51 protein-coding genes and 1 tRNA gene (1 of these 52 running past the window's edge) are annotated in these 57,338 nt (G+C 59.8%); 21 read left to right on the forward strand and 31 right to left on the reverse strand.

The window, feature by feature from the left end:
* Positions 1-516: 516 nt before the first annotated feature.
* Both TL5118_RS03755 and TL5118_RS03760 read left to right on the forward strand, forming a co-directional pair.
* Positions 517-7,644 carry a CLIPPER-2 domain-containing protein gene (locus TL5118_RS03755; RefSeq protein WP_058260747.1) on the forward strand — a complete coding sequence of 2,376 codons (7,128 nt, stop codon included), beginning with the start codon at positions 517-519 and terminating at the stop codon, positions 7,642-7,644.
* A gap of 19 nt (positions 7,645-7,663) precedes the next feature.
* Positions 7,664-11,254, forward strand: coding sequence for a TonB-dependent receptor (locus TL5118_RS03760; RefSeq protein ID WP_058245589.1), 3,591 nt, complete (start codon positions 7,664-7,666; stop codon positions 11,252-11,254).
* Here TL5118_RS03760 and TL5118_RS03765 read toward each other — a convergent pair.
* Complete coding sequence (locus TL5118_RS03765; protein WP_058245588.1) at positions 11,251-11,721, reverse strand: Lrp/AsnC family transcriptional regulator; 471 nt, start codon at positions 11,719-11,721, stop codon at positions 11,251-11,253. The genes TL5118_RS03760 and TL5118_RS03765 overlap by 4 nt on opposite strands.
* A gap of 165 nt (positions 11,722-11,886) precedes the next feature.
* Between TL5118_RS03765 and TL5118_RS03770 the strand changes: the two genes are divergently transcribed.
* Genes TL5118_RS03770 through TL5118_RS03780 form a run of 3 tightly spaced genes read left to right on the forward strand, consistent with a single transcriptional unit; the run spans position 11,887 to position 14,844 of the window.
* Positions 11,887-12,951: a pyridoxal-phosphate dependent enzyme gene (locus TL5118_RS03770; RefSeq protein ID WP_058245587.1), complete on the forward strand. Its 1,065-nt coding sequence runs from the start codon at positions 11,887-11,889 to the stop codon at positions 12,949-12,951.
* The gene (locus TL5118_RS03775; RefSeq protein WP_058245586.1) at positions 12,944-14,110 is read left to right on the forward strand and encodes a M24 family metallopeptidase; all 1,167 of its coding nucleotides are present in this window, start codon (positions 12,944-12,946) and stop codon (positions 14,108-14,110) included. Before TL5118_RS03770 ends, TL5118_RS03775 begins: the two co-directional genes overlap by 8 nt.
* Positions 14,107-14,844 (forward strand): maleate cis-trans isomerase family protein, encoded by a 738-nt coding sequence (locus TL5118_RS03780; protein ID WP_058245585.1) that lies wholly within the window; start codon positions 14,107-14,109, stop codon positions 14,842-14,844. Before TL5118_RS03775 ends, TL5118_RS03780 begins: the two co-directional genes overlap by 4 nt.
* On the opposite strand, the gene TL5118_RS03785 is transcribed toward TL5118_RS03780, so the two are convergent.
* The 4 genes from TL5118_RS03785 to TL5118_RS03800 form a co-directional block, all read right to left on the reverse strand.
* The gene (locus TL5118_RS03785) at positions 14,841-17,222 is read right to left on the reverse strand and encodes an ATP-binding protein (RefSeq protein WP_165590202.1); all 2,382 of its coding nucleotides are present in this window, start codon (positions 17,220-17,222) and stop codon (positions 14,841-14,843) included. The genes TL5118_RS03780 and TL5118_RS03785 overlap by 4 nt on opposite strands.
* Before the next feature lie 284 nt (positions 17,223-17,506).
* Positions 17,507-18,067, reverse strand: coding sequence for a DUF4202 domain-containing protein (locus TL5118_RS03790; RefSeq protein WP_082626452.1), 561 nt, complete (start codon positions 18,065-18,067; stop codon positions 17,507-17,509).
* A gap of 98 nt (positions 18,068-18,165) precedes the next feature.
* On the reverse strand, positions 18,166-20,247 hold the full coding sequence (locus tag TL5118_RS03795; protein WP_058245582.1) for a sensor histidine kinase: 2,082 nt from the start codon (positions 20,245-20,247) through the stop codon (positions 18,166-18,168).
* Positions 20,247-21,257, reverse strand: a complete 1,011-nt coding sequence (locus tag TL5118_RS03800; protein ID WP_058245581.1) for a response regulator — start codon at positions 21,255-21,257, stop codon at positions 20,247-20,249. The genes TL5118_RS03795 and TL5118_RS03800 overlap by 1 nt, the downstream gene beginning before the upstream one ends.
* A gap of 254 nt (positions 21,258-21,511) precedes the next feature.
* Between TL5118_RS03800 and TL5118_RS03805 the strand changes: the two genes are divergently transcribed.
* Positions 21,512-23,221 (forward strand): Na/Pi cotransporter family protein, encoded by a 1,710-nt coding sequence (locus TL5118_RS03805; protein ID WP_058245580.1) that lies wholly within the window; start codon positions 21,512-21,514, stop codon positions 23,219-23,221.
* A gap of 6 nt (positions 23,222-23,227) precedes the next feature.
* On the opposite strand, the gene TL5118_RS03810 is transcribed toward TL5118_RS03805, so the two are convergent.
* The 3 genes from TL5118_RS03810 to TL5118_RS03820 all read right to left on the reverse strand — a co-directional run bounded on the left by TL5118_RS03810 (position 23,228) and on the right by TL5118_RS03820 (position 26,787).
* Positions 23,228-25,642 carry an ATP-binding protein gene (locus TL5118_RS03810; protein ID WP_058245579.1) on the reverse strand — a complete coding sequence of 805 codons (2,415 nt, stop codon included), beginning with the start codon at positions 25,640-25,642 and terminating at the stop codon, positions 23,228-23,230.
* A gap of 637 nt (positions 25,643-26,279) precedes the next feature.
* Positions 26,280-26,355, reverse strand: a tRNA-Ala gene (locus TL5118_RS03815).
* A 111-nt stretch (positions 26,356-26,466) separates the two neighbouring features.
* The gene (locus tag TL5118_RS03820) at positions 26,467-26,787 is read right to left on the reverse strand and encodes a TIGR02300 family protein (RefSeq protein ID WP_058245578.1); all 321 of its coding nucleotides are present in this window, start codon (positions 26,785-26,787) and stop codon (positions 26,467-26,469) included.
* Between the two features lie 96 nt (positions 26,788-26,883).
* On the opposite strand from TL5118_RS03820, the gene TL5118_RS03825 reads away from it, so the two are divergent.
* The 12 genes from TL5118_RS03825 (at position 26,884) to TL5118_RS03880 (ending at position 37,670) form a co-directional block, all read left to right on the forward strand.
* Positions 26,884-27,597 (forward strand): M48 family metallopeptidase, encoded by a 714-nt coding sequence (locus TL5118_RS03825; RefSeq protein ID WP_058245577.1) that lies wholly within the window; start codon positions 26,884-26,886, stop codon positions 27,595-27,597.
* A 48-nt stretch (positions 27,598-27,645) separates the two neighbouring features.
* Positions 27,646-28,296 (forward strand): GntR family transcriptional regulator, encoded by a 651-nt coding sequence (locus tag TL5118_RS03830; protein ID WP_058245576.1) that lies wholly within the window; start codon positions 27,646-27,648, stop codon positions 28,294-28,296.
* A 149-nt stretch (positions 28,297-28,445) separates the two neighbouring features.
* The gene (locus TL5118_RS03835) at positions 28,446-29,243 is read left to right on the forward strand and encodes a S49 family peptidase (RefSeq protein WP_058245596.1); all 798 of its coding nucleotides are present in this window, start codon (positions 28,446-28,448) and stop codon (positions 29,241-29,243) included.
* Position 29,244: 1 nt separating this feature from the next.
* Complete coding sequence (locus TL5118_RS21305; protein WP_165590013.1) at positions 29,245-29,412, forward strand: hypothetical protein; 168 nt, start codon at positions 29,245-29,247, stop codon at positions 29,410-29,412.
* A gap of 3 nt (positions 29,413-29,415) precedes the next feature.
* On the forward strand, positions 29,416-30,363 hold the full coding sequence (locus tag TL5118_RS03845) for a calcium/sodium antiporter (protein ID WP_058245574.1): 948 nt from the start codon (positions 29,416-29,418) through the stop codon (positions 30,361-30,363).
* Between the two features lie 19 nt (positions 30,364-30,382).
* The gene (locus tag TL5118_RS03850; protein WP_058245573.1) at positions 30,383-31,165 is read left to right on the forward strand and encodes an SDR family oxidoreductase; all 783 of its coding nucleotides are present in this window, start codon (positions 30,383-30,385) and stop codon (positions 31,163-31,165) included.
* 294 nt (positions 31,166-31,459) lie between these two features.
* Entirely contained in the window at positions 31,460-33,325 is a 1,866-nt protein-coding gene (uvrC, locus tag TL5118_RS03855; RefSeq protein WP_058245572.1) for an excinuclease ABC subunit UvrC, read from the forward strand.
* A gap of 148 nt (positions 33,326-33,473) precedes the next feature.
* Positions 33,474-33,968, forward strand: a complete 495-nt coding sequence (locus TL5118_RS03860; protein WP_058245571.1) for a molybdopterin-dependent oxidoreductase — start codon at positions 33,474-33,476, stop codon at positions 33,966-33,968.
* 50 nt (positions 33,969-34,018) lie between these two features.
* Positions 34,019-36,220 (forward strand): ATP-binding protein, encoded by a 2,202-nt coding sequence (locus tag TL5118_RS03865; RefSeq protein WP_058245570.1) that lies wholly within the window; start codon positions 34,019-34,021, stop codon positions 36,218-36,220.
* A gap of 85 nt (positions 36,221-36,305) precedes the next feature.
* On the forward strand, positions 36,306-36,968 hold the full coding sequence (gene pgsA / locus TL5118_RS03870; RefSeq protein ID WP_058245569.1) for a CDP-diacylglycerol--glycerol-3-phosphate 3-phosphatidyltransferase: 663 nt from the start codon (positions 36,306-36,308) through the stop codon (positions 36,966-36,968).
* A 1-nt stretch (position 36,969) separates the two neighbouring features.
* Positions 36,970-37,215: a molybdopterin converting factor subunit 1 gene (moaD, locus tag TL5118_RS03875; protein ID WP_058245568.1), complete on the forward strand. Its 246-nt coding sequence runs from the start codon at positions 36,970-36,972 to the stop codon at positions 37,213-37,215.
* Positions 37,216-37,226: 11 nt separating this feature from the next.
* Positions 37,227-37,670, forward strand: a complete 444-nt coding sequence (locus tag TL5118_RS03880) for a molybdenum cofactor biosynthesis protein MoaE (protein ID WP_058245567.1) — start codon at positions 37,227-37,229, stop codon at positions 37,668-37,670.
* 112 nt (positions 37,671-37,782) lie between these two features.
* On the opposite strand, the gene TL5118_RS03885 is transcribed toward TL5118_RS03880, so the two are convergent.
* From TL5118_RS03885 to hmgA, 7 genes are all read right to left on the reverse strand, one after another.
* Complete coding sequence (locus TL5118_RS03885) at positions 37,783-38,556, reverse strand: HpcH/HpaI aldolase family protein (protein WP_058245566.1); 774 nt, start codon at positions 38,554-38,556, stop codon at positions 37,783-37,785.
* A gap of 107 nt (positions 38,557-38,663) precedes the next feature.
* Complete coding sequence (locus tag TL5118_RS03890; RefSeq protein WP_058245565.1) at positions 38,664-38,870, reverse strand: DUF2783 domain-containing protein; 207 nt, start codon at positions 38,868-38,870, stop codon at positions 38,664-38,666.
* Position 38,871: 1 nt separating this feature from the next.
* Positions 38,872-40,485 (reverse strand): FAD-dependent oxidoreductase, encoded by a 1,614-nt coding sequence (locus TL5118_RS03895; RefSeq protein WP_058245564.1) that lies wholly within the window; start codon positions 40,483-40,485, stop codon positions 38,872-38,874.
* A 142-nt stretch (positions 40,486-40,627) separates the two neighbouring features.
* On the reverse strand, positions 40,628-41,578 hold the full coding sequence (locus TL5118_RS03900; protein WP_058245563.1) for an MBL fold metallo-hydrolase: 951 nt from the start codon (positions 41,576-41,578) through the stop codon (positions 40,628-40,630).
* Positions 41,579-41,732: 154 nt separating this feature from the next.
* On the reverse strand, positions 41,733-42,989 hold the full coding sequence (gene fahA / locus TL5118_RS03905) for a fumarylacetoacetase (RefSeq protein WP_058245562.1): 1,257 nt from the start codon (positions 42,987-42,989) through the stop codon (positions 41,733-41,735).
* A 9-nt stretch (positions 42,990-42,998) separates the two neighbouring features.
* Complete coding sequence (locus tag TL5118_RS03910) at positions 42,999-43,859, reverse strand: MBL fold metallo-hydrolase (protein WP_058245561.1); 861 nt, start codon at positions 43,857-43,859, stop codon at positions 42,999-43,001.
* Between the two features lie 129 nt (positions 43,860-43,988).
* Positions 43,989-45,350 carry a homogentisate 1,2-dioxygenase gene (hmgA, locus tag TL5118_RS03915; protein ID WP_058245560.1) on the reverse strand — a complete coding sequence of 454 codons (1,362 nt, stop codon included), beginning with the start codon at positions 45,348-45,350 and terminating at the stop codon, positions 43,989-43,991.
* 69 nt (positions 45,351-45,419) lie between these two features.
* Here hmgA and TL5118_RS03920 point away from each other — a divergent pair, with 69 nt between their 5' ends.
* Positions 45,420-45,857: a MarR family winged helix-turn-helix transcriptional regulator gene (locus TL5118_RS03920; protein ID WP_058245559.1), complete on the forward strand. Its 438-nt coding sequence runs from the start codon at positions 45,420-45,422 to the stop codon at positions 45,855-45,857.
* 19 nt (positions 45,858-45,876) lie between these two features.
* On the opposite strand, the gene TL5118_RS03925 is transcribed toward TL5118_RS03920, so the two are convergent.
* The 4 genes from TL5118_RS03925 to TL5118_RS03940 form a co-directional block, all read right to left on the reverse strand.
* Positions 45,877-46,686 carry a division plane positioning ATPase MipZ gene (locus tag TL5118_RS03925; RefSeq protein WP_058245558.1) on the reverse strand — a complete coding sequence of 270 codons (810 nt, stop codon included), beginning with the start codon at positions 46,684-46,686 and terminating at the stop codon, positions 45,877-45,879.
* Positions 46,687-46,974: 288 nt separating this feature from the next.
* Positions 46,975-47,196, reverse strand: coding sequence for a 50S ribosomal protein L31 (rpmE, locus tag TL5118_RS03930; RefSeq protein ID WP_058245557.1), 222 nt, complete (start codon positions 47,194-47,196; stop codon positions 46,975-46,977).
* Between the two features lie 11 nt (positions 47,197-47,207).
* On the reverse strand, positions 47,208-47,588 hold the full coding sequence (rplS, locus tag TL5118_RS03935; RefSeq protein ID WP_058245556.1) for a 50S ribosomal protein L19: 381 nt from the start codon (positions 47,586-47,588) through the stop codon (positions 47,208-47,210).
* Between the two features lie 276 nt (positions 47,589-47,864).
* Positions 47,865-48,200 carry a YegP family protein gene (locus TL5118_RS03940; RefSeq protein ID WP_058245555.1) on the reverse strand — a complete coding sequence of 112 codons (336 nt, stop codon included), beginning with the start codon at positions 48,198-48,200 and terminating at the stop codon, positions 47,865-47,867.
* A 180-nt stretch (positions 48,201-48,380) separates the two neighbouring features.
* Between TL5118_RS03940 and TL5118_RS03945 the strand changes: the two genes are divergently transcribed.
* Positions 48,381-49,346, forward strand: coding sequence for an alpha/beta fold hydrolase (locus tag TL5118_RS03945; RefSeq protein WP_058245554.1), 966 nt, complete (start codon positions 48,381-48,383; stop codon positions 49,344-49,346).
* Positions 49,347-49,352: 6 nt separating this feature from the next.
* Here TL5118_RS03945 and trmD read toward each other — a convergent pair whose 3' ends face one another.
* Both trmD and TL5118_RS03955 read right to left on the reverse strand, forming a co-directional pair.
* The gene (trmD, locus tag TL5118_RS03950) at positions 49,353-50,162 is read right to left on the reverse strand and encodes a tRNA (guanosine(37)-N1)-methyltransferase TrmD (RefSeq protein ID WP_058245553.1); all 810 of its coding nucleotides are present in this window, start codon (positions 50,160-50,162) and stop codon (positions 49,353-49,355) included.
* A 90-nt stretch (positions 50,163-50,252) separates the two neighbouring features.
* On the reverse strand, positions 50,253-50,855 hold the full coding sequence (locus tag TL5118_RS03955; protein WP_058245552.1) for an NAD(P)H-dependent oxidoreductase: 603 nt from the start codon (positions 50,853-50,855) through the stop codon (positions 50,253-50,255).
* 107 nt (positions 50,856-50,962) lie between these two features.
* Here TL5118_RS03955 and TL5118_RS03960 point away from each other — a divergent pair, with 107 nt between their 5' ends.
* Positions 50,963-51,610: a TetR family transcriptional regulator gene (locus TL5118_RS03960; RefSeq protein ID WP_058245551.1), complete on the forward strand. Its 648-nt coding sequence runs from the start codon at positions 50,963-50,965 to the stop codon at positions 51,608-51,610.
* Here TL5118_RS03960 and TL5118_RS03965 read toward each other — a convergent pair.
* From TL5118_RS03965 to ffh, 10 genes are all read right to left on the reverse strand, one after another.
* Positions 51,607-52,419, reverse strand: a complete 813-nt coding sequence (locus TL5118_RS03965; protein ID WP_058245550.1) for a sulfotransferase family protein — start codon at positions 52,417-52,419, stop codon at positions 51,607-51,609. The two genes, TL5118_RS03960 and TL5118_RS03965, sit on opposite strands and share 4 nt — an antisense overlap.
* 9 nt (positions 52,420-52,428) lie before the next feature.
* Positions 52,429-52,947, reverse strand: a complete 519-nt coding sequence (gene rimM, locus TL5118_RS03970; protein ID WP_058245549.1) for a ribosome maturation factor RimM — start codon at positions 52,945-52,947, stop codon at positions 52,429-52,431.
* 84 nt (positions 52,948-53,031) lie between these two features.
* Complete coding sequence (gene bluB / locus TL5118_RS03975; RefSeq protein ID WP_058245548.1) at positions 53,032-53,661, reverse strand: 5,6-dimethylbenzimidazole synthase; 630 nt, start codon at positions 53,659-53,661, stop codon at positions 53,032-53,034.
* 22 nt (positions 53,662-53,683) lie between these two features.
* Positions 53,684-54,049: a 30S ribosomal protein S16 gene (gene rpsP, locus TL5118_RS03980; protein ID WP_058245547.1), complete on the reverse strand. Its 366-nt coding sequence runs from the start codon at positions 54,047-54,049 to the stop codon at positions 53,684-53,686.
* 82 nt (positions 54,050-54,131) lie between these two features.
* A complete protein-coding gene (locus TL5118_RS03985) occupies positions 54,132-54,428 on the reverse strand; it encodes a chorismate mutase (protein ID WP_058245546.1) in 297 nt (98 codons plus the stop codon).
* A complete protein-coding gene (locus TL5118_RS03990; RefSeq protein ID WP_058245545.1) occupies positions 54,421-55,023 on the reverse strand; it encodes a GNAT family N-acetyltransferase in 603 nt (200 codons plus the stop codon). Before TL5118_RS03990 ends, TL5118_RS03985 begins: the two co-directional genes overlap by 8 nt.
* Positions 55,023-55,544 (reverse strand): GNAT family N-acetyltransferase, encoded by a 522-nt coding sequence (locus TL5118_RS03995; RefSeq protein WP_058245544.1) that lies wholly within the window; start codon positions 55,542-55,544, stop codon positions 55,023-55,025. Before TL5118_RS03995 ends, TL5118_RS03990 begins: the two co-directional genes overlap by 1 nt.
* Positions 55,541-56,086 carry a GNAT family N-acetyltransferase gene (locus TL5118_RS04000; RefSeq protein ID WP_058245543.1) on the reverse strand — a complete coding sequence of 182 codons (546 nt, stop codon included), beginning with the start codon at positions 56,084-56,086 and terminating at the stop codon, positions 55,541-55,543. Before TL5118_RS04000 ends, TL5118_RS03995 begins: the two co-directional genes overlap by 4 nt.
* Entirely contained in the window at positions 56,083-56,673 is a 591-nt protein-coding gene (locus TL5118_RS04005) for a GNAT family N-acetyltransferase (RefSeq protein ID WP_058245542.1), read from the reverse strand. The genes TL5118_RS04000 and TL5118_RS04005 overlap by 4 nt, the downstream gene beginning before the upstream one ends.
* Positions 56,674-57,338, reverse strand: the final stretch of a protein-coding gene (ffh, locus tag TL5118_RS04010) for a signal recognition particle protein (protein ID WP_058245541.1). 868 nt of this gene lie beyond the right edge of the window; the window shows 665 of its 1,533 coding nt (coding positions 869-1,533); its start codon lies beyond the right edge, outside the window; the stop codon is at positions 56,674-56,676.

Raw genomic sequence — 57,338 nt, forward strand, 5'->3', positions numbered from 1 at the left:
GAGATCGCAGACCGACCGGTACGGCGCAGATCACTGAAATAACCTATAGCTGTGATGCCTAGATGGCTGTATTTGGATCAACCCTGCGTATGAACTGGCGGTCAGTCCGTTGTCACCGCTGCGACAATCGCTGAGCAAACTCACTGTATTTCACCGAATCGCTGTGAAGCAAATGGGTAGCAACCAGTTTGAGGCGACCACTGCGCGTCTTTGTGTACTTCGACTTAAGGTATTGTAATGCAGTAGTTTTACGGGTTAGCGAGCCGCATCTTCCTAAATCCGTGTCAATTCTGCACCGATTTTCCCCCCTCACAAACAAGACACCTTTCCCTTCACGTAAAGAAACACCGAAAACGGACGTAGTTAACAATGTCGATCAATCTGCCGAGAAGAGTGGATGGTCTATTTGTTGCAGGATGGAGTGTGAGTGGGGTGGCCTCTGGGGTCAGAGGTTTCGCGTATAGGTGAGAATTGGGGACGATCCACGTGAGAGCGTGGAGTGATAAACGGGCAAATATGAAGACTTTGGGTAAGGCCCTGCGCAAGCTCTGCGCAGGTGGGGCTGATCTGCGGATCGGTGCGATTGTTATGGTATTGGGGGTTGGCTTTGGGGCTTTGGTTCCCAATCAAGCGAAGGCACAAGACGTCGACTGGGTTTTGAACCTGGAAGACACGGGCTATGACCCGACGCCGGCAGGTGGTCTGATTTCCTACAGCTTGTCGATCTCCAACAGCGGTCTGGATTCCATAACAGCGACCTCAGTGGATCTGACAATCCCTGCCAACAGCCAGTTTGCCGGGATGACCGGCGATATGGGGCCCTGTCTGCCAGCGACAGCGACGGGCCCAGCCGTGGTGCGCTGCGATGTGCCGGCATTGGCCGGAGAGGGCAGCGTGGCAGCGCAGGTTAACATCCTGTCTGAGGTGATGGGCAACCTGTCCCTGTCCGCTGCAATCACAGATTCCACCGACGCACCGCAGACCGGCAACAACCAGGATACAGAAACAACCACGGTCAGCGCAGGTTCGGATCTGGGTGTCACACTCAGCGGCCCAACAACCGCGGCTTCTGGCAGCGTGGTGACTTACAGTTTTGTGGTCACAAACAATGGCCCCAATACGCTTAGCACAGCGGCGTTGCAGTTCCCGACCACCAGCGGCTTGGTGGATGTGACCCCGCCGGCAGGCTGTTCTGCCGGGGCGGGTGGCTTTGACTGTACAATTACGGGGCCTCTGTCCCTTGGCGCGAGCCGCAGTTTTGACTTTACCGGCCAGATTTCAGCCGCCTCAGGCTCGACGATTTCACCGCTTGGCAGTGTCCATACTGCGGATCCGCTGGATCCGATTGATGGCAATGATACTGATACGATCGACACCTCCGTGACCTCTGGAAGCGACATCCGGATCAGCAAGTCCCGTTCGCCAAATGGCAACCTGCTGGTTGGGGACACGGTCAGTTTTACCCTGTCTTCCAGCTACACAGGTGACAGCCCGACGGGATTGCAGATCCTCGACACATTGCCGGTGAACTACCAAATTGACAGCGTTGTGCCTGATGGGGGCAGCGACTGGGTTTGCGGTTTTATGGGCCAAGTTGTGACCTGTGACATGACTGATGGAACGGTCGCTGGGTCAAATGTGGACCTTGGTGATGTGACGGTGAATGTGACCGTTGTGTCCGAAGGCACTGCGCAGAACACCGCAAGGATTTCATCTGCCTCCCCCCTGGATCCGGACCTGAGCAACAACAGCGACAGTGACAGCGAAGCGACGATTGTTGAGCCGTTCATCGATCTGGATGCCAATAAAACGGGTCCGTTCCCGGCCCTTGGTGTTGTTGGCAACACCTATGAGTTTACGCTGAACGCGCGCAACCGGGGCAACACTGATTTCTGGGGCACCGTGATTTTAACAGACAGTCTGCCGGCTGGGCTGCGCTACTCTGGCTATCGCGGTAACGGTTGGTCCTGTAGCCCTGCAGCGCCTGTGGACGGTCCCAACGATGTGACCTGTAGCCGAACCTACACCGAGGCGAGCCCGCTGCCTGAAAACAGCACGACGCCCGATCTGATCCTGGAAACCGAAACACTGGCGGAAGGCGATGCCACCAACGTGGTTACTGTCTCTTCACCCGACGCCAACCTTGTCGATCAGATTGCCAGCAACGATACCGCGTCGGTCACGCTAAGCGTCTATCAGACAGCAGTTTCGGCGGATATTACTGTGCAGAAGTCGGCTACTTTGGCATCCCTGCAAGCTGGCGAGGTGCAGACCTTCACTATCGAAGTGATCAACCCAGATGCCTTTACCGCGACGGATGTTGAGGTCACGGATGACCTGACCGGCCTAATCAACAATGCGGTTGGTGCCACCGGCGCGGGAGTTGTGGGCTTCAGCATCACAGCCAACGCAGCCTCTGGCGTGACCTGTGACACGGATACAGTTTTGGGCGGAACTTCGCGCCAGCTCTCCTGTGACATCGTCAGCTTGCCCCAATGTACGCCCGGCGCAGGCGGGGATTGTCCGATCATCGAGGTGCAGGTGCGCCCGGGCGGCAATGGCGGCAGCCGGACCAATACGGTTGACGTGATTTCGATGGGTGTGGCGGACGGTGACCTGACCAACAACACGGACAGCGCCAGCTTTACCCTGACACCGCGCGCGGATGTCACCGTCAGCAAAGTTGGCTCGCCCGGATCAGTGCCGGCAGGTCAGAACCTGACTTATGTGATTTCCGCGATCGTGACCGATGACGGGTTGAGCGCCGCAGATGATGTGACGATCACCGATACGTTGCCGCATGGGGTGACCTTTGTTTCAGCTTCGCCCTCGGCGGGCAGCTGTACCACGGTGCCAACCGCGGGCGATGCCATCACCGCGCTGAACGATCAGTTGGTCTGTGATCTGGGTCGGATCAACAATGGGGCGCAGCACACGGTGACGGTTGTTGTGCGACCAAACCACAGCGCGGGCGCATATCCCCGTACCATCACCAATGCGGTGTCGGTGGCCACCAGCACGGTGCAGACCGATACCAGCAATGACAGCACCACCGAAACAACCACGGTGACGATCCCGGCGATGGATCTGATCGTGAACAAGACCGAGGATATTGATCCGGTCGCAGTCGGTCAGGAAACGACCTACACCATCACCGTTGAAAACGGCGGCCCCAGCCATGCCGAAGATGTGGTTGTGACTGATACAATGCCGGGGGCGGGCCTGAACTATCAGTCCTATACCGCACCCGGTGGCGTTTGTACGGCCCCGGCGGTGAATGCGGTTGGCGGCACGTTGACCTGTTCCTATGACCTGATCCCGGCTGGTGAAGTGCGCACCATCACCCTGACGGCGATGGGGGTGACCAAAGGGATCTACGACAACTCGGTCTCGGTCAGCTCTTTCGGGGCGGCGTCGCTTTATGACACCAACAGCACCAATGACAGCACCACCGAAGGCACCACCGTGCGCACCCGCGCCGATATGGAGGTGGTCAGCAAGACCCCCAGCGCGGCTTCGGTCAACCTGCGTGATGACTTCACCTTTGTGATCCGGGTCCGCAACAACGTCGGCCCTCACGTGCCCACCGGCGCCATTCTGGCTGAGGCGGATGAGGTTGAGGTGGCAGATACCCTGCCCAGCGGGATGGAACTGACTGGCACGCAAAGTGTTGCTGTGGTCAGCGGCTCCATCACGGCCAGCACCTGTACCGGTGCGGCTGGCGGGACCTCTTTCACCTGTGATCTGGGCACTGTCAGCTCTGGCGGTGAGGTGGACATCACCGTTCCGGTTCAGCTGGTTTCGGTCAGCAGCCTGCCGCATGTCTTCACCAATACCGCGACGGTCGACAGCTTCTCGCTGGATATGGAGCCGGGTAACAACAGCAATTCAGGCTCGGTCAGCGTAAACTCCTCGGTTTTGACCGGTCGTTTGTTCCGTGATTTCAATGACGATGGGGGGGTTGACGCGGGCGATACCGGCATCGCAGGCATCACCATGACCCTCACCGGCACCTCGTTTGACGGCCAGTCGGTCACGAGGACGGTCACCACAGATGCCAACGGCGATTATCAATTCGACTACGTTCCGCAGGGCACCTATCAGGTGAGCCGTGGCAGCGTTTCTGAGGCCTACCTCAACGACGGAACAGACACGCCCGGCACGCTGGGCGGCACCGCACAGAACACCACCGACATTGCAGCGATCAGCCTGCCTGCAAACACCAGCACCACCGGGTATCTGTTTGCCATGGTGCCACAGGCACGTATCGGCATCGCCAAAGAGGTCACCAATCAGGTGATGCGCGCTGATGGGTCCTTTGATGTGACTTTTGGTCTGACGGTTGAGAACTTCAGCCTGGAAGATCTGGAAAACGTCACCGTGACCGACCCGCTGAGCGGCGCGGCGCCTAATTTTGGCTCCTTGGCGACCTTGGCGGATCCGGCAAACGATCCGATGATTCCGGGCACCTATGTGGTGACCACGGTGCCCAGCAGTGTTTGCGGTGGGGCACATCCCGGATTTAATGGCAGTGGGGACCCAATCGTCGCCACCGGTATCACCCTGTCTGCAGATACGCAGTGCGTTATAGATTTCACCATCCGGGTGCAGCCAACCGTGCCGCTACCTGCGGCGCAGCCTGGTGGCCATCTTTTTGAAAATCAGGCCGAGGTTCAGGGCGATGGCGTTCTTTCGGGCCAGATCTTCCCGACAAACCCATTGCTGCGCGATCTGTCCGACAATGGCGGCAACCCCGACCGGAATAGCAACGGTCGCGGCAATGACGCGAATGAGGATGATCCGACCCCGGTAACCCCGGGCGTGGCCCCAGCGATCGATCTGGTGAAAACCGTTTCGGGTATTCCAACCACACCCCAGGCGGGCGATACGCTGACCTACAGCTTTACCGTGACCAACACCGGCAACGTGGATCTGAGCGATGTTCAGGTTGTAGATCCGCTGCTGGGTGGCGCGCTTTTGTCGCCGACCATCTCCCTGGCGATGGGGGCTAATCACAGTTTCACTGAAACCTACGTGCTGACGCAGGTTGATATTGATGCGGGGCAGGTGGTCAACAACGCCGATACCTCAGGCCGTGATCCCTATAACACATTGGTTGAGGATGATTCCGGCACCACCACCGGCACGGACGGTCCAACAACAGCGGTGCTGCCGCAGCGGCCCAGCATTGCCTTGGTGAAAACGGCAGATGTGTCGGGGGTGCAGACCCCGGCGGTCGTGGGCGATCCGATTGTCTATTCCTTCTCGGTTGAAAACACCGGCAACGTGACGCTGAGCGATGTGCAGATCAATGACCCCATGTTGGGCGGTGATTTGCTGGTCACACCGCTGAGTCCGCTGACGCTGGCACCGGGGCAGACGGTCAGCACCGCAGTCAGTGTGACCTATACCCTGACGCAGGCGGATCTGGACGAAGGACAGGTGGTCAATCAGGCCCGTGTCACCGGGACACCGCCCAGCGGGCCGGATGTCTCGGATGATTCCGGCACCGCAACCGGCACCGATGATCCAACCGCGTCGCCGGTGACGCAGAATGCTGCGATCACCCTTGAGAAAGAGGCGCAGGATGAAATCTACCGCACCACGCAGGCTGTCGCTGGTGATCCGCTGACCTATGAGTTCACGGTGACCAACACCGGCAACGTGACCCTGACCAATGTCACGGTCACCGATCCGATGCCGGGTCTGGTGATCACCAATCCGGTGATCCCGTCGCTGGCACCGGGGGCTGCCAATGCGGTGGTTCTGACAGGCAGCTACCCGTTGCTGCAGGCCGACATCGATGCAGGTGAAGTGCCAAACACTGCAACCGTGACCGGTGACTATCTTGATGTCACCGACACGCCGCAGCAGGTCAGCGACACCGACTCGGACCTGGCGATTGTTGCCGCGATTGAGGCCCTGGCGGAGTTGTTCCCGGCCTTCAGCACAGACGGTGGCACAACCACCTCAATGCTGGCCTCGGACACGGTGCTGGGGGATCCGGCCACGCTGGCAACTGTGACGATTTCCGTGCTTTCCGAAGATCCGGGCGTGACGCTGGATCCGGCAACTGGGTTGATCACCCTGGCCCCGGGCCAACCGGCAGGCGCCTATGAGGTGCATTATGAAATCTGCAGCGTCGCCTATCCGGCGATCTGTGACGATGCGGTCGAAACCGTGGTGCAGAACCCGATTGAATCGATTGAAGCGGTGAAATCGCAGCTGCTGGTTGACAATGGCGATGTTGTGGATGGCGTTGGGGATCGGGTGGATTACACGATCACCTTGACCAACACCGGCAACGTGCCACTGACCTCTGTCTCGCTGGTGGACACGCTGACCAGCCGCACCGGAACGCCCCTGTCACTGGATGCCTTGCCAGTTTTTGTCTCTGCCGACCTCGGCTCTGCCGAAGGGCGTTTGGAAATTGGCGAAACGGCCACGTATACCGCCAGCTACACCCTGACGATTCAGTCGGTCACCGAAGGTGGGCTGATGAACTCGGTCACCGGGCGCGGCACCTCGGAGTATCCGCCGATGTTCACATCCGCACCACGGGTGGTGACCGATGTCTCAGACGATGACATCGATACCGACGGCAACATGGTCGATGACCCGACTGAGCTGATCCTGTCAGCCGTCATTACGGATCAGGGCATGACGATCACCAAAACTACGCCGCGTGGTGTGGTAGAGCGCGGATCGGTGGTGCCCTACACGATCACCGTTGAGAATGAGAACGTCTTTGTCTCAGGCACGGTCGATATTGTGGATGTGCTGCCGGATGGGCTGTTCTACGTCGAAGGCTCCGCCACGCTTGAAGGCGCACCGCATCCTGTTGTCGTGGCCGGTCGGGTGATCACCTGGGATGATGTGCCCCTGCCACCGCTCACCACCTACACGCTGACCTTGTCAGCGCGGGTCAGCAGCGGTGCAGATGTCGGCGATCACATCAACCGGGCAACGGTCCGCCATCCGGATAACGGTACGCTTCTGGCCGAAGAAGCCACCGCAACGGTGCGGATCCTGCCCGAACCGGTGTTTGATTGCGGCGACGTGATCGGCAAGGTGTTTGAGGATGAAAACCGGGATGGCTACCAGAACGAAGGGGAGACTGGCCTGCCAGCGGCCCGTGTGGTGGGCGTTGACGGCACCATCATCACCACGGATGAGCACGGTCGCTTCCATGTGCCCTGCGCCATGCTGCCGGCGGATCGTGGATCAAACTTCATCCTGAAACTCGATACCCGGTCCCTGCCTGCGGGCTACCGCGTGACCACGGAGAACCCGCGCGTCATTCGCCTGACCCCCGGCAAGATGAGTGAGCTGAACTTTGGCGCTGCGATCACCCGTGTGGTGCGGGTGGACCTGAGCGATGTGGCCTTTGTGAGCGACGCTGAGGGGCGCAAACGCCTGAGCGAGCCACTGGTCTCTGGGTTGGCGCAGCTGTTGCCACAGATCAAGGCAGAGGCGGTGCATCTGCGGCTGGCTTATCATCTGGGGGACACACCAAGCGGTGCCGACAAACGGCGCGCCCGGCAACACATGCAACTGGTGGCACGCCATCTCAGACGGGAATGGCCCAAGATCAGTCAGGTCAAACTGACGATCGAGCGGACCTTCGTTGAGACCCGGAAATAAGGACAGACTGACGCCTATTATGACTGTTGCCCGTCCGGGCCGCACAACCGCTTTGCGTTCTTCACTGATGATCGGCACCGCTTTGGTCAGCCTCTGGGGCGCGCCTGTTTGGGCTGAGGACCGTTGTGATGAGGCCTTGGTACCCCAGCCCGAAGGCTGCGCACGGTCCAACGCCGACATCGTGGTGGATATGCCCGTTGGGGAAAACGCTGAGTTGATCACTACTCGTCCTGAAGGCCGGTTCGAAGAGGTGGGTTTCTCGATCTCAATCGATGACACCCATGTGGCCGGCAGCGCGCCGCCGCGTGATCCCCGCCGTCCTAACGATATGGTGGCCGAGAAAGCATCGGTTGATATCCGGTTTGACGGACTTAATCCGGTGGCGCGCTTGAATGTGTCAACTGCGGATTTGCGCGCGGGCTACCGCGCTGGTGAGGTGGTGACCTTCCGCAGCAGCGCGAACTACGCCTATTTCATCGACCGGGCTGAGGTGCGCATTCTGGACCGCGCCAACCGGCGTAAGCCTGTGGCGGTGCTGCCGATTTCTTCAAACGGTCAGGCGGGCTGGTCCATGCCTGAAGGGGGATCGGGCGATTATGCCTATGTGCTGCGGGTCTATGATGCGGCGGGGCGGTTTGATGAAACCCAACCTTTGCGGCTGACCCGGCTTTCTGGTGATCACGACAGACATGACACCACCGGGCCGGAGCTGGTCGCGGCAGGGGAGGGCGAAGATCGCACCGCCATCCGCAACATTCGCATTTCAGGCGGCGAAGTGACAGCACATGGCACATCCCTGCCAGCTGGCGCAGTGGTGGAGGTCATGGGCGCGCAGGTGCCGGTGGATGCCACTGGCCGGTTTGTCACCAGTCAGATCCTGCCAGAGGGCGAACATCGCATTGATGTGCGCCTAGTGACCGATGGACAGGCTGAGGCCATTCGCCGTGACATTCGGATCCCTAAATCAGAACAGTTCTATGTGGTGCTGGCTGACCTGACCATCGGGCGGCGGTTGCGCGATGATCTGGGCGAAGCGGACCCGGATTTCGAACGTAACTATGCTGAAGGTCGGCTGGCCTACTACGTCAGTGCCAAACTGGCCTCGGGTTATAAGATCACCTCCTCTGCCGACACGGGCGAAGGGGATTTGGACGGCATCTTCCAGCGGTTGAACGAAAAGGATCCGCGCAACGTGCTGCTGCGCCTGGATCCGGAGGATATGTATCCCAGCTATGGCGATGATAGCAGCGCCTATGACGATACGCCGTCGCAGGGCCGTGTGTATGTCCGGGTGGAAAAGGGCGGCAGTCGCTTCACCTGGGGTGATTTCGACGCTGAACTGACCGGCAGCCATTTCCTCAATCAATCCCGCGCTCTCTATGGGGCTGAGGTGCGTTATGCCTCTCCTTTGGTGAACAGCGAAGGGGCACCGAAACTGGCAGCCACCCTTTTTGCCGCCCAGCCTGATAGCCTGCCACAGCGCGACATCCTGCGTGGCACTGGCGGGTCGGTCTATTTCCTGACCCGTCAGGATATCCTTGGTGGTTCACTGCGGCTGAGCGTTGAGACGGTTGATCCAGACACCGGCCGGGTGGTGCGCAGCGCCCCCATGCAGGAAGGGCAGGACTACGAAGTGGATCACATGCAGGGTGTCTTGATCCTGACCGATCCGCTGCCCAGCTCCACAACGGATGGCGGCCTGATCGGTGGCAGCAATGAGTATGACGTCAATCTTGTGGCCCAGTATGAGTACACCCCGCTGGCGGGTGATCTTGATGGGGCGTCGATTGGTGCACGTGTTGAGGCGCAGCTGACAGACCGCTTGCGCTTGGGCCTGTCGGGCATGTCCGAACAGACCGGAGATGCGGATCAACAGGCCGCCGGGGTAGATCTGACCTATCGACTGGGTGAGAACAGCCAGATCCGTGCCGAAGTGGTGGAAAGCCGCGGCGCGGGCTTTGGCCGGTCGACCTCAGCCACCGGCGGGCTGAGCATCGATACCAGCGGTACACCAAGCAGCGTGAAGGCCCGTGCCTATCGCTTTGAGGCGGACCTGGATCTGACCGATCTGGGGGCCAAGCGGGAAGGTCAGCTTTACCTATATGCCGAGGGCAAGGAAGCCGGGTTCGCCACCCTCAGCGAAGAGGTGAGTGAGGATCAGCAGGTCATCGGCCTGCAGCTTTCGACTGAGCTGAGTGATCGGTTGAGCTTTGGTCTGGATCTGGAGCGGTTTGAGAAAGAAGGCGGCGACGGCCACCGTGAAGGGGAGCTGCGCCTGTCCTATCAGCTGAGCGATACCCTGGCGCTGGATCTGGCGCTGGGCCATGAGGATCGCACCGTTGCAGCGGATGCCAGCAAAACCGGTACTCGCACGGCAGCTGCGGTTAAACTGACGTTCCAGCCTGAGGAGGATCACAGCCTCTATGTCTTCGCTCAGGGCGACCTGGAACGCTCCGGCGGTCTGGCGCCGGACAATCGCGCCGGCATCGGGTTTTCCAGCCAGCTGACCGAATATCTCAACGCGGATGGCGAAATCTCGGATGGGGACAAGGGCCGGGGCGCCAAGCTGAACCTGCGCTACGCCGCGACGGCAGATAACGAGGTTTACCTTGGCTACACCTTGGATCCCACGCGGTCCGGCCCCGGCAGCAGCCTGAGCGGGCGGGACGGCGGCACCTTTACGCTGGGCGGCAGCCACAAAAAGACAGACACGCTGACGGTGACAGCTGAAAACAGTTGGGATCTGTTTGGTGATCGCCGATCACTGACCCGTGGCTATGGCGTCACTTATACGCCAAATGCCAAATGGACCTTCTCCGGCGCAGTGGAGAGCGGTGAGGTACGGGATGCGGTGAACGGCGATTTCAATCGGGATGCCTATTCGCTGGGCCTCGCCTATCAGGATGGCGAAGACCAAAGCGCCCGACTGCGATTGGAGCACCGCGTGGAAGATGGCGACGACGCAACGCAGGATGCAGAGACCTGGGCGCTGAGCGGCGGCTATGAGTATAAGGTCAATGATGACTGGCGTTTCCTGGCCAATCTGGATGCCCTTGTGTCCCGCAATGAAGGCGATAATTTCCGTGACGGCGAATATTTTGAGGCCGCTTTGGGCTATGCCTATCGTCCAGTTATGCATCAGCGGCTGAACATGTTGCTGCGCTACAGCTACCTGCATGACCTGCCCGGTGTTGATCAGGTCACCGTCACAGGCGACACCGAAGGGCCGCAACAGAAAAGCCATATCTTCTCGGTTGATGTGGATTACGACCTCAGCCCGAAACTGACGCTTGGGGCCAAATATGGCTATCGTAAGTCGCAACTGCGCGATCGCACCAGCGGGGATGAGAGCACCAGCACAGCGAATTTGGGCATCCTGCGCCTGGACTGGCATGTGGTGCACAAATGGGATGCGCTGCTGGAGGGCAGGGTGATGCACACCGAGGAAAGCGACCTGACCGAAACCGGTGCGGTGGCGGGCCTCTACCGTCATCTTGGCAATAATGCGAAGCTGGGTTTTGGCTATGAATGGGGTGAGGTTTCGGATGATATGGCCGATATCACCTATGAAGGTCGCGGGGCTTTCGTGAACCTGATTGCCAAGTTCTAAGGCGTCTCCGGGCTGGCGAGCGGTATCGTCAGCCCGGATTTCACCCGCTTCATCACCACATTGGTGCGGAATTTGGCGATATTGGCTTCGTCAAAGAAATGCCGCCGGGTGAACCCCTCATAATCCGCCATGTCCTTGGCTGTCAGGGTCAGAACAAAGTCTGCCTCCCCGGTGACATAGAAACATTGCATGACCTCAGGCGCCTGCAGCATCCGGGTTTGAAACGCGTCAATCTCACTAGGGCTTTCTGAACGCAGCGTGACCTCCACCACCAGGGTCAGGCCGCGGCCCAGCTTTTCGGGGTTCAGCACGGCCACCTCAGCCTCAATCACCCCGGACTGACGCAGCTTGGACAGCCGTTTGCGACAGGCATCCGGTGACAGGCCAACCTGCGCCGACAGCTGTTCTGCGGTTTGGCGGTTGTTTGTTTGCAGGGCGTCCAGCAAAGCGCGGTCAAACGGGTCCATGATCCGATCCTGTGGTCACTAGCGGGTGATTTCTTCTACCACGTCCGATTTTCGGATCAAATAGACCCTGATCGTCGGAAAACACGCCCGCATGCGGCGTAGAAATCCGGGAATGCTCCGCCGCTTTTCGCTACGCTGTTTGGGCAATCACAGGAAGGAAACCCGATGCCCCACCACGTGACCAATCCCTATCGTGGCCAAGACAGTGCCGACCGGTTTGGACCGCTGCGTCCCTCGGCTGAGGTGGAGGCGGTAGAACAGCTTTTGGCATTGTGCCCGAAACACCGCGAAACCCCGCTGCGGGCGGTTCCGGTGCTGGCGCAGGCTGCGGGTGTTGGTGAGGTTTGGATCAAGGACGAGCGCCAGCGTATGGGGCTGGGCAGTTTCAAGGCGCTGGGCGCGGCCTACTGTATTGCCCGTGACGCCGCCGCCGCACGTGAAGCCACGCCAGACCTGGCTTGGGAAGAGACCCTGAAAGGGCGGGCCTATGCCACGGCAAGCGCTGGGAACCACGGGCTGTCACTGGCGGCCGGTGCACGTTTGTTTGGCGCCCGCGCGGTGATCTACCTGGCCGAAACCGTGCCGGAAGCCTTTGCCGAACGTCTGCGCGGAATAGGGGCTGAGGTCGTTCGGGCCGGCGCGGACTATGAGGCCAGCATGGAGGCCGCCGCCAAAGGAGCTGAGGCTGACGGGCTGAACCTGTTGTCCGACGGATCCTGGCCCGGCTACACCGAGCGCCCCTACCGGGTGATGGAGGGATATACCCAAATGGCGGCCGAAGCTGTGGCGCAGATGCCGGAACCCCCGACCGACATTCTGTTGCAAGCCGGTGTTGGCGGGCTGGCGGCTGCAGTTGCCGCCTATGCCCGGCGCGCTTGGGGGGATGTGCCGCGGATCACGGTGGTGGAACCCGCTTTTGCCCCGGCACTGATCGCGTCGATCGAGGCCGGTAAGCTGGTTGAAACCACCGGCCCCGTGTCCGAGATGGGGCGCCTGGATTGCAAAACACCCTCGATGGTGGCGCTGGCCGGTCTGGCCCATGATGCAGATGCCTTCTTGACCATCACCGAAGAACAGGCCGCCGCAGGTGTTGCGACACTGGCTAGCCATGATCTGGCGACCACACCCTCTGGCGGCGCGGGGCTGGCGGCCCTGCTGGCGGGGGTGCCGGGGCTTGGTAAGGACGCCCGGGTGTTGACCATCCTCAGTGAGGGTCCAGAAGATGGCTGAGCGGTCACTGATTTTTCCACGCGCTGAATATGAACGCCGCATCGCCGCCCTACAGTCCCGCATGGCGGCTGCCGGTCAGGACGCCTTGTTGCTGACCACGGCGGCGGATGTGTTTTACGTCACCGGGTTTCTGACCCGGTTCTGGGAAAGCCCGGCGCGGCCCTGGTACATGGTGATCCCTGCCACAGGCGCACCTGTTGCGGTTATTCCCGCTATCGGTGCGGATCTGATGGGGCGCTGTTGGATTGAGGATATCCGCGTCTGGCCCGCCCCCGATCCCCGCGATGATGGCGTGAGCCTTTTGGCGCAAACCCTCAGCGATCTGGTGCCAGAGGGCGGGGCGATTGCGGTGCCAATGGGGCTGGAAACCCAGCTGCGGGCACCGTTGGCGGATTTCGCCTGTGTGCAGCGCAGGATCGGTGATCGCAAGATCGTGGATGGAACGGACACGCTGCAGCGGGTGCGCGAAGTGAAATCAGATCTTGAGGTCGCCGCAATCCGGGAAAGCTGCGCCATTGCGGGCCGGGTTTTTGACCGGGTGCCGGAATTTGCCCGCGCTGGCGTGCCCTTGTCGCAGGTGTTTCGCGATTTTCAGATCGCCCTGCTGCAAGAGGGTGCTGATTGGGTCAGCTATGTCGCGGGCGGCGCTGGGCCGGGGGGATATGGCGATGTGATCTCCCCCGCGGATGATCGTCCCCTGCAGGCAGGCGACGTGCTGATGTTGGACACGGGCGCGGTGCGAAACGGCTATTTCTGCGACTTTGACCGGAACTATTCGGTTGGCCCCCCCGATGCCGAAACCGCCAAGGCGCAGGAGGCGCTGTGGCAGGCCACTGAGGTTGCCATCAAGGAGCTGCGCCCAGGTAGGCGCGCCTGTGACGTGCACACGGTTCTGGCCGATGCGCTGACCGATCACGGCACGCAGCCCTTAGGCGGGCGGTTGGGGCATGGTCTGGGGGTGACATTGACGGAATGGCCCAGTTTTACCCAGCTTGATGAAACCGAATTGGTGGCAGGTATGGTGTTAACGCTGGAGCCAGGGATTGAGATCGCGCCGGGGCGTTGCCTTGTGCACGAAGAAAACATCCTGTTGACTGACCACGGCGCCGAGCTGTTGTCACCGCGGGCGCCACGTCTTTTGCCGGAGCTGTCGACATGAGCCATTTCCCCTATGAACTGGGCCCTGCCATTGGGCATCGGGCCACCCTCGGGCTGGTGGTGTTGCAAAGCGATGAAACCATCGAACAAGAGGCCGCGCTGTTCAATCAACCGGGGCTGGCGCGCTATGTCAGTCGGGTGCCCAGCGGGGCGGAGGTGACGACCGAGACCCTAAAAGCGATGGAGGCCGAACTGCCGCAGGCTGCCGCCCTGTTGCCGCCTTCGGTGTCTTTTGACGTGGTTGGTTACGGCTGTACCTCGGGCAGTATGGCCATTGGGCCAGAACGTGTGGCCACCCTGATCCAAGGGGCAACAGATGTGGCCTATGTCACCAACCCGTTGACCGCCGGGATCGCGGGTTGTGACGCCTTGGGGGTGAAACGGCTGGCGGTTCTGACACCCTATATCGACAGCGTCTCACAACCGCTCTGCGGCGCGTTTGAGGCTGCAGGAATTACTGTCAGCGGCCATCTGTCCTTTGGTGAGGAGAGTGAGGCCAAGGTGGCGCGGATCGCACCCGCCTCCATCGCCGAAGGGGCATTGGCCGTGGGGGCAGGGGATCACGATGCTGTCTTCCTCAGCTGCACTAACCTGCAGTGTTTCAGCGTGATCGACAGGCTGGAACAGCAGCTGGGCAAGCCTGTGCTCAGTTCAAACCAAGTGCTGTTCTGGCATATGGCACGTCTGGCAGGCATCACAGACCTACCCGGTCCAGGGCAACTGTTTCAGCACTAAAGCCGCGCCATGGTCTCGTGAATGGCACGTTCCAATTCGGCACGCGCTACCGGCTTGCTAAGCCGGATGTCATCGGGATGCAGCACCGATCCTTCGTGCAGCGGAACATCGGTGTAGCCGGTCATTACGATGGCCGGAAACCCCGGACGGCGTTGGCGCAGCGCCTCAACCAGCGCGGTGCCCTGCAGGGAACCGGGCATTACGATATCGGTCAGCAACAGATCAAACACCCGCCCCCCGTCAAACAGGGCAAGGGCTGCGTCGCCATCCTCAGCCGTGGTCACTGCGTGGCCCATCCGGGTCAAGCTACGTTCCAACATGTTCCGCACATCGGGGTCATCCTCGGCCACCAGAATGCTCAGCGCGGCGTCTGCGGAGGTGCCCTTTGGGACCATGTCATTGTCTTCTTTGGCGGGCTGAGCGTTCAGTGCCCGAAATATTAACTCGATCTTGGTGCCTTGACCAAGTTCCGAGGTGACGCGAATGGCGCCGCCGGATTGTGCGATGAAACCATGCACCATCGATAGGCCCAGACCGGATCCCGCGCCGGGGCCTTTGGTGGTGTAGAAAGGTTCGAAAATCGTTTCCAGCTTGTCTTTGGCAATGCCTTCCCCGGTGTCCTCGAGAGACACAACCACATAGTCACCTGGCGCAATATCCTGCGGCATGGTCGCCACGTCCTGTGCATCAAGGGTCGCCGCTTTGGTCGCGATTGTCAGCACTCCGCCTTCGGGCATTGCATCACGGGCGTTCACCATCAAGTTCAGCAAAGCGCTGGCGGTTGAACTGCGGTCCAGCCTCACCAGAGGCAGATCTGGGGTCAGTTCTTTGCGCAGGGTGATTGTGGCCGGCAAGGTGCGGCCACTCCACCCCTCCAGCTCACGAACGATGTCATTGAGGTTCAACCCTTCCGGATCCAACCGGGCGCGGCGGGCAAAGCTGAGCATCTTTTTGGTCAGATCATTGCCGCGCTCCGCCGCCAGAATGGCCCCGCGCACAAACTCCAGCCTTTCGTCATCTTCGCGGCCTTCGTCGGTCAGGTCCTCTTCCAGCATTTCCATATTGCCACGGATCACTGCCAGCATGTTGTTGAAGTCATGAGCCATACCGCCTGTGAGCTGGCCAATGCTTTCCTGTTTTTGGGCCTGACGCATGATCTCTGCCTGCTGCTCAAAAGCTTCTTCACGGGCCTGCTGGGCGGTGATGTCGACGACAAAACAGTCCCAGCGTGTCCCTCCCGCTTCTTGGTGGTAGGGATGGCCCCAACCTTCCAGCCAACGCGCTGTGCCGTCGCGGGTTGTGGACCGCCAGATGAAATTCCATGTTGATCCCTCCCGACGGGAGCGTTCAACCTCTTGCTGGAATTCAGGCAGTTTTTCAGAATCAAAGGCGTTCCACAGGATGCCCGGATGATCACAGATCGCCTCGGGGGAGGCATTCCAGATATCGCGGCAGGCTTCGGTGATGAAATCGATCTTGTCGCGCTGCCCACTTTCCTGGACATAGGTGAAGAACGCCCCGGGGAAGTTGGTGATGAAACTGCTGAGGCGATCATCGGCCAGTTCCATATCGCGGATGATTTTTTGCCGCGACAGGGCCATGCGGTTTACCAGAAAAAGAGGGACGAGGATGAAAGCCGACAGTAGCAACAGCAGCAAGCGTTGATAGATCAGGCGATCAGTTGCGGCTGCCCAACCGCCGACAGGCCGGGCGTAAAGCCGCCAAGTGCCTTCGGCGAAATGCACCTCAGCGCTAATCGGATCATCGCTGGTCAGCTCTGGCGCGCCGTAAAACAGATCCTGATCCAGCCCGTGATCGTCCAACCGCGCCAGGGCCACCTCAATTTTCTGTTCTGAACTGCCCAGTCCAACACGCTCAAGGAAAAGGCCCAGCTCAAAGACTGTGGAGAGGATCCCCTCAAACTCAAAGTCACGCTCATCCACCGCGTAGACGGGGACGCGCATAATGAAACCCTTGCCTCCTTGAACCAGATCAACCGGACCAACAAAGGCGATCTGCCCGGTGTCTCGGGCGCGCAGGACGGCGTCCAGTTGGGCCGGGATCTGTCGGTAATCCACGCCCAAAGCCGCACGATTGGGCTCAACCGGGTGAACCCGCGTGATTACCAGATCCGGGGCCCAGGCGACATTGATCACATCCGCACGCCCTTCGGTTACACCGCGCACCAAGCGCGAAAATTCGTCCTGATCCAGGTCTTCCTCACGGCTGAGCAAGGAGGCCACACCGCGTGTAATCAAGATGCCACCTTCGATCTGGCTTTCCAGGCGAGCACGCAGGATCTCAGCCTCGGCCTGAACTTCGGACCGTAGATCCGAGCGGTTCACCGAACGGGTCTGATAATCCAAGCCAAATGCCAAAATGACGACCGCAATGACCGCCAGGGAAAATGGAAGGTAGCTTGTGAAAGGTGATTTTCTCATGATCCTCGGCTCAAACACGCATGTGCAGAACGGGTCTAAGCGCAATCAGGGTCATGGCGCTTGTCGCCGTCTCGGAAAGTACTTGGAATCACCTTAGCCGCAAATCCCCCATGAGTTTAGTCTTTTTGGGCAATCTCTTGTTTTTTGAATATTTCTGTAGCACGTGGGGGCCTTAGGCCGTTGCCTAAAGGTTGAGCGCCCAAACGGAAGTATGCGCTGAATTAGCCCTCGAAACTCACAGCCAGTGCATCTGGCATAGGGAATTCCTGTAGCGCCCGCGCCCGCGCCTCGACCGACATTTTGCGGGCTGTTTTGGCAACGATCTTTGCCAGATCGTCGCTGCTGCGGGTGGCTGCGAAATCCTGCAGATACCAGCGGATGAAGGTGAAGCAGATGACATCCTCCAGCGCCTGCACTTCGGCGTCTTTCTTGATGCCCTCTTTGCGCAGCAAGACGCCAACACGGGCCTGCGCCTCAGCGTCATATCCGGCATCCGCCATGATCGCCGCCACGCGTTCACCGTGGCGCCGACCCTGCTCCTTGCGCCAGGCGTAATAGCCAGCTTTGCCTTCGGGGTAGTCCTTGCGGGGCAGAAGCCAGCGCTCAATATGTTGACCGCGTGATGCGATCTGCAACACCTCAGAGGCGTCCGGGTAAAGTGCGGTCAGCTCCGCCGTCATGCGTTCCCCATAGAGCAGCGCGGCCGGCTTGCCGTCTTCCAGCGTTGGATCGGCTGCGTTGGCGGCATCAATCGCGGCAAGTGCGGTGCTGAGGTCGGCCATGAGGTAGCTCCCGTCTTTGGTTGGTGGCGTTCCCACCATTGAGCGGGATCGCCCCCGATTTGACAAGGGGCATTTGCGGCTACTTTCAGACCAGCGGATCAGGCCAGCGGAATGGTGAAGCTAAAGCAGCTGCCGTGGCCTTCGCGGCTTTGCAGGGCCATGGTGCCACCGTGCAGTTTCACCAAATTGCGGCTGATCGCCAGCCCAAGACCTGTGCCGCCCTGACGGCGCAGGTTGGACCCTTCGACCTGGTGGAAGCTGTTGAACACATTGTCTTGTTCATGCAGCGGAATACCGCGGCCTGTATCGATGACAGAAAATCGCAACGCCTCCCCGACCACCTCGGTTCGGATGGCAATCTCACCGTGATCGGTAAACTTCAGCGCGTTGCCCACCAGATTGAACAGGATCTGTTTCAGGCGGGTTTCGTCGGCCATCACGGCCACTTCGTCAGCTTCAACCCACAGGTCCAGCCCTTTGGCATCGGCCTGTTGCTGGAACTGATCGACCACATCTTCGATCACCCCGCGCACCGGCAGCGTGCTGGGGGAAACCTGCATTTTACCCTCTTCGATCTTGGCGTAGTCGAGGGTTTCTTGAATGAGGTTCAGCAGATGCTGGCCCGAGGCGTCCATTTTTGCAGCATAACGGGCCACCACATCCAGCAGCGCCTGTTGCCGGGCCTGCAGATCACCCTCAGATGCCTGTGGATCGGCCAAGGTTTCCGTCAGCGCCAAGTTGGCGGGCAGGGCTGCGGGATCTTTGAGAAAAGCGTTGTAGCCCAGGATCACCGTCAGCGGCGTGCGCAGCTCATGGGTCATCACGTTCAGGAACTCGGTCTTGGCGTGATTGGCAGCTTCTGCCGCCAGTTGCGCCTCTTTCAACGCGGTGATGTCGAGACGGAAGGCAACGGTCCAACCGTCTGCGGTGCGCCGTTCCGAGGCGCGCAACCAGGTGCCATCGGCCAACAGCTCATCCTGTTCAAAGTCCGCCGCCTGATGCGCCTGCATCCGGTCCGCGATCCAGGCTTCCTCACGCCCTTCGGCTTGCGGGTAAAGGCCGCTTTTGACGCCGTTGCGCAGCATATCTTCAAACCGCAAGCCGGGGCGCAGCCGGTCACCGGTGCTGCCAAGGCTGCGGCGGAATTGATCGTTGCTCATGACCAGACGGTCATTTGCATCAAACAGCGCGAAACCATCGGAAATTGCGTTGATCGCCTTGACCAGATTGGTCTCGGCCGAGGTTTTACGGCGGCTGATTTCAATGAAATACCCGGCAATCAGCAGCGCCAGAACTGTGCACAGAAGCATCCAGAACCGCAGTTGGCGACGTTCCTCAACATGGCGCGGCCAGCCGCCGGCGGGGCGCACGGCAAGGTCCCATTTGCCCTGCGGCAAGGCCACGTCCAGGCGCACGGCGGCCTGTCCAAACAAGGCGGCATCGCCATGGATCATCCGGGCAGGGCCCATGTCGCCGGCGGGACGGCGCAGCGCGATATCCAGGTGTTTGCCAGCTTGGGGCACACCCGCAGCGCGCAGCATCAGGTTCAGGTCCAGCGTGACAGACATGAGCCCCCAGAACCGGCGCATCTCTGCCCCGTTCATGCCGACAAAAATCGGGGTGCGCAGCACCAGGCCTTGCATGCCATCGCTGAGGGTAACCGGACCATCCAGCACCGTCTGGCCCGAGTGCCGAGCCCGTTCGATGGCCATCATGACGGAGGCATAGTCGCGGTAGTTCAGGCCAATCAGCGCCTCATTCCCTTGGGCGGGATGGATCTGACCGATCACCAGATCAGGCGCTGCCGCGATCATCTGGATCATCGGATCATCGCCGGTAACCTGGGTGGCAATCTCATCAAATTGGGTGGCGCTGAGGTCAGGCATGGAGGTGATGGCAGCGGCCATGCCGCGCATCTGCAGATCGCGCGCCATGACTTCCCCCTGCAGCTTGGCCCGCAGCGTGTTTGCCTGTTCGCCGATCTCTTCGGTCAGCGCTGCCTGAGCGCGGCCGATTGTGTAGCGTTCCAGCACCAGTTCCATCACCGCCATTGAGGCGATCAGGTAGATGTAAATCAGCACATGGGCATTTTCGCCGATCTTGCGCAGCATCCGGCGGGCAGTCGGAAAACTGGGTAGGCGCAGGCTTGGACGGCGGTGAAACAGCCCCAGATCCGCCATCAGTTCAGCCCCCCAAGGGCGCGGCGGAACAGGCGTTTCCACAGCGATCCAAGTGCAGGGCGGGGCCGGATCTGTACGGGCGCAGGATCGCTTGGCTCGGCCGCGGCCAAGGCGCGGTCCAACTGGTCCAACGCAGCCGGACCTGACCGCAGGCCCAGACGCATCTGTGGCGACCCGTTGAGGGCAAGCGGCATAGGCCGCCCGTCATCATATTGCAGCTCCATCGCCTCCAGTCGGTCGCGTATAGGCAGCAGCAGCTCCTCAGCCTCGGGCAGGCTGTGACCATGTGAGACACAGACAAATCCACCGCGACCGGCATGGGCCACGAAGGTTTCGTAATAGGCAAGGCTTTCGGCGATCGCCTCAGCCACATCGGCCATGGTGTAATAGTATTCTTCGCTGGAACAACTGTCATACAACCGCTCCACACTCTGGATCCGATAGGCAAAACAGGCCGAGGCAATCATGCCGCCACGGCCAAGCTGTAGTAGGTAGTTTTCCAGAGCCAGCAGATCTACAACACCTGAGACTTCGGCGATATTGAATGGTGTAGTGAGCGAAAAGGCGGGCATTTGCACACCGTGCGCCTCAGCCGTGGTGACGTCCTGCGGCATGGTCACCGGGGTGCGACGTTCCTGGTGCAGTTTTTGTGCGTGATGCAGGCGGGCGCTTAGTTCTTGCGGGTTAAACGGCTTGGTCACATAGTCCGTGGCCCCGGCTGCAAAGCTTTGATCGATGAAGCCACGGTCCGACATGGCGGTGATCATCAAAACAGGCGACTGACCATGGCCCGGCTGATCCCTGAGCCAGCGACACAGGTCGATGCCGGTCATGCCAGGCATCTGAATATCAAGGAGAAATCCGTCAAAACCTTGCGGTGCCTCGGCGATGAGTTTCATCGCTTCTGCCGCAGATCCTGCCCCGGTCACATCGGGGTATCCAAGCCCCGGAAGCGTCTCAAGCAACAGCTCCAGGATCATCGGGTCATCATCGACCGCCAGTAGTTTCATGTCCCCGTTTCCTTATCCTTCAGTCCCATCCCCACGGGTCTGCCCAGGGTGAAATTGGTTAACGAATGTGGCGAGATTTCGTCGGCAATTGCGGAAAATTCACGGCAGAGTGAGCGCCAAACCCTTGCCGTATAGGGGAATTTTTGTGCTATGCATGGGGAATTGCCAAAAAACACTCGGCTCCGGCGCTGGTTTTGAGACATCCCTGACGGGCAGCTTCTGGGCAAACGAGCAGAAAAAACAGGAGGCAGACCATGTTGATCCTTTCCTTTGTCGTCCAGCTGATGGGCGCCACGATGCTGCTGCTTTACGCGGTGCGGATGGTGCGGACAGGGATCGAACGTGCCTTTGGCCCCTCTTTCCGTCGCGTGGTGACGGCCAACACCAACCCGCTGCGCGCGGCCTCAACCGGGCTTGTGATGGCGATCATCCTGCAAAGTTCGGCCGCGGTGGCACTGCTGGTCGCAGGGTTTGCCGGCACGGGGGCCTTGGGGTTTGCTGCGGGTCTGTCGGTTGTGCTGGGCGCAGATCTAGGATCGGCGCTGCTGATCCAGGTGCTGTCCTTTGAATTGGAATGGCTGGTGCCGGTGCTGCTGGCGCTGGGTGGTGGTTTCTTCATCAAATCAGACCAGCGCCGTTTGAAACAGGCAGGGCGGATCATTCTGGGCATCGCCTTCATCCTGATTTCGCTGCGCTTCCTGCGCGAAACCATGGACCCGATCCGGGACAGTGCCTTCCTGCCATCGATTGCCAGCTTTCTGGCCAATGATTTTGTCACGGCCTTTGTGATAGGCGCATTGCTTGCGTGGTTTATGCATTCGTCGGTCGCGGTGATCCTGATGTGCGTGACCCTTGTTGATATCGGCGCCATCCCGGTGATTGCCGGTGTATCGCTGGTGCTTGGCGCCAACCTTGGTTCGGCGCTGATCCCGATCTGGTTGACCCGCAGCCTGTCGCCCACCGCGCGCCGGGTGCCCTTTGCCAACTTCCTGTTGCGCGGCACCGGTGCGATTTTGATGCTGGTTCTGGTCAATCGCCTGCCAGCGCTGTCCTTCCTGGGCACCGCACAGGCGGCACAGACGCTGATCAACATGCATGTCGCTTTCAACTGTCTGCTGTTGCTGGCCTTGCCCTTCACCCGTTTTCTTGAGCCGCCCTTGCTGCGGTTCCTGCCGGATGTGCCGGATGAAGACGCTGATCGCCCGCCGGAATTTGTCAGCGTATTGGACGACGCGGCGCTCAGCACACCGGCGCTGGCGCTTGCCAACCTGAAACGCGAAGTGCTGCGGATGGAACAGGTGCTGGCCAGCATGGCGGCACCGGTGATGGATCTGATGCTGCGGTATGACAAACAGCGGGCGGGCACGCTGATCGCGCGGGATCGGTTTGTGAATGAGGCGCTGGACGAAATTCGCCGCTACGTCGCTGCCATGCCGCAGGATGAGATGAGCAAGGCCGACCAGAAAGCCGCGCGTGAACTCACGGAATATGCTATCGCGCTGGAAACCGGTGGGGATCTGGTGGCCAAGGTGCTGCTGCCGCTTGCCAAACGTCGCGACGCCGAAGGGATCGTGTTCTCGAAGTCTGGCAAAGAGGAACTGACGCAACTGCATGAACGGCTGATGTCCAACATCGGGCTGGCCTCCAACGTGTTGATCTCAGACGATATTGAGACAGCCCGCCTGCTGCTGGAAGAAAAAAACGAAATGACGCGCGCCGAGCGGTCGAGCCGGAAGAAACATTTGAAACGGCTGGCCTCGGGCAGTCAGAAAAGCTTTGAATCCAGTGATATTCATCTAGAGGTGCTGCGCGCCATTCGGGAGGTGAACAGCCACGTGGCATCGGTCTGCTATCCTATCCTTTACCGTGGCGGTCAGCTGCTGGACACGCGCCTGATCGAGGCGCTGGATGTGGATATGACGGATGAGGACGCGCCTGAAAAACGGGTTAAGGCGGGGGGCTGATCCCCGTTAGACCTGCAGCGCGTTGCGCAGGGTGGCGATGGTCACTGGCTTGGCCAGGAAGGCGTCCATCCCGGCGGCAAGGCATTTGGCCTCTTCGCTTTTCAGGGCATTGGCGGTGATCGCAATGATGTGGCAGCGGTCGCGGTCGCTCTCGGCCTCCAGCTTGCGGATGCTGCGGGCCAGATCGTAACCGTCCATTTCGGGCATATGGCAATCCGTCAGCACCATATCAAACTCACCGCTCTGCCACAGTGCCAGGCCTTTCAGCCCGTCATTGGCAAGGGTTGCGGCGTAGCCCAGCGTCTCCAACTGTTTGGAGATCACCATGGCGTTGATGTCATTGTCTTCGACCACAAGGATGCGTTTTGGGGCGGTTTCTGCGACCTCTGCCAGTTCCATCGGGGGCAATGGCATTTCATGCGGTTGCATCGGCGCCGCAGGCGAAGGCTGCTGATCCAACAGTGGCTCATAGGGCAGGGTCACACGGAACTGGCTGCCGCTATCGCGTTGCATCAGGGTCAGATCCCCGCCCATCAACTGGGCAAGGTTCCGGCTGATTGACAGGCCCAGACCGGTGCCGCCAAACCGGCGGGTGGTACTGTTTTCTGCCTGCGAAAACGGATCAAAGATGCGCGCCGCGGCCTCTTGCGAAATGCCAATGCCGTTGTCGATCACATCGATGGACAATTGTCCTTCGTCGTTCTGATAGGCAAGAACCTCCACCAATCCGGCATGACCTTCGGCGCGGCCTGGGGTGAATTTCACCGCGTTGCTCAGCAGGTTAGACAGGATCTGTCGCAGGCGCCCCTCATCCAGCGACAGCACTGGCGCCAAATCGGCGGTGATGTCCAGGGTGATGGCCAGGCCCTTATCCTCGGCCAGCGGTTGGTAGATTTCTACTAGCTGTTGCAGCGGCGTGGTCAGATTACAGGGGTGCGCTTCAACCTGCAGCATTCGTGCTTCGATTTTGGAGAAATCGAGGATGTCATCGATGATCCGCAGCAATGCATTGGCGGACTGGCTGATGGTTTCTGCCTTGTGAACCAGTTCCGGATCCGCAAGCCGCTGCCGCAGCAACTCCGTCAGACCAATGATGCCATTCATCGGGGTGCGGATTTCGTGGCTCATATTGGCCAGGAATTCGGACTTGGCGATGTTTGCTGCATCCGCCGCCTCACGGGCCGAAATCAGCTTTTGCTCCACCCCTTTCAGACGGTTGATGTTGGTCAGCAACAGCACCTGGTAGCCGTTTTGCAGCTTGCGTTCACTGCCCTGGAACCAGCCGGAGCCGTCGCGATGGAATTCGAACGTACCTTGAGGGTTCTGGTGGCGGTCCACTGTCTGCTCCACCCAAAGCTTCATGTCGCCTTCGACGTCAGTGATCTGTCCAGCGTCGGCCAGAATTTCCAGATGTTTGCGGAAGCTGACGCCCTGGCGGATAGCACGGGGCACCCGGGCGTGCATTTCCTTGAAGGCCGCATTGGTGAAGGAGATGCAATCGTCGGGATCAAACACCGCGATCGGTTCCGCCATCGCGTCAATCACCCGGTAGAGTGTCGTCAGGCGTTCGTGGGTCAATTCTTGCTCGGTGACATCGACACCGGTGCCGCGATAGCCTTGGAAATTGCCTGAAGCATCGAACAAGGGTTTGCCGCTGATCCTCATGATCCGCCGGCGGCCATCCGGAGTCTTGGTGGTGAAGCGGAGCTGTTTGAACACCTGCTGGCTTTGCAGCTGGTGCAAAAGGTCGGCCTGCCGGTCGCGGTGCATCCGTTTGGCGCCAAGAACCCGGCAGTTTTCACCCAGCAGATCCGTGGCGCTGAGGCCAGTGTCCTGGTCCAATGCCAAGCTGCCAGAGACGAAACGGAACACATGGGTACGATCCGTTTCCCAGACCCAATCGGCAGCGGTTTCGGTGAAATCACGAAAGCGCGCTTCGCTATGGCGCAGCTGAGCGGCCAGTTCGCGGCTTTTGTCCTGCTCCAGCAGGTTGATCCGCGCAGCCATCATCGCTGCGATGGTTTCCAGCTGTTCCTGATGCCAAGGGGTATAGTGGTTTGGGCGCGCGTCCTCGGAATCGATCACACCGACCACCCGGTCTCCGATTTTGATCGGAACGCAAATCTCAGACCGGGCCGGTATCACGTCGGGGATATAGCGCTTATCCTCCAAGAGGTCATTGACCACCTGCGCGTCACCGGTCTGGGCTACCGTACCAGTAATGCCACGGCCGAAGGGGATGATCAGCGGGTTAATGATTTCACAGAGTTGCGGGTTTTTGACGTCCCCCAGCGCCGCCATTTGGCGTAGCGTTTTGCCATCCGCTTGAGTGTAATAGACCACGCAATCCGCAAACCCCAACTGGGCGACCACTTCGCGCGCCACATACCAGGCCAATTCTGCCTTGGAGGGGATTTTCATCAGATCGATCGCAAAGGCGTTGAGGACTCTTAACGCCTGATGATCGCTGTCATGAGAGGAACGGCGTGCACCAGCAGAGCGGGGTGGCGATTGCCATCCCGTCTTTACCGTCCCCTCCCGCAGCTTTGCGGCCTGAGCGTCATCTCTGGCAAACGGCTTTGACAGCGCGAACCTCTTGATCTTCTCGTTAAACTCTGACGCGATGTGCGCAGATTTCAATCTGCTCTGAGGATAAGGGATTTGTCCGCGTTGTTAAGGGCGTACCGCGTCAATTACACGTCGTAATGGCAAGTTTTGGGTTAAAGTTTCGGCAGTTTCCACTCTCCTTTGGATAGTTTTGGAAAGCTTCGGCCATGTGGGGCAATTCACGACAGATTTCGCGCAAAACTGATTCGCGTCCATCGCTTTGGTGAGATGCGGAAACTACGGTAGGAAAAGTGGGGCTTTCCTGACCTTTGATCCGGTTGGGTCCGGCAGGGCGTGGCCAGGGGGGCTGCCTCCTAAACCGCCACGCTGTGGGGGACCGTCGGGCAGCTCGCGGGGCGCATGGCAGGCGGTCGCTTTGCCGGGACATGCAAAACGAAAACCACGCGATATGCGTGGCGACTAGCGAAAACATATTTTTCGAGAGGGAATTTGGTGGAGCCTAGCGGGATCGAACCGCTGACCTCCTGCATGCCATGCAGGCGCTCTCCCAGCTGAGCTAAGGCCCCAATTTCCCAAGCCTTAGAGGCTTGTGTGGCAGGCTGTGTTAGCCTGTGCGCCGCTATCTAGAGGCTCCTGCGGGTGGGCGCAAGCGGAAAATTCCACCCGCAGGATATTTTTTATTCGTCGTCTTCTGCGGGAACGTCAGCCAGTTCATCCAGCGAAACGTTATCATCATCGTCGTCGTCCAGCAGGTCATCATCCAGCTCAACGTCAACGTTGTCATCTTCCAGCAGATCGCCATCCGAATCCGAATCGGACGCGGTTGCTTTCTTCGCCGAAGCATCCTCTGCGTCGGCAGAGATCATGCGGCTCTTGGTGGCTTCGGTCTCAACGATGTCGCCAGTGTAGGGGCTGACGATCGGGTCTTTGTTCAGGTCGTAGAAGCGCTTGCCGGTGGTGGGGCAAACGCGCTTTACACCCCATTCTTCTTTGGGCATCAGGGATCCCTCTCAATTCACATGGTCTTGTCGACAATCAGGGCCACCTGCCATAACAGGCTTTGCGTGTCAAAGGCTTTAAAGGATAGGCACCCGATGCCCAAGCAGAAAGGCGACAATGCACCTCATGTTCTGGCCGGTGATCCCCCGGTCGAAGTGCATCTGCGACGTTCGGCGCAGGCGCGCCGACTGTCGCTGCGTGTCTCTGGTCTGGATGCCAAGGTGACCCTGACCCTGCCCAACGGGGTGGCTGAGCGTCAGGGGCTGGCCTTCGCCGCGGAGAAGGCAGAGTGGCTGCGCCGCCAGATCGCCAGCCGGCCTGAGGTTGTTGATGTCGGCATTGGCTGTGAACTGCCCATTTACGGTCTGCCGCATCAGGTACTGGCCGGGCAGGGGCGGCGTATTGTGGTGCGCGATCAGCAGATCCTGGTGCCCGGCAATCCTGAGACCGCCGGGCGCAGATTGGCCGCCTTTCTCAAAGCCTTGGCCCGGGAACAGCTGGCTGCGGCCTCGGATCGTTATGCGGCAGATCTGAAACGTCCCTATAGCCGGATCTCCCTGCGGGACACCCGGTCGCGCTGGGGGTCGTGTTCCTCGGCTGGGGTGCTGATGTATTCTTGGCGGCTGGTGATGGCGCCGATGGAGGTGCTGGAATATGTTGCCGCCCATGAGGTTGCGCATCTGCGGCATATGGATCACTCCGCCGCCTTCTGGCGTCAGGTTGAGGAGCTTTATGGCGACTACAGCGCAGCCCGGGGCTGGCTGCGCGAAAACGGTTCTGAGCTGCATCGCTATCGCTTTGGCAATTGAGCGCAGAAAGCCAATTGACCCTGTGTCGATTTGTGATCACATAGTCCCATGCTGATCAATCCACGCCCCGAAGCCTCACCCTCTTCTGCCCATGATCGTGTCTATCGCGGTCTGCGGACCCGAATCATGCATGGGGAGATCGGACCGGGGCAGGCGCTGACCCTGCGCGGGATCGGTAAAGAGTTCGAAGTCTCGATGACACCGGCGCGTGAGGCGGTGCGCCGTCTGGTGGCTGAGGGCGCGCTGACGCTTTCGACCTCGGGGCGGGTGGCGACGCCCGAGTTGAGCAATGAGCGGATCGAAGAACTGGCGGCGCTGCGCAGCCTGATTGAGGTTGAGCTGGCCAGCCGTGCGATGCCGCGGGCGCATATGGCGCTGATCGAACGTCTGCAGACCATCAACGGTGCTATCTCCGAAGCGGTCGCGCACAAAGATGCCGTGGCCTACATCCGCACCAACCTTGAATTTCATCGCACGCTCTATCTGCGGGCGCAGGCCCCGGCGATGCTGGCCATGGCGGAAACCGTCTGGTTGCAGCTGGGACCAACCATGCGCGCCCTTTATGGTCGGCTGCGCCGCACAGAGCCGCCGCATTTCCATCGCCTGATCATCGCGGCCCTGCGGGCAGGGGATGAACCGGGGTTGCGGCTGGCGGTGCGCTCTGACGTGACGCAGGGCCTCAAGATGCTGGCCAGCTGAGGTAAGGCTGGTTGGGGGGCAGGATCAAATGGGATGTTTTCGCTACCATCTGCCCGAGGCCCCAAAAACCGAGTCTTTTCCGTCACGAAACCGTGGGGGCATTGCCCCGCTCCCTTGTCCGAAAGGGGCTGCGTCTCTAAATGGGCGATATGATGATTAAGCTGCCGTTTAAATCGAAACGCCCACGGGTCGCTGTGGTGCGGATGCAGGGTATGATCGCATCAGGTGATCGTGCCCCCCTCAATGATGCCGCCTTGGCACCACTAATTGAGCGCGCGTTCCGCAAAGGGAAACCGCAGGCGGTGGCCCTGGTGATCAATTCGCCCGGCGGCTCCCCTGTGCAATCTTCGCTGATTGCCGCGCGGGTGCGACGGCTGGCAGCGGAAAAGAAGATCCCGGTACACGCATTCGTCGAAGATGTGGCGGCCTCGGGGGGCTATTGGCTGGCCGCGGCCGCTGATGACATCTATGCCGATCCGGCCTCAATCATTGGCTCAATCGGGGTGATTTCCTCCAGCTTTGGCGCACATGAGTTGCTTAACCGGCACGGCGTTGAACGCAGGGTCTACACCTCAGTCAAATCGAAATCGATGCTGGATCCCTTCCTGCCGGAAAAGGAAGAAGATGTTGCGCGTCTGAAAGAGATCCTGGGCGACATGCATCAGGTGTTTGAGGGCTACGTCAAGGAGCGCCGTGGCACCAAATTGGCGGAAGATCCTGACCTGTTCACCGGACGTATCTGGATGGCTGAGAAAGCGCAGGCGCTGGGGCTGATTGATGGCGTTGGCCATGTGACGCCGAAGCTGAAAGAGATCTACGGCGACAAGGTGCGCTTCCTGACCTATGGGCGCAAACGTGGGGTCCTGTCGCGCTTTGGCATGTCGCTGGCGCAGGACGCCACCAGCCTGCTGGAAGAACGCGCCGCATATGCGCGGTTTGGGCTTTGATATGCTGTTTAAGATCATCACCTTCTTTTTGATCGGCATGGCAGTTCTGGCGATGTTCGGCAAAGTGAAAATTCCCGGCCAGAAACGGCTGGCCTCGGCCCGCTGTTCCCGCTGTGGCCGGTTCAAGATCGGCAAGGGCCCGTGCCCCTGCACCAAAGGAGTGCGCTAAGACATGATGGAATGGCTTTACGCAGCCCTTGGGCTGGTGATCTTGCTGTTGGCGGGGGACGCACTGGTGAAAGGCGCGGTGAATTTGTCACTGCGCATCGGCATCCCGGCCCTGATTGTCAGCCTGACGGTGGTGGCCTTTGGCACCTCAGCGCCTGAATTGCTGATCTCAATCACCGCCGCGCTGGAGGACAAGCCGGGGATCACGCTGGGCAACGTCATCGGGTCCAACACCGCCAATGTGTTGCTGGTGCTGGGGGTGCCGGCGCTGATCGCGACGATGCACTCCGCCCATTGCAACACCAAGATGAGCTATCTGCAGATGGTGTTCGGCAGCCTTTTGTTCATCGGACTTTGTTTCTTCGGCACGTTTACCTTTGTCAGCGGTGTGGTGTTGCTGGCGGCACTTGCGGCGACGCTGACCTGGGCCTTCTTTCAGGCCAAGGCGCACCGCGCCATGGGCGAAGATGATGATCTGGAAGAACCAGAAGGCGCGGATCCTGAAATGCGCTGGTGGAAAATCATCACTTACCTTGTGTTGGGTCTGATCGGCCTGCCACTGGGCGCAGACCTGTTGTTGGACAGCGCCGTGACCATCGCACGCATGTTTGGTATCACGGAAACCGTGATCGGTCTGACCTTGGTGGCCATCGGCACCTCACTGCCAGAACTGGCGACGACCGTGATGGCAGCGATCCGCAGGCAGGCTGACGTGGCGCTGGGCAATGTCATTGGCTCAAACATGTTCAACCTGCTGGCAGTGATAGGCGTCACCGCAGTGGTCAGTCCCATTCCGGTTGATCCTGACCTGTTGGAGTTTGACGTTTGGGTCATGCTGGGCGCAACCCTGCTGCTGGTGCCGTTTGTGTTCCTGCGTGCCAATATCACCCGGATCTGGGGCGTGGTGCTGACAGGGCTTTACGTCACCTATATCTTCACGGTTCTGCACTGATTTATAACGGGAGGGGCCCATGGCAGTTGCATTGGTGACCGGCGCGGGCAAGCGTCTGGGGCGCGCGATGGCGCTTTATCTGGCACGTCGTGGCCACGATCTTGCCGTGCATTATGCCAATTCCGCCACTGAGGCGTCAGAGGTTGTGGCCGAGGTCCGCGCGATGGGGCGGCAGGCTGAGGCCTTTCAGGCCGATCTGTTGGATGAGCCGGCGACCGAAGGGTTGTTCCCGCGCGTGGCGGCCGCCTTTGACACGCCCGTTACCTGTCTGGTGAACAATGCCTCCGTGTTTGAATATGACCGGCTGGAAACGGCCACCCGCGCCAGCTGGGATCGGCATTTCAACTCAAACCTTCGGGCGCCCTTTGTGCTGACCCAAGCGATGGCCGCCCAAGTGCCTGAGGCGACGCGGGACGAAAACGGTGAATTGATGCCGCAGGGTCTGGTGGTGAACATGGTGGATCAGCGCGTGCGCAAGCTGACGCCAGAGTTCATGACCTACACTTTGGCCAAGATGGGGCTGTGGACCTTTACCCAGACCGCAGCCTTGGGGTTGGCCCCACATGTTCGGGTCAATGCGATCGGCCCCGGCACCACCTTAATTGGTGCGCGGCAAACTCAGGACCACTTTGATGCGCAACGCCAGCGGTCTATTCTGCAGCGTGGGGCCAATGTCAGCGATATCACTGCTGCGCTTGGATTTTTCCTCGATTCGCCGGCTGTGACGGGGCAGTTGATCTGTGCCGATGGTGGTCAGCATCTGGCCTGGCAGACCCCGGATATCATCAATAAGCGCGGCTAGAAGGTGAGTCCGTGCCAAAGTTTTGCACGTGGGCCAGTTTTGTTACGAAGTTGTTACCAAATATTTAACAATTTCAACTACTTGGTAATTTTAAAGAAAAGTATTATTTAATTTCAAATAGTTATAATGTCGCCTAATTTTTAGGCAAATCAACAAAATCACCCAAAAATAACGAAAAAGCGCGGTTCCCCAAAAGATATCTTCAGAGTTATCCACATAAACCGTGGAAAGCTTTCCTCTTGCCCCATCGCTCCAAAGATTGCAGCCGGGCAGAGGGAATCATATCTCTGGTCTATGACCGATTCCTCTGCCGATTCTCTGACCGGCCACGCCCTGATCCAAGACTATCTCAAGACGCTGGACGCTTCGCCCGGCGTCTACCGCATGCTGGATGCGCAGGCGCGGGTTCTCTACGTTGGCAAAGCGCGAAATCTGCGGGCGCGGGTGTCAAACTACGCCCGACCGGCGGGACATTCGGGGCGCATTGCCCGGATGATTTCGGAAACTGCCTCGATGATGTTTCTGACAACGCAGACAGAAACTGAGGCGTTGTTGCTGGAACAGAACCTGATCAAGCAGCTGAAGCCGCGCTACAACGTGCTGCTGCGCGACGATAAATCCTTTCCCAACATTCTGGTGACGGCAACACATCAGTTCCCGCAGATCACCAAGCATCGTGGCGCCAAGAAATCGAAGGGCCGCTATTACGGTCCCTTTGCCAGCGCTGGCGCGGTCAACCGAACCCTGAACCAATTGCAGAAGGTGTTCCTGCTGCGGAACTGTTCCGATGCGATGTTTTCCAGCCGCAGCCGGCCCTGTCTGCTCTATCAGATCAAGCGTTGCTCTGGCCCCTGCGTCGGCAAAATCTCGGCTGAGGATTACGCCGCCTCTGTCAAAGATGCCGAACAGTTCCTGTCAGGCCGGTCCACCGAAATTCAGGAAACACTGGCGGCACAGATGATGGAAGCCAGCGAAGCGATGGAGTTTGAGCGCGCCGCCGCCCTGCGGGACCGGATCCGGGCGCTGACGCAGGTGCAGACGGTGCAGGGGATCAACCCGCGCACCGTGCAAGAGGCCGATATCGTCGCGTTGCATATGGAAAACGGACAGGCCTGTGTGCAGGTCTTCTTTATCCGGGCGGGACAGAACTGGGGTAACCGTGATTTCTATCCGCGCGTTGGCGTGGATATTGAGGCGCCCGAGGTTTTGGAAGCCTTCCTAGGCCAGTTCTACGACAGCAAGGAACCGCCGCGGCAGTTGATCCTGTCGCACCCGATTGATGATCCGGATCTGATGGCCGAAGCCCTTGGGCAGAAGCTGGGGCGCAAGGTGGAAATTCTGGTCCCCCAGCGCGGTGAAAAGGCTGAGCTGGTCGACGGGGCGCTTCGCAATGCACGCGAAAGTCTGGCACGTAAAATGTCCGAAAGCGCCACCCAGACCAAACTGCTGAACGGTCTGGCGGAGGCCTTTGGCCTCGACGCGGCACCGGGGCGGATCGAGGTTTACGACAACTCGCACATCCAAGGCACCAATGCGGTGGGGGGGATGATTGTCGCGGGGCCCGAAGGCTTCATGAAAAACCAATACCGCAAATTCAACATCAAGGGGGATGATCTGACCCCCGGTGATGACTTCGGTATGATGAAAGAGGTGCTGACGCGCCGGTTCAAACGCCTGCTGAAAGAGGACCCGGACCGCGACAAGGGCATGTGGCCCGATCTGCTGTTGATCGATGGTGGCGCCGGTCAGGTGTCTGCGGTGCAGGAGATTATGGAAGAATACGGGGTGGAGGACATTCCGATGGTCGGGGTCGCCAAAGGTGTGGATCGTGATCACGGCAAGGAAGAGTTCCATCGTCCCGGCACCCGGCCCTTTGCGCTGCAACGCAATGATCCGGTGCTGTATTTCATCCAACGCATGCGGGATGAGGCGCATCGGTTTGCCATCGGGACCCATCGCGCAAAACGCGCCAAATCAATCGGAGCCACCCCCTTGGATGAGGTGCCGGGTGTTGGTGCGACGCGCAAAAGGGCGCTCTTGGCGCACTTTGGATCTGCCAAAGCGGTGAGTCGAGCAGCCCTTGCAGATTTGCGCGCGGTTGAGGGGATTTCAGACACTTTGGCGCAGACAATTTATGACTTTTTCCATGAAAAAGGCTGATTTACCCGCCTAGGGTTGTGCCGCAACCCATGGGGAACGCTTGCTTTTGTTTTGCCGGCCCTCAATAGTATTGGGACTGTTCTGCGGCTTCGGGCAAAGGAACAGGCGCCCAGGCCGCTTCGGATGACGAACACCGAAGGGAGGCGATATGTCGGGACAATTCCTGCACTACGCCGCCGTTACGGCGGTGATGAATGTGGCGATCTGGGGGCCGGCTGCATGGGCTGGCCCACAGGATGTGGTACACCTCAGCGGTGACGTGACCGCTGGCACGCAGAGCGTGAGTATCGCAGATCTCGAAGCGATTGGTCTGGCCGAGGTTGAGACCTTTAATCCGCATGAAGCAAACGCCGATCAGTATGCAGGCGTTTGGCTAACTGACCTGATCGAAACTTTCGGCACTGGTCAGACGCAAAGTGTCACGCTCACTGCTATTGACCACTATCAGGCGCAGTTTTCACGTCAGGAATGGCAGGAAATGGAGGTTCTTCTTGCCACACGCGCAAATGGCAAGTTTCTTGAATTTGAAACAAGGGGACCAATGCGTGTGGTCATCGCGGACTATGACGAAACAAAACGATTACATCAGGAAACAGTGGCTAAATGGGTGTGGATGATCACCGAAATCGAATTCCAAGACTGATCGGGCTTTCTGCCCCCCGGGTGATTATTCTTGTTCTCCTAGGCGCCTTGGTGGTTGCAGCGCTTTTTGGGTTTGCGCTGCGTTCTGAAAACCAGGCCCGCAGAACCGCCGAAGACACGATCAGCGCTGTTGAATCGGCGCGCTACTCTTTCAAGGTGTCTCAGCTGACCCATCGCAGCATGCGTGCCTATGATCAGGCGCAGCTCACGGCGGATCCCGCCAAGTTGACAATGGCCAACCATCTGATCCGCGCTGCACTTGGCTTCACCGCCTCGCCCTTTGCGCACAATCAGGAACTGGTGGATGACATGGTGCGTGATCTCAATGAGATTGAGGCCATCATGCGGGCGGGTGGCCTGGACGCTTCCGTGGACCAGTTGGCGCGGTTGGATCAACTTCTGGCGCTGATTGACCGCAGCACCATCAAATACGAACAGGTGACGCAGAACCGGTTCCAGTTGCAACTGCACCTGATGGAGACGGTGGAACACCGCAAAGGTGTGATGATACGGGTGGCGTCGGTTTCGATCCTGGCTGCCCTTGTGATCTGCGCGGTGATTCTGGTTTTCATGCGGGCGGAGCAAATTCAGGCGAACCGGCGGATTGAGGCGGAAACCGCCAGCCAGGCCAAATCGGCCTTCCTCGCCAACATGAGCCATGAAATTCGCACCCCGATGAATGGGATCGTGGGCCTGTTGGAATTGCTGAAGCAGTCACCGATGACGGACGCTCAGCGCCAGATGATCGAAAACATCAACGACTCCGCGTTTTTCCTGCTGCGCATCATCGATGACATTCTGGATGCGGCTAAAATTGATGCCGGCAAAATGCAGCTGGAGGAACAGCCGTTTAACCTGTTGGAGGCGGTGGAGCGTGCAGCGGAATCTCTGGCGGTGGAGGCACGCAGCAACAATGTGCGTTTTCAGGTTTATGTTGATCCTGAGGTGCCGGATTGCGTTTCAGGCGATGCCTTGCGGTTACGCCAGATCTTGCTGAACCTGCTGAGCAACGCCATCAAATTCAGCCGGTCCGAGGATGGCAAACTGGGCCACGTGCAGCTCTGGGTCTCGGTCGCACGGGATCCTGATCGCCTGCAGTTCCGGGTCATCGACAAGGGCATCGGCATGGAGCCTGAGGTGATTGAGCGGATCTTTCACCCCTTCAATCAGGGCGAAGAATCCACAACCCGCAAGTTTGGCGGCACCGGTCTGGGGTTGGTGATCACCCGCAATCTGGTGGAGCTGATGGGCGGTGTGCTTGAGGTGGAAAGCACACCCAACGATGGCTCAACCTTCACCGTCACCATCCCAAATCTACCCGCCATCTGTGAGGAGACCTTGCCGGATGTAGAGGGGGTTCACGTCATCTTGCGGATGGATCACCTTAATTTCTCCGCCCGGATGGGGCAAAGCCTTGAGCGCCGCGGCGCCGTTGTTCATATCGCGGAAAATCGCAGCGACATGGCTGCCCAGATCAAACAGGCCGGGGGCGAGGCCGTTTTAGTTCTGGGGCTGGGCAGCTTTGAAGAAAATGCCGAGGAAATGGATGTGCTGCTGCAGGAGCATGCGGATCTGAAAATCATGGTGATGGACCCCGCGCGTGGCAATCCAAAGGGGCTGACCGCCCCGGGGCTATACGTGTCCTACCGTTATCCGATGCATCACAGCGATCTGGTGCGCGGCATCGCGATGCTCAGCGGCCGTTGGAAGGGTCCAAAACCCGTTGTACAGGCGCGCCCCGAAGTCTTGGTCCCCGGTGAGCCACCAATGTTGCTGCCACCGCTGCAGATTGAGACGGTTGGCAAAGGAAGCGAGGGGAGGGATGCAGGCCGTGCGGCCCATGTTCTGGTGATTGAGGACAATCCGCTGAACCTTTCGGTGCTGACGCGCCAGTTGACGGTTCTGGGCGTGAGCTATCAAACCGCCACAAACGGGCAGGAAGGGCTGGAGCATTGGCGAAAAGGCCAGTTTGACGCCATTCTTACCGATTGCCAGATGCCGGTGATGGACGGGCTCGACATGACGCGCCAGATCCGCAGTGAGGAGGCCCAGAGTGGCAGTGCTGCTATTCCCATCCTTGCCATCTCGGCATCAGCCCTGCCGCAGGAGGCAGAGCGTTCCCTGGCGGCGGGCATGTCGGACTATCTGACCAAGCCGCTGCAGATCGAAACGCTGGCGCAAAGCCTTCAATCCTGGTTGCCCGGTGCGGTGCCTGAGGGACGCGGGGACCTGAAAGGTCCTTCCCTAAGCTGACGCAAGAGGGTCACGTCCGGAACCGTTTTCAAGAAAGGCCGGCGCGCCACTTTCCCCGGCGCACGTCACAGGGTAAGGATTGGGCATGACCTGGACGATCCCTAATATCCTGACCGTTGCGCGCCTGTTGGCCGCGCCCGGTGTCGCCGTGATGTTTCTATACTTCACAAGGCCTTACGCTGACTGGTTTGCCCTCGTGCTGTTTGTCTTGGCGGCGCTCACGGATTGGATTGATGGCTACCTCGCCCGGTCCTGGGGACAGGAAAGCAAGATGGGCGCGATGCTGGATCCGATTGCGGACAAGGCCATGGTGGTGATCGCGCTGATGGTGATCGTGGGCTATTCCTCCATGTCACCCTGGCTGGTGCTGCCGGCCACTGTGATCCTCTTCCGCGAAGTGTTTGTTTCGGGCCTGCGCGAATTCCTTGGCGATACGGCCGGCACGCTGAAAGTGACCAAACTGGCCAAGTGGAAAACCACCGCCCAAATGGTGGCCATTGCCCTGCTGTTTGCCCAAGGTGTGTTTGAGCACTACTTCGGCATGAGTGTGCTGGGAATGAACGATGAGATTGTTGCCCAGATCCTGTCAGGTGAACTGCCGGATGATCTGGGTCTTGCGTGGAAACTCAGCGGAATGGTTTGGGCTGGCAATGCCGGTCTGGTGCTGTTGTGGGTCGCGGCGCTTTTGACCTTCATCACCGGGCTGGATTACTTCAACAAGGCGCGGCCGCATCTGAAGGATAATTAAGATGGATGTGCTTTATTTTGCATGGGTTCGGGAACGGATCGGTATTCCGCGCGAAACGCTGGACTCTAGCGCCACAACAGTTGGTGAACTGGTCGAAGAGCTGAAAGCGCGTGAAGAACGCTATGCCGCCGCCTTTGCTGATCTGTCGGCGCTGCGTGTTGCACTGGATCAGGACCTTAGCGATTTTGACGCCTCGCTTGAGGGCGTGCGCGAAGTGGCCTTTTTCCCGCCGATGACCGGCGGCTAAAGGGGGGCACGATGGACATCCGCGTACAGGAAGCGCCGTTTGATCTGGGCCATGAGGTTGAGGCCTTTACCGATCGCCAGGTCAATATGGGCGCGGTGGTCACCTTCACCGGCATCACCCGCGATCTGCCTGGCGCGGGCATGGACCGGATGGAGATGGAACATTACCCCGGCATGACCGAACGGGCGCTGACCAAAATCGCCGAAGACGCGATGGCGCGCTGGGATCTGGGGGATGTGCTGATCATCCACCGCTACGGCGTGCTGCGCCCACAGGACCGGATCATGATGGTCGGCACCGCCTCGCGCCACCGGGCGCATGCCTTTGAGGCGGCTGAGTTCCTGATGGATTACCTGAAATCCCGCGCCCCCTTCTGGAAGAAAGAGATCACCAAAGACGGGTCTGAGTGGGTTGAGGCCAAAGACGAAGACGAAGCGGCACTGGACCGCTGGTAACGTCTTTCATCGTTCCTAAAATACTCTGGGGTGAAGCCGTTCAAAAACACTTCTTTTGAACGGCGAGGGGCAACGCCCCTGCCGCGGAACGGCGTGTTTGCCTTACCTTGCCTTACCGTTTCGCATCCCAGCTTGCCATCAGCGCCCGCGCAGCCTGCGCCAGCATCACCACATCAATCCCCACGGCCAGGAATTGCGCGCCCCATGCGCGGTAAAGATCTGCTGCCTCATCCGCCAGTGCCAGAATACCCGCCGCCTTGTCTGAGGCCGCGATTTTGCCCAGACCTGCCTCAATTGCCGCGCGCACCTCGGGGTGTTCGGTCTGCCCCAACAGCCCCATGTCGGCGGCCAGATCCGAGGGGCCGATAAACACGCCATCCACACCTTCAACGGCGAGGATTTCATCCAGCGCGTTCATGCCCTTTACAGTTTCGACCTGCACCAGCAGGCAAATCTGCGCGTTGGCTGTTTGAGCGTAATCCGGGATCGCAGCAAACTGTGAGGCCCGCGCCAGTGCAGCGCCTGAGCCACGGATGCCTTCGGGCGGATAACGGCAGGCCCGAACCAACTCGCGCGCCTGTTCCGCGCTTTCAACCATCGGGATCAGCAGGGTCTGCGCCCCGGCATCCAGCATCTGCTTGATCAGCCATTCATTGCCTACCGGCAGGCGCACAACGGCTTCGGAGTGTTTGCCCTCCAGAACTTGCAGCTGCGCAGTGATTGAATTCAGGTCATTGGGCGCGTGTTCGCCGTCAATCACCAGCCAGTCAAAGCCTGCAGTTGCCATCAATTCGGTGGGATAGGGATCGGCAAAACCTGCCCAGCAGCCAATGACCAGCTCACCCTGTTTCAGGCGCTGTTTGAACATGTTGGTCGGGGCGGGCATGGGCAGTCTCCTCGGGTCTGCGGGTGTACGTGGCGCAGACAGGACCACCTTGCGGAGGGCGGGTCAAGCCGGGAAAACCGGCTTGACGGTTTGTTAGGGAAGCGGCCTTAGCCCGCGTCAATTGCGCCCGTTGTGGCGGCGGCTTGCAATGCTTCGCGCAGCGTGTCGTTATCCCCGATGTGATTGGCCAGAATGAGGATCAGCCGTGCGTTCAATGCATCGCTCTGCGCTTTGCTGAGGCCGTCATGTGCGGCCAGCAGATCGGCGTAGAAATTATCGGCATTGCCCAGATTGGCACTGAGGTTCAATGGCATCTTACTGCTCCTTCCCAATGGCGCGGCGCAGCGCGGCGCGTAGGGCGGTTTCGCTATAGCCATCCCAGCGGGCGGCCACATGTTGGTCAGGGCGGATCAGATACACCGCCGATTCTGCCAGCCCAAGGTAACGGGCCGCCAGATCACTGCCCGGCGGGGCGGCGATGGAGATCACGTCCAGATCCAGCCCGGCCTCTGACAGTGGTGCAGCCACACAGTTCAGGGCCAGAATGGTGAAGCGATCCCCCAGCTGATCCAGCAGGTATCCCGAACCCGTGCCCAGATCCGCGTCCGGGCAGGGGCTGCCGGGGCGCGCCCGCGCCGGCGCTTCGGGCAGGGTATCGGTGCTGTTCAGCGGCGAATAGTCATAGGTGCAAGGCAGCGACAGCCGGCCCGAGTTGACCAGAGGCCGCGCAAAGGCGTGGTGCTCTGACAGATCCAGCACCGCATCACGGAAAATCCGGCTGATGTCCGACTTGGGCGTGATGAAATCGGTTGAGCGTGAGGAGTTCAGGATGTTTTCATCCGCACCCACCACTCGTTCATAGTCATAGCTGTCCAGCAGGTCCTCATCCGCCACGCCGTCGATCACCAGTTTCAGCTTCCAACACAGGTTGTCGGTGTCTTGTACGCCTGAATTTGCACCACGCGCCCCAAAGGGGCTGACCTGATGCGCTGAGTCACCGGCGAAGAGCACGCGGCCGTGGCGGAACTTCTCCATCCGGCGGCATTGGAAGGTGTAGATCGAGACCCACTCCAACTCGAACTGCACCTCATCGCCCAGCATTGCCTTCAGGCGCGGGATGACGTTTTCGGGCTTTTTCTCTTCTTCCTTGTCGATGTCCCAGCCCAGCTGCAAGTCAATGCGCCAGACGCCATCGGGTTGTTTGTGCAGCAGCGCCGACTGGCCCTTGTTGAAGGGCGGATCGAACCAGAACCAGCGTTCAGTTGGAAACTCGGCGTCCATCACGACGTCCGCGATCAGGAAGTTGTCCTCAAACACCCGTCCAACAAAATCCAGCCCCAGCATCCGCCGCGTGGGCGAGCCCGCGCCATCCGCGGCGATCAGCCAGTCGGCCTCCAACGTGTAGCTGCCCTCAGGCGTTTCTACCTCCAGCGCGACGTGATCGGGATGGGTGCCAATCGCTTCGACCTTGGACTTGCCGCGGATCTCAATCGGTGCGCCCTCAGCCTGCAGGTCGCGGACGCGCTGCACCAGATATTCTTCGAAGTAATACTGCTGCAGATTGATGAAGGCAGGGCGCTTGTGGCCCTCTTCCGGCAAGAGGTTGAAGTCATAGACCTTGCGGTCGCCAAAGAAGACCTTGCCAAGGTTCCACTGCACCCCCTTGTCGACCATCGGCTGGCCACAGCCCAGACGGTCTAGGATTTCCAACGGGCGTTTGGCAAAACAGATCGCGCGGCTGCCAAAGCTGACCTTGTCATTGTCATCCAGAATGACCGCTTCAATCCCCTGTTGGGCCAGATCAATCGCGGCGGCCAGCCCCACGGGGCCTGCGCCAATGATCACCACCTTGCGCCGTACGGGCGCGGCGGCATCCTGATCCTCTGACCGCGCATAGGGGTAGAGGGGCACTTCGAATATCTTGTTCATCTTGGTCTCCTCCCGAGATGGTGCCTGTTCCGTGAGGCACAAAACACTGGTCTGCCGACCTCAACAGGTCGTCAGCGCACTGGAAACGTCGTATGTTTTGCGGTTGGGCGGCACGATCTGGATCAAACCGCCCGACACCCGCTTAACCCTGCAAAGCCTCCCACATTTCCAGATCGCGTTGAGCGGTCCAGATGCGGGGATGTGTGATGCCGCGGGCCTCGTCATAGGCGCGGGCGACGTTGAAGGGCAGGCAATGCTCATAGATCGCATAGTCCGAAAACTTCGGATCGCATTCGGCACGCACGGCGTCCCAGGCCTCTTTCAGTGTGCCATTGCGCGCGGCCACACGGGCGGCGGGGCGATAGGTGCTTTCGACAAAATCACGGGTGTTTTCGATCGCTGCATTGACCATCTCATGGCCGACCAACGCATCGCCACGGCCTGGTGCAATGGCATCGACGTTATAGGCTTTGATGTTGTCGAGAGTGTTGCCCCAATCTTTGAAATGCCCGTCGCCACAATAACAGGCCGAGTGGTATTCGACGATATCACCGGTGAACATGACGTTCTGATCCGGCACATGGATCACCGCATCCCCCGCCGTATGGGCGCGGCCCAGATGTTTGATATCCACCCGGCGGCTGCCAAGGAACACGGTCATCGAGTCTGAGAAGGTGGTGGTCGGCCAGGTCAGGCCGGGGATGCTCTCATGGCCTTCAAACAGACGGGGGAAGCGCTGAAATTCGCTGTCCCAATCCTCTTGCCCACGTTCGACAACCATCGAGCGCGCGGTGTCGGACATGATGATGTTCTGCACCCCAAAGGCCGAAGCCCCCAAAACCCGTACCGCGTGATAATGCGTTAGCACCACATGGGTGATCGGCTTGTCCGTGACCGAGCGCACACATTCAATGACCTTATTGGCCAGACGCGGGGTCGCCTGAGCCTCCACGATCATGACGCTGTCATCCCCGATGATGACGCCCGAGTTTGGGTCGCCCTCGGCGGTGAAGGCATAAAGCCCTTCGCCCACTTCGGTGAAGCTGATGGTTTTTTCTGCCATGTCGCCTTGCGAGGCAAATGCCTTGGCCATGGGGTGTCCTCCTTGGGGTTTGCTGCCTTTCCTGACGCTTGAAGGTTGCCTCACGGATGCAGTGTGTGAAGCGGCGTCGCAGCGGTTTTCATATGCGGTGCCAGAGGCAAGTTAGGATGCCTCCGGCGGGAGTATTTCGGGAACGCTGAAAGGATCAGCGTTTGTAAGGATCAGCCAGCGCCGGCAGCAGGGTGCCGCTGCAAGTGCCGAAGCCGATCTGGTATCCGTCACCTTTGGCGGCGCCTTTCAGGGTCAGCGTATCGCCGTCCTCGATAAAGCTGCGGGTCAGACCTTGGGCGATCTCCAGCGGCTCCTTGCCGCCCCAGCTAAGCTCAAGGAGCGATCCGCGTTCGTCTTTGGTTGGGCCGGAAATGGTGCCGGAGCCCAGAAGGTCGCCGACATTCATCGCGCAGCCCGAGGTGGTGTGATGAGCAAACTGCTGCGCGGCCGAGTAATACATCCGGCTGTAGTTTGTGCGCGCAATGGTGTGCTCTTGGCCACCCTCAGCCTGCAGGCTGACCGCCAGATCGATGTCATAAAGCATTGGCGTCGGTTCCGCCAAATAGGGCAGCAGATCCTTTTCGCGTTCCGGCGTGGTGGTGCGGAAGGGCTCCAGCGCCGCTTTGGTCACGATCCAGGGGCTGATCGAGGTGGCGGTTGCCTTTGCCTGGAACGGGCCCAGCGGCTGGTATTCCCAGGCCTGAATGTCACGCGCCGACCAGTCGTTCAGCAGCACATAGCCAAAGATCGCATCATCCGCTTCTTGCACTGTGATCGGGCCATCGGTGTTCTTCCCAACAATGGCGCCCATTTCCAACTCGATGTCGAAGCGCGCACAGGGGGCAAAGCGCGGCATCTCATCGTTCGGGCCTTTCAGCTGGCCCCAGGGGCGGCGAATGTCAGTGCCCGAAACCACCACCGAGGAGGCGCGGCCGTTATAGCCGATTGGGATATGCAGCCAGTTTGGCGGCAGCGCGTTTTCAGGGCCACGGAACATGGTGCCGACGTTGAAGGCGTGGTGTTTGCCCGCGTAGAAATCGGTGTATTCGCTGACGAGGAAGGGCATGTGCATCACCGCATCCGCCTGCGCCACCAGCATGGGTTCCACAGCCGCACGTTCGCCGCTGTTTTCTGCCAGCAGTTGGATCAGCCGCGCGCGCAGGGCATCCCAGGCCTCGGGGCCCAGTTCCATCACCTCATTCCAGAACGGCACGTCCAGCACCGGATCTTCGGCCAGTTCCACCAGACCGGCCTCTTCCGCAGCGGCAAGATCCAGGATCATGTCGCCAATGGCCACACCACAGCGCGGCTCTTCCTCACCGGTGGAGAAGACGCCATAGGGCAGGTTGTTCAGGGGGAATTGGCTGTCAGCGCTATTGGCGGAGGCCACCCAGCTTTTCATCAGAGTCATTGCGTTTCCTTACGTATCTAGCGAAATGGCCATCCCGTCGGTCCCTATGAACAAGGGGCCTGACCATCCGCGGCGGGTTTCGTCCCGCCAGTGGGTCTCAGTGAAATTCGGGTCGTCACAGGGGACGAGGTGATTGAGCGCCAGCTGTTTCACACCGGCCTCTTGGGCGATGCGGCCAACCTGATCGGCAGGGGCATGACTGCGTTCAAGGTGGATGCGCAACCGGTCATCGCCGTTGCCAACACGGGCACAGAGTGCCTCAATGCCGGCGGACAGCATCGCCTCATGCACCAAAATGTCAGCGCCTTCGGCAAAAGGCACCATTTCAGGGATCGGCGCGGTGTCGCCTGAGATCACAGCGCTGCAGGTGCCGCCGTCAAACCGCAGGGCAAAACTATCCTCGATCGGCGGATGTGCGTTGCGCAGCACCTTCATGGTCAAAGGTCCCAGCGCCTGCGCGCCCTCGGCAATCACCGAAATCTCCGCCAGCGGTGCCAGTTCGGGCCGTCCCTCATCGCGCAAACGCAGTGAGATGTCGAACTCCATTGAGGCGAGAAATCCCTGCCAATAGCGATCCAGACCGTCCGGCCCGATCACCGGAACGGGCTTGTTCAAACCGGCGGTCCAGGCGGTGTGGAACAGTGGTCCCAGCTCCAGGTAGTGGTCTGAATGCAGATGGGTGATAACAATCGCGTCCAAATCAGTCAGCGCCACACCGGCGTCACACAGCCCCCGGGTGCAGCCCAGACCTGCGTCCACCAACACGGTGAATCCGTCAATCTGCACGAGGGAGGAGGTCGGCATTCTTGTGCCCGGCCGGATTGCCGGCCCGCCTTTGGTGCCCAGAAGGACCACACGGTTCTCGCTCATCTCATTCACCTTATTCACGAAATGTGCCTTCGTGATTCCCTGCTATTCATCTTGTCGGAAATACTCTGGGGGAATTGGCCAAAGGCCAAGGGGGCAACGCCCCCCTGACCCCATAACGCATTCCAAACGTCACTTTTTGCCGGGCGTGCCGTCGAACTTCTTCTCCAGATCGGACCAGCAGTCGATGTAATCGTCCTGCAGCGGCGCCTCATTGGCGGCAAAACCGGTCAGGTGCTGCGGGAAGCGGGTCTCGAACATGAAGGACATGGTGTTATCCAGTTTCTCCGGCTGAAGATCCGCGTTGGACGCGCCCTCAAAGGCGTTTTTGTCCGGCCCATGGGGGATCATCATATTGTGCAGCGACATGCCACCGGGGATGAAGCCCTGCGGTTTGGCGTCATACTGGCCGTAGATGTTGCCCATCAGCTCGGACATGATGTTCTTGTGATACCACGGCGGGCGGAAGGTATCTTCCATCACCATCCAGCGTTCACGGAACAGCACAAAGTCGATGTTGGCGGTGCCCGGCACACCCGAGGGCGCAGTCAGCACGGTGAAGATTGACGGATCGGGGTGGTCAAACAGGATCGAACCGACCGGGCAGTAGGTGGTCAGATCGTATTTCACCGGGGCGTAGTTGCCGTGCCAGGCGACCACATCCAGCGGCGAATGGCCGATCTTGGTTTCGTGGAACTGGCCGCACCATTTGATCGTCACGGTCGAAGGCGCTTCGCGGTCCTCAAAGGCGGCCACCGGCGATTTGAAATCGCGGCGGTTGGCCATGCAGTTGGCGCCGATCGGGCCACGGCCGGGCAGTTCAAACTTCTGACCATAGTTTTCGCAGACAAAGCCGCGGCAGGGGCCTTCCAGCACCTCAACACGATAGAGCAGGCCACGCGGCAGGATGGCGATTTCCTGCGGGGCCAGATCGATGATTCCCAGCTCGGTGCAGAATCGCAGGCGGCCTTCTTGCGGCACCACCAGCAGTTCAGAATCAGCCGAGAAGAAGTAGCTGTCCACCATCGACTCGGTCACCAGATAGATGTGGCTTGCCATGCCGACCTGGGTGTTCACATCCCCGGCGGTGGTCATGGTGCGCATGCCGGTCAGCCAGGTCAGGCCCTGCTCACCCATCGGCACCGGATCCCAGCGATACTGCCCAAGGGAGATTACATCCGGGTCCACATGCGGCGCGGATTTCCAGTAAGGAAGATCGATTTTTTCGTAACGATGCGAATGCTTTACGCTGGGGCGAATACGGTAGCACCAGGTCCGTTCGTTCTGATGGCTGGGCGCGGTGAAGGCAGTGCCGGACAGCTGTTCACCATAGAGGCCATAGTTACACTTCTGCGGGCTGTTCATCCCCTGCGGCAGGGCGCCGGGCAGGGCCTCGGTCTCAAAGTCGTTGCCGAAACCGGGCATATAGCCGGGGGTGGTGCCCTCGGCGTTGGTGGCTTGGGTAAAGCTGTGGGGGTGGGCTTGCTTGTTCATGGCGGCTCCTCCTTTTCGCTTGCTTTGTTAATAGTTGTTTTTGTAACTAACAACGGGAGAGGACGTGAAATGTCGCAAAAAACTGACTTCGATTTACAGAATTTCCTGCCCTACCTTTTAAACCAGGCAGCCGAGGAAAGCAGCCTTGCGTTTCAAAAGGTCTATAAAGACCGATACGGCATGCTGCGCACGGAATGGCGGGTGCTGTTTCATCTGGGGATCTATGGTCGCATGTCGGCCAAGGAAATTGGCCAACGGTCCAAGATGCATAAAACCAAGATCAGTCGCGCCGTCGCCCGGCTGGAGGAACGCCGGTTTCTGACCCGTCAGGCCTCGGAGGAAGATCGCAGGCTGGAATATCTGCAGCTGACCCAGCAGGGACAGGCCGCCTATCGCGATTTGCTGGAGGTGGCCGAACGATATGACAGTCAGCTGACCGCAGCCCTCACCCCGGAAGAGGTGGTTGGGCTACGTGCGTTGCTTCGCAAATTAGCTGGAATGGGCTAGCGCCCAGCTTTGGGCCGGATCAGAAGTCCGGCTCAACCCCCGGCAGGTTCACCGCCTTGATCAGATCGCGCAGCTCCTGACGGGCTGCCACGTTGGAAATGTTGAGGCTGGAAATCCCGATGTCCTTCAGGTCCAGCAGGGTCAGACCGCGCGGGAACAGCTCGCGGAAGATGACGCGTTCGTTAAAGCCAGGGGCCACGCGGAAGCCGATGCGCTTGGCCAGATCGTCCAGCGCCTTGCCCATCTTTTCCTTGTTCACCATGTTCTGCGCGCCCAGACGGTTGCGCAGCACGATCCAGTCGATCGGCTTCAGCCCGGCCTGCGCCCGCAGCTGCCGCGCGTTCCAGACCATTTCTGAATAAACCGACGGGCCTTGGATTTTCTTGCCCTCGCCGTCGATCTTGGCCAGCAGATCAAAGTCCACAAAGCTGTCGTTCAGCGGGGTGATCAGCGTGTCGGCCAGCGAATGCGCAACTTGGCTCAGCCGGGTGTGCGACCCGGGGCAATCGATCATGATGAAGTCATGATCGGGTTCAAGCGAAGCGATGGCCGCGGACAGGCGGTGGTCATAGGGGTTTTCACCCGGCTTCAGATCACTTTGGTCGATCTGCGGCAGCTCGTGGTAATTCGGTGTCGGCAGATCCAGCCCGGCCTTCTCCATGAAGGCTTGGCGGTTCTCAACATAGCGGCCAAAGCTTTTCTGCCTCAGGTCCAGGTCCAGCACGCCCACACGTTTGCCCATCCGGGCCAGGGCGGTTGCGATATGCATCGACACGGTGGATTTGCCTGCGCCGCCCTTTTCGTTGCCGACGACAATGATATGCGCCATGGAGTTCTGTCCCTATACCTGCCTTGTTCCGGCTCATTGCCCACAGGATATTGTGGGCTTGGCCAATTGCAAAGCCTTGTTGCTGTCTTTGGACTGTCTGAATGGCATCTGTTGCAGAAATATGGAAGGGGGCGCGGGTGATTTCGCCCCCTGCCTTGGTGCTGGGATTTGGTTTCGATGCCGGTTAGTCTTGTCCCCTTGTTCGTGGGTGCATTCTGCTGACGCATATAGGGCAACAAAAAACCCCGCTCAATGGCGGGGTTTTCCGTATCAAATCGTTGGTAAAGCTTAGAAGCCCAGACCAGCGTATTTGTTTTTGAACTTCGACACGCGGCCGCCGGCGTCCAGCAGGCGGGCACCGCCACCGGTCCAAGCCGGGTGTACGGTGGGGTCGATGTCCAGCGCCAGAGTGTCGCCTTCGTTGCCCCAGGTCGAGCGCATCTTGATGATGGTGCCGTCGGTCATCTTCACGTCGATGAAGTGGTAGTCGGGATGGGTATCTGCTTTCATAGATCCGCTCCTTACGCTTTAGCCTTGGGGGCTTTGTAGTTGGTGACTTCTGCGATACGTGCGGATTTACCACGACGCGAGCGCAGGTAGTACAGTTTCGAGCGACGCACGCGGCCACGACGGATCACGGTGATCGAGTCGATGTTGGTCGAGTGCAGCGGGAATACACGTTCCACACCTTCGCCGAAAGAAATCTTGCGAACGGTGAACGAACCGGCAATGCCGACGCCGTTTTTACGGCTGATGCAAACGCCTTCGTAGTTCTGAACACGCGAGCGGGTGCCTTCGGTCACTTTGTAGCCGACACGGATGGTGTCACCGGCTTTGAAGTCGGGGATGTCTTTCCCCAGGGCGGCAACTTGTTCCGCCTCGAGCTGTGCGATCAGGTCCATATGACCATCTCCTATGATTGCTTGCGGTTGGCCCGCAAAGGTGAGTGCCGTCCCGAGAGCTCTTGGTCTTCGACCGGGTCCGCCGCAGCGCCCGCCAGAGGTCAGTTCGTTTTCTTATTTGCTGTAAGTCAGGTCCGAAGTGAGGCCGAAGAAGCACTCAGGAGCATATCCCACAGGTCCACAGACCGATTCCGGCCGTAGACGGGCGGTGTATAGGGGCAGCCCGCGCTGGGATCAAGCGCTATTCGGGCCGCCCCACCCTAAAAAACAGGGGGATCAGGCGGTCTGATCGTCGATCTTGGCGTCAGGGGCGTTTTTCTTGACTGACTCGATGCCGTTGTCGCGGCCCGAGGTGCTCTCATAGCTTTCCGAGGTGCCGATGACCTGGCCGTTGGTGGCCTTCAGGTTAAACATATGTTTGCCCGATTTGGTCTCTTTGCGTTCATAGCGCGCATCTTCGGGGGCGTTTTTCATCACCGAGGCGATGCCGTTTTCGCAGCTGGCTTTCTGCTTGTAGCCTTCCGAGGCCAGAATGATCTCGCCGTTGCCTGCTTTCAGACGGAAGCGGTATTCACCCGCTTTGTCTTCATAGATTTCAAATTTGCCTGCCATGAGGGTCTGTCTCCTCAAAAATCGTCGCGCGTTGCGGCGCTACAAATAGTGCTATGGTTGCGAGATTGCGGCAAAATCCGATGCAGATCAACAGCGTTGCGGGTGCCGCTAGGGTCAGCTTGACAGGGGGCTGGTCCGCCCGGCTAACTGACGGCGCATTGATTTTGATCGGGATATGTTATGCGGATTTTGAAACGGACGGCTGTGGCCCTGATCTTATTGGTGGGTGCTGCAGGGATTGGATATGCGCTGGCCGCGCGCCTGGCCCCAAAAGCAACGGCCGGCTATTTGGTGGCAACGCTCCGGGCGGTTTCTGGCCTTGAGGTGGCGGAGGCCGAAATCACCGTCAATTCCGATCCCTATCAGGTGGGCTACCTCGACAGTGGGGATGGCGCCGGGCTGCCGGTGGTCTTGCTGCATGGCGTTTTTGCCCGCAAGGAGCATTGGATCGATTTTTCCCGCCAGATCTCATCCGATCGTCGGGTGATTGCGCCGGATCTGCCGGGGTTTGGGGACAATGCGCTGATGCAGCCCGCGCTTTATGCCTATGAGCAGCAGGCGGAACATGTCATCGCCTTCCTTGATGCGCTTGGGCTGTATCAGGTGCATCTGGGCGCCAATTCCATGGGTGGGCAGATCGCAGGCCATATTGCCACGCGCTATCCTGAGCGGGTTGCCTCCGTCGCCTTCATCGGCAGCCCGGTTGGCGTGCCCACCGATCCGCCAAGTGAGATGGAACAGGCGATAGCAGCTGGCAACGCGCCACTTCTGGTGCAGAGCGAAGCGGATTTTGAGGCCCGGATGGAATGGCTGTTCCCCAAGGCACCCTTCATGCCCGCACCAGTTCTGCAAACATGGGCCAAGGCTGAGGCGGCACAGGCTGAGGCCAACGCGGCCATCTGGCAGCAGCTGTGGCAGACGGAAAACCCGCCCCTGATTGAGCTGGCCCCGGATATCGCGCAACCCAGTCTGGTGATCTGGTGCAAGGAGGACCGCGTCTTCCACCCCAAAGGGGCGAAGCTGCTGCAAGAAGCACTGCCCAACGGGCAGGCCGACGCACCGCGCAACTGTGGCCATCTGCCGATGCTCGACAAGCCGGGGCCGTCAGGCAAAATCTACGCTGCGTTTCTGGCGGAGTTGCCCTGAGGCGGCTCAGCCCTTTTTGTTGGTGAGGTAGCGTTCCCACATGTCGGGGCGGCGCTCTTGGGTGATTTTTTCACCCATCTCATGTCGCCATTCGTCCACCTTGCCGTGGTGGCCTGACATCAGAACCTCTGGGATTTCGCGCCCCATCCATTGTGCAGGGCGGGTGTATTGCGGATGTTCCAGCAGGCCGTTGGAATGGCTTTCATCCTCAATGCTTTCTGCATTGCCCAGCACATCTGGCAGCAGCCGCACCGTGGCATCCAGCATCGCCTGGGCCGCAATCTCACCCCCGGTCAGGACAAAATCGCCCAGTGACACCTCTTGGATCTGGTAGTGATCCAGCACCCGCTGATCGACACCTTCGAACCGGCCACACAGCAGTGTGACGCCATCACAGTCCGCCCATTGGCGTGCCATCGCCTGATCAAACCGACGCCCGCGCGGCGACAGGTAGACCAAGGGCCAGCGCCCGCGTGCGCCCTGCATGGTCTGTTCAATTGCATTGCCCAGAACATCAGGCCGCAGCACCATGCCGGCGCCGCCGCCTGCGGGCGTGTCATCCACGTTGCGATGTTTGCCAACGCCGAAGTCACGCAAATTGGTGGTTTCCAGCTGCCACTTGCCATCGCGCAGGGCGCGGCCGGTCAGACTTTCGCCCAAAACACCGGGGAAGGCATCCGGGAACAGGGTGATGATGCGCGCCGTCCAGACGCCAGCAAGGCGCGGATTGTGCTGCATCAGCTCCTGCGGTTTGAAGCTGGGCCGGATCGACAGGCGGCCGTGGGACTTGGGCTTTGGTTCGGGTGTATCGCTCATGCTGCGCTCTTACCCTGAGGGGTGGGGCCGGGGCAATCCCGACATCTGACCCAGCAGGTGCCGAAGATTGCCCTTGGGCTCAGCGGATCTTTAGGCGGCCGCGCGTTCGCCCAACTTGTGGGCGGCATCCAACCAGCCCTCAATCTTGGCGGGTTTGGCCGTGCGGACCGAGCCAAACTGCACAACGCGGCGCGGTTTGATCCCAACGAAGCCTAGAACCTGATTGCTGATCACCCGACGCCCCGGTTTGCGATAAAGCAGCCGGTCCAGCAGCGGCGGCGTATCGGAGGTGATGATCACATCGCCGGTCTTGCCCTCCAGCAGTTTGTTCCACTGCAGGCTTTTGGGACCTTTGTATTTAAAGGCAAAACCGGGCAGCAGGGCGCGGTCCAGCACCGATTTCATCCGCCCCGGCATCGCGCCCCACCAGTAGGGGTAGACGATCAGCACGTGATCGGCCCAGGTCATATTGTCCTGCCAGTTTTTCAGGTCCGGCTCCAGCTCCAGCCGCTTGCCGTCATAGCCGGCGAAAGCGCGGTCATCAAAATCCATATTCGCCAGGTTCATCCGTCGTACTTCGCTGCCAGCGGCGCGCGCTGCGGCCTCATAGCGGTCAGCAAGCGCGTCACACAAGCTGCTTTGTGCGGGGTGTCCGACCCAGATGAAAATGCGTTTTGCTTGTGAGGTTGTCATGACTTGTCCATCCAATCCTAAAAGGTGATAAATGCTCACATTTGATAACGTGACATATGATCATGTTTATGGCAGAGTCAAGAACGCAATTGAGAAAAGGAAATTCCGTGCCCGAAGATGCCGCCATTCAGCAGATCCTGCCGCGTAAGGAACCGGTGCAGGAGCGCAGCCGGAAACGGTTTGAACGGATCCTTGAGGAGGCCACCGGCCTGATCGACGCGCAGGGGGTGGATGCGGTCGCGATGAAGGAGATTGCGGCGGCAGCCGAAATCTCAATTGCCTCGCTTTATCAGTACTTTCCCGACAAGGCTGCGATCATCGCAACGCTGGCGGACCGCTTCTACCGCGAAGGTCAGACCTGCGTTCAATCGCTCTTTGCGACCGTTGCGGATGCCGCCTCTTTTGAGGCCGCGATGTTGGAAATGGTCGACAGCTACTATGGTTGTTTTTTGGAAATGCCCGGCGCCTTTGCGATCTGGCAGGCCACACAGGCCGACCGGCGGCTGCAGCTATTGGATGAGGAGGATTGCGCACTCCACGTCCAAACCGTGCAGGCGGCGATGCTGCGCACACACCCTGACGCCGATTCGCAATGGGTGGCGGAGGCCGAGGTGATGGCGAAGCTATTCGTTGGGGCCATTGCCGGTGCGGTGCGTGCGGCTGTTGCACTGCCCGAGGATGAAGCGCGCGATCTGCTGAACCTGTGCAAAACCCGCATGTTGCGCCCGGCGATCCGCGCCAGTCTTGCTGCTTAATCGCTGCCTTTTTGCTGCTTCAGCAGGGCTGCCTTCTGCGCCTTCAGCGTATCCCGGCTGAGGCCTTGGCGGTTCAACTGCAAAAAGATCCTGCGCAGGTCCTCTGACTGGCCGGTGTTCTGCGGTTCAGCCGGTGGCAGCGATGCCACCACGTCAGCGGGCACCCTCATCAGTTCCAGGATCATCGCGGCAGGCCCTTGGTGGTGATCGGCATAGTCTTCTAGCGCGCGAATATGCACCGGGGTTGGCGCCAGCGCCTTAGCGATCTTTTCGGCGTCTTTCTTCAGGTCGAAATTCGGGGGGAACAGATCCGAAAACCGCATCAGATCATCGCGCAGGTGGGTGGAGCGCAGTTGATGCCCATGGACAGACCGCAGCCAGCTGTCGCGGTCGCGCACTGAGTAGAGAAACTGCAGATCCATATAGTTGCCAAACCGGCGCTCCAGCCCGGCGCGTATATCCCGGGCCAGCATCCGGGCGGCGGGGTTGATATCTGTCAGGATCTCACCGTCCAGCCCACGGTGCCCGGGCATGATGCCTGCATAGTTTTCGCGGCTGATGACGATATTTCCATCCTCAGGCAGATCCGCAACAAAGCGGTTAAACCCCCGCCGAAAGGCACGGCGGCTGTCCTCGGTCAGGTGACGGCCAAATTCACGTGCCAAAGCGCCAGTGTCCCGCAGGCTATTGGGGCCGAAATAGTGAAAATACGGGCTTAGATCCTGCTGCACGCGGGCCAATTGGGCCTGCAGGCTGGTGGTGCCGGTTTTGTAAAATCCGGCATGGATCAGAATGCGCCGCCTGCTCATCGATCGGGATTATTCCGGGAACAGCCCCTCAGGCGGATCCGCGATGATGCGGCCAGAGGTCAGATCGACCGTCGGCACCGCAGCCAGGGTGAAGGGCAGCAGCACCGTGGTTTTCAGCCCCGGCCCGTGGATTTCCAGCAGATCACCGGCGCCGTGGTTCTGCACCGCCTTGACCACGCCCAGTTTGGTGCCGCCAGTATCAAACACCTCCAGCCCCATCAGATCGGTGTGGTAATATTCATCATCCGGCAGCGACGGCAGGCGATCGCGCGGCACGTAGAGCTTCACCCCTTTCAGGGCGTCGGCCTCTTCTTTGGTGGTGACATCTGACAGGCGCACCGACAGGCCGTTTTTGATCGTGTTAACGATGCCCACTTCAAAACTGCGGCTGCCATCTTCGGTGGTCAGCGGATTGTAATCGGCAATCGCGTCTGGTTCCGCGGTAAAACTTTTCAGCCGCACCTCGCCGCGCACCCCGAAGGCACCAGCGATGGAGGCCACACAGATCAGATCGTCAGTTTCACTCATGGTATCACCTAGGAAGCGGCAGGGCGTTTCCCCGTTGATAACGCCTTGGGCGGGCAGGGGCAATTCGCCAGTGTGACCGCAGGGTCAGCGGGTCTCGATGGGCAGTTGCCCGCGGCGATCTTCCCAGCCTTTGCGTTCCAGCTCAGGGGTGTCGCTGTCTTCGGCGGGGTAGCCAACACAGAGATAGCCCACCAGACGCCAGTCCTGGGGCACATCCAAATCCCGGCTCAACTGGTCCGGATCAAGGATGGAAACCCAGCCCATGCCGATCCCGCGGGCACGGGCGGCCAGCCAGAACAGGTTGATCGCCGAAACCACGGAATACCGCCGCATTTCCGGCATGGTGCCAGCCCCAAGGCCTGACCCCTTTTCGGTGCTTTCGTCGCAGTAGACCGCCAGCTGCACCGGCGCGTCCTGCATGCCCGAGAGTTTCAGCTGCGCATAAAGCGCGGCCTTTTCATCGCCATAGCCGGCCAGCGCATCGGCATTGGCGGATTGATAATTCTTTAATGCAGCAGCGCGCGCTGCAGCGCTTTCGATCCGGATCACCCGCCAGGGTTCCGACAGCCCAACAGAAGGGGCCTTCAAAAACGCGTCGAGGCACTGCGTGAGCAGTGCCTCGTCAACAGGATCTTTACGGAAGTGACGCACATCGCGCCGCCACCGCATGAGATCGTCCAGATCGCGCTGGAATGTTTCTGGGAAGACCCGCATCCCAGCGCTCCCTGTCTGTTACTTACTCTTCAGCAGCGGCTTCGGCAGCTTCAGCTGCTTTGGCGGCTTTTTCTTCAGCGCGCTCCTGAGCTTTCTTGCCGGGTACGGCTTTCTCAGGGTTGTTACGCTCTTTCTTGGCCAGAACGCCTGCGGCTTCCAGGAAGCGCGACACACGGTCGGACGGCTGAGCGCCCTGGTCCAGCCAGTACTGAACGCGTTCCATGTTCAGCTTTACGCGCTCTTCGCTGTCTTTCGGCAGCAGCGGGTTGTAGGTGCCCAGTTTCTCGATGAAACGGCCGTCACGCGGCATGCGCGAGTCAGCGGCAACAACGCGGTAGAAAGGACGTTTTTTCGAACCACCACGGGCCAGACGGATTTTCATTGCCATTGTTAGATCTCCTTTAGATGGCGTGTGCCGGCTGAGCCGGCAATTCGTTTTCCAGTTGCTTCCCCTGAGGGAGGAGGCGGGGTTACTCCTGGTGTTTTTTGTGGTGCTGAATGACTTCAGCGATGATGAAGTTCAGGAACTTCTTGGCGAAATCGGGGTCCAGGTCGGCCCGGTCTGCCAGATCTTCAAGCCGTGCGATCTGCTTGGCCTCACGGGCCGGATCGGACGGGGGAAGGTCATGTGCCGCTTTCAGCTTGCCCACGGCCTGGGTGTGCTTGAAGCGCTCCCCCAGGGTGTAAACAAGGATGGCGTCCAAACGGTCGATGCTTTCGCGGTGCTCTTTCAGCAGCTCCGCAGCGCGGGAAACAGCGTCAGTCAAGGGCGAATCCTTTCGGTTTGAACAGCGGGTCGGCGTAGTTGGCGATTTCCATCTCAATGCCGTGGCTCAGCTGGCTGCCTGCCAGTTGGTCTGCGGTGGGATGGCGGTAAACGATGTCATGGCCGTCGACGGTGGCGGCGCCTTGGTCCTTTTCAGCGCCCAGACGTTCGGCCAGGCGGATCGAATCCAGATTTTTAGGGTCGATGTAGGACACCGCAGTGGTCCACCCCATGTTGGAATAGAGGTAGTTACGCACCGCATGGGTGGCTTCCAGCGCGTAGCCGTGACCGGCCACTTCGGGCCAGATGATCCAGGCCAGCTCGGCCTCAGGCCATTTGGCGGGTTTCCAGCCACCGGCCATGCCCAATGTCTTGCCGCTGTCGCGGTCATAGATCACCCACATGCCATAGCCGCGGATCTGCCAATGGCCGATCTCTGCTGCATAAAGCATCCAGGTTTCATAATCGTTCAGCGGGCCACCCATGAAACGGGCGCGGTAGCTGGTGAAGGTCGACTTGAAGCTGGGGTAAGCCTCGGGCGTTGGGCCACGCAGGACTAAGCGCTGGGTTTCCAGAACAGGGATTTCAACTGGCATCAGCTTACCCCCCATTTTGCATGGCGGTAGATCCGCACCGGATGGCCTGAGATGTCACCATCCCGTTCAAAGCGCGCGCCCAGCCGTTCGGCCAAGGCGATCGAGCGGGTGTTGCCCGCATCGATATGGCTGATTGGCGCGGTGATGCCCCAGGTGGCGGCGGCGTGTTCGCGCACCTTCTGCGCCGCTTCAAAGGCATAGCCTTTTCCCTCGGCCGCCTCATAAAGGTTCCAGCCCAGTTCCGGTTCGCTCCAGCCTTCGGCCTCAACAATGCCCGTGCCACCAACGACCGTGCCGGTGGTTTTTTCTTCCAGCATGTAAAAGCCGTAGCCTTTGATCACCCACTGACCGATCATTGAGGTCAGCTTGCGCCAGGTGTCCAGACGGCTCAGCGGGCCACCGATGAATTGCGCACGTTCACTGCCCCAGAAGGCAATCAAGCCTTCCAGATCCCGTTCCTGCGGCTGGCGCAGGATCAAACGCTCGGTTTCGAGCGCTGGGATGGGCAGATCAAAGCTCATGCATAGCTCTCCATGCCGCCATCGGCGATATCGGCCGGGGCCATGTGGCGCCAGATTTCCACGTCGCCAAAACGGACATGGTTGAAGACACCATCCTGTTTGGCACCCATCCGCTGCGCCACTTTGCGTGAGGCATGGTTTTCCGGGGCGACCAGCGAAATTGCGGTCTGCCAGCCCAGAACGTCATAGGCATAGCTGCGGGCGGCCAGCGCCGCCTCGGTTGCGTAGCCCTTGCGGCCAAAGCCATCAAACAGGTCCCAGCCAATTTCTGCCTCGGGCCAGCCTTCGGGGTTCCACAAGCCGACCATGCCGCAGGGCTTGCCGGTTTCTTTTTCCACCAGGGTCCAGCGGCCATAGCCCATCAGGTTCCAGTGGCCGGCTTCCAACGCAAGGTGGCGCCAGACCTGATCCGGGGCCATTTGGCCACCGACATAACGGGCGCGCTCAGAATCGTAGAAGGCGCAGAGCGGCTCAAAATCCTCAATCGAAGGCGCGCGCAGGATCAGTCGTTCGGTTTCCAGGGTGGGAATGGTCACATTCATGACAGCGGACCTTTCGAAACAACGGGGGCATGACGCCAGATCTGGGTGTCGGCGTCGCTGGCGGCCACATCCAGATGGGCGCCCAGACGTTCAGCCAGACGGGCCGAGCGGGTGTTGGCAGGATCAACGCAGCTGACCAGCACCGGCAGGTGCAGATCGCGCAGGGCAAAATCACGCGCGGCGGCTGCGGCTTCGGTGGCATAGCCCTGACCTTCACCCGCTTCGGTGAACAGGTAGCCCAGTTCCGGCTCCTGATCGCTATATTCCATGCCGACCAGCACAAAGCCCAACAGCGCCTCATCCGAACGCCGTTCCACCGCCCAAAGGCCGGTGCCGCGCAGCAGCCAGCCCGCCACATACTGTGAGAAGTCCAAGAGCGCCGCTTCGCGGTCAAACGGGCCATCCAGCCCTTCGGCACGGTCGCCCATCAGGATCTCGGCATAGGCCGGGAAATCGGCAAGGGTTGGCGCGCGCAGGGTCAGCCGTTGGGTGACCAGCTCAGGCACAAGCTGAGAGAAGCGGCCCGCAAGGGTCGCTGCAGGCTCCGAAATCGGGGCCTCCCAGGGATATGCCTGAATGTTGCTCACTTATTTCTTCTTTCCGAAACCAGAGAGGCCGCCGGGCAATCCGCCCATGCCACCCAGACCCGGCAGACCGCCGGGCAGGCCTTTGCCGCCTCCCATGGCTTTGGCGGCCGCTTCCAGGGCTTTCGGGTCCAGCTGGCTGGGGTCCATGCCGCCCATCGCGGCCATATCAGCCGGTGAGGCACCTTTGCCCATCAGGCCCTTCATGGCCTGTTTCATCATCTTGCCTTTGCCCATTTTTCCCATCTTCTTCATCATGTCCGCCATCTGGCGGTGCATCTTCAGAAGTTTGTTCAGGTCGCTGACCTGCTGGCCGGCACCGGCGGCAATCCGTTTTTTGCGGCTGGCCTGCAGCAGGGCGGGGTTGGCGCGTTCTTTCTTGGTCATCGACTGGATCAGCGCGATCTGGCGCTGGATCACCTTGTCGTCCATACCGGCGTCCTGCACCTGCTTGGCCATTTTGCCCATGCCGGGCATCATGCCCATGATGCCTTCCATGCCGCCCATCTTGAGCATCTGTTCCAGCTGCATCTTCAGGTCGTTCATGTTGAACTGACCTTTGGTGAAGCGCTTCATCATCCGCTCGGCCTGTTCGGCCTCGATGGTTTCCTGCGCCTTTTCCACCAGGGCAACGATGTCGCCCATGCCAAGGATACGGCCCGCGATCC

It is taken from the genome of Thalassovita autumnalis (assembly GCF_001458255.1).
In the GTDB taxonomy this organism is placed as follows: Bacteria; Pseudomonadota; Alphaproteobacteria; order Rhodobacterales; family Rhodobacteraceae; genus Thalassobius; species Thalassobius autumnalis.

What these genes read in the sequence shown, in the direction of transcription:
- TL5118_RS03755 (WP_058260747.1), top strand. Translation starts at nt 517, where the DNA reads ATGAAGACTTTGGGTAAGGCCCTGCGCAAGCTCTGCGCAGGTGGGGCT.
- TL5118_RS03760 (WP_058245589.1), top strand. Translation starts at nt 7,664, where the DNA reads ATGACTGTTGCCCGTCCGGGCCGCACAACCGCTTTGCGTTCTTCACTG.
- TL5118_RS03765 (WP_058245588.1), bottom strand. Translation starts at nt 11,721, where the DNA reads ATGGACCCGTTTGACCGCGCTTTGCTGGACGCCCTGCAAACAAACAAC.
- TL5118_RS03770 (WP_058245587.1), top strand. Translation starts at nt 11,887, where the DNA reads ATGCCCCACCACGTGACCAATCCCTATCGTGGCCAAGACAGTGCCGAC.
- TL5118_RS03775 (WP_058245586.1), top strand. Translation starts at nt 12,944, where the DNA reads ATGGCTGAGCGGTCACTGATTTTTCCACGCGCTGAATATGAACGCCGC.
- TL5118_RS03780 (WP_058245585.1), top strand. Translation starts at nt 14,107, where the DNA reads ATGAGCCATTTCCCCTATGAACTGGGCCCTGCCATTGGGCATCGGGCC.
- TL5118_RS03790 (WP_082626452.1), bottom strand. Translation starts at nt 18,067, where the DNA reads ATGGCCGACCTCAGCACCGCACTTGCCGCGATTGATGCCGCCAACGCA.
- TL5118_RS03795 (WP_058245582.1), bottom strand. Translation starts at nt 20,247, where the DNA reads ATGGCGGATCTGGGGCTGTTTCACCGCCGTCCAAGCCTGCGCCTACCC.
- TL5118_RS03800 (WP_058245581.1), bottom strand. Translation starts at nt 21,257, where the DNA reads ATGAAACTACTGGCGGTCGATGATGACCCGATGATCCTGGAGCTGTTG.
- TL5118_RS03805 (WP_058245580.1), top strand. Translation starts at nt 21,512, where the DNA reads ATGTTGATCCTTTCCTTTGTCGTCCAGCTGATGGGCGCCACGATGCTG.
- TL5118_RS03810 (WP_058245579.1), bottom strand. Translation starts at nt 25,642, where the DNA reads ATGAAAATCCCCTCCAAGGCAGAATTGGCCTGGTATGTGGCGCGCGAA.
- TL5118_RS03820 (WP_058245578.1), bottom strand. Translation starts at nt 26,787, where the DNA reads ATGCCCAAAGAAGAATGGGGTGTAAAGCGCGTTTGCCCCACCACCGGC.
- TL5118_RS03825 (WP_058245577.1), top strand. Translation starts at nt 26,884, where the DNA reads ATGCCCAAGCAGAAAGGCGACAATGCACCTCATGTTCTGGCCGGTGAT.
- TL5118_RS03830 (WP_058245576.1), top strand. Translation starts at nt 27,646, where the DNA reads ATGCTGATCAATCCACGCCCCGAAGCCTCACCCTCTTCTGCCCATGAT.
- TL5118_RS03835 (WP_058245596.1), top strand. Translation starts at nt 28,446, where the DNA reads ATGATGATTAAGCTGCCGTTTAAATCGAAACGCCCACGGGTCGCTGTG.
- TL5118_RS21305 (WP_165590013.1), top strand. Translation starts at nt 29,245, where the DNA reads ATGCTGTTTAAGATCATCACCTTCTTTTTGATCGGCATGGCAGTTCTG.
- TL5118_RS03845 (WP_058245574.1), top strand. Translation starts at nt 29,416, where the DNA reads ATGATGGAATGGCTTTACGCAGCCCTTGGGCTGGTGATCTTGCTGTTG.
- TL5118_RS03850 (WP_058245573.1), top strand. Translation starts at nt 30,383, where the DNA reads ATGGCAGTTGCATTGGTGACCGGCGCGGGCAAGCGTCTGGGGCGCGCG.
- uvrC (WP_058245572.1), top strand. Translation starts at nt 31,460, where the DNA reads ATGACCGATTCCTCTGCCGATTCTCTGACCGGCCACGCCCTGATCCAA.
- TL5118_RS03860 (WP_058245571.1), top strand. Translation starts at nt 33,474, where the DNA reads ATGTCGGGACAATTCCTGCACTACGCCGCCGTTACGGCGGTGATGAAT.
- pgsA (WP_058245569.1), top strand. Translation starts at nt 36,306, where the DNA reads ATGACCTGGACGATCCCTAATATCCTGACCGTTGCGCGCCTGTTGGCC.
- moaD (WP_058245568.1), top strand. Translation starts at nt 36,970, where the DNA reads ATGGATGTGCTTTATTTTGCATGGGTTCGGGAACGGATCGGTATTCCG.
- TL5118_RS03880 (WP_058245567.1), top strand. Translation starts at nt 37,227, where the DNA reads ATGGACATCCGCGTACAGGAAGCGCCGTTTGATCTGGGCCATGAGGTT.
- TL5118_RS03885 (WP_058245566.1), bottom strand. Translation starts at nt 38,556, where the DNA reads ATGCCCGCCCCGACCAACATGTTCAAACAGCGCCTGAAACAGGGTGAG.
- TL5118_RS03890 (WP_058245565.1), bottom strand. Translation starts at nt 38,870, where the DNA reads ATGCCATTGAACCTCAGTGCCAATCTGGGCAATGCCGATAATTTCTAC.
- TL5118_RS03895 (WP_058245564.1), bottom strand. Translation starts at nt 40,485, where the DNA reads ATGAACAAGATATTCGAAGTGCCCCTCTACCCCTATGCGCGGTCAGAG.
- TL5118_RS03900 (WP_058245563.1), bottom strand. Translation starts at nt 41,578, where the DNA reads ATGGCCAAGGCATTTGCCTCGCAAGGCGACATGGCAGAAAAAACCATC.
- fahA (WP_058245562.1), bottom strand. Translation starts at nt 42,989, where the DNA reads ATGACTCTGATGAAAAGCTGGGTGGCCTCCGCCAATAGCGCTGACAGC.
- TL5118_RS03910 (WP_058245561.1), bottom strand. Translation starts at nt 43,859, where the DNA reads ATGAGCGAGAACCGTGTGGTCCTTCTGGGCACCAAAGGCGGGCCGGCA.
- hmgA (WP_058245560.1), bottom strand. Translation starts at nt 45,350, where the DNA reads ATGAACAAGCAAGCCCACCCCCACAGCTTTACCCAAGCCACCAACGCC.
- TL5118_RS03920 (WP_058245559.1), top strand. Translation starts at nt 45,420, where the DNA reads ATGTCGCAAAAAACTGACTTCGATTTACAGAATTTCCTGCCCTACCTT.
- TL5118_RS03925 (WP_058245558.1), bottom strand. Translation starts at nt 46,686, where the DNA reads ATGGCGCATATCATTGTCGTCGGCAACGAAAAGGGCGGCGCAGGCAAA.
- rpmE (WP_058245557.1), bottom strand. Translation starts at nt 47,196, where the DNA reads ATGAAAGCAGATACCCATCCCGACTACCACTTCATCGACGTGAAGATG.
- rplS (WP_058245556.1), bottom strand. Translation starts at nt 47,588, where the DNA reads ATGGACCTGATCGCACAGCTCGAGGCGGAACAAGTTGCCGCCCTGGGG.
- TL5118_RS03940 (WP_058245555.1), bottom strand. Translation starts at nt 48,200, where the DNA reads ATGGCAGGCAAATTTGAAATCTATGAAGACAAAGCGGGTGAATACCGC.
- TL5118_RS03945 (WP_058245554.1), top strand. Translation starts at nt 48,381, where the DNA reads ATGCGGATTTTGAAACGGACGGCTGTGGCCCTGATCTTATTGGTGGGT.
- trmD (WP_058245553.1), bottom strand. Translation starts at nt 50,162, where the DNA reads ATGAGCGATACACCCGAACCAAAGCCCAAGTCCCACGGCCGCCTGTCG.
- TL5118_RS03955 (WP_058245552.1), bottom strand. Translation starts at nt 50,855, where the DNA reads ATGACAACCTCACAAGCAAAACGCATTTTCATCTGGGTCGGACACCCC.
- TL5118_RS03965 (WP_058245550.1), bottom strand. Translation starts at nt 52,419, where the DNA reads ATGAGCAGGCGGCGCATTCTGATCCATGCCGGATTTTACAAAACCGGC.
- rimM (WP_058245549.1), bottom strand. Translation starts at nt 52,947, where the DNA reads ATGAGTGAAACTGACGATCTGATCTGTGTGGCCTCCATCGCTGGTGCC.
- bluB (WP_058245548.1), bottom strand. Translation starts at nt 53,661, where the DNA reads ATGCGGGTCTTCCCAGAAACATTCCAGCGCGATCTGGACGATCTCATG.
- rpsP (WP_058245547.1), bottom strand. Translation starts at nt 54,049, where the DNA reads ATGGCAATGAAAATCCGTCTGGCCCGTGGTGGTTCGAAAAAACGTCCT.
- TL5118_RS03990 (WP_058245545.1), bottom strand. Translation starts at nt 55,023, where the DNA reads ATGCCAGTTGAAATCCCTGTTCTGGAAACCCAGCGCTTAGTCCTGCGT.
- TL5118_RS03995 (WP_058245544.1), bottom strand. Translation starts at nt 55,544, where the DNA reads ATGAGCTTTGATCTGCCCATCCCAGCGCTCGAAACCGAGCGTTTGATC.
- TL5118_RS04000 (WP_058245543.1), bottom strand. Translation starts at nt 56,086, where the DNA reads ATGAATGTGACCATTCCCACCCTGGAAACCGAACGACTGATCCTGCGC.